Raw genomic sequence first — 54719 nt, forward strand, 5'->3', positions numbered from 1 at the left:
GCAGTCATACCGCGGCTGCTCCCTGGGGCAATCGCAGCGATGCTCCGCACCCATGTCGGCCGCCCGCGCCTTCAATAACTGCACGAGCGCGCGTTGCCGGGCCTGAAGCCACCCGCGCAGGCCGGGTTGATCGATGTATCCCGCTGGTACTGAAAATCTTCGCGATCGGGCTTGCCAGGCGTGGTGCAGGATGAGGTGATCGCGGACGCGCCGAGCAGCGCCCCGGCAGCGATAAATGTGAGAAATCGGTTCATCTAGGCTCTCCCCTGCGGAGTTGATCTTGGTCACAATCTACCACGCCGTCACGAGCCTACACCAAAACTTCCGGCGCGCTTGATCACGCTTGGCTGAACACGTGTGCGAGGGATCAGTTAACCTTGGGCGTGTGCGTTTGAACCTTGATCGCTGATCAATTCACTCAAGATAATCTCATCGAGCTATTCTGCCGTTATGGAAGTAGTTGCGGATGCTTTTGGGTAGGGGTGGCCGATTTTGTCTTGAATGAATCAAGGTTTTTCAGTAATATTATGCCATAAAAAAGTAATATAAATGGGAGGATACTATGACGGAAACTCGGTTCGATCCGGTTTTGCTTCATCGTCAACATTTCATCGCTGAGATCACCTGTCTCGATGAAATCTTCGATTTTCTGGATGAATGGCCGGAGGACAAACGAGGTCTGGCATATGACACGCTGTTGAAGGCGTGCAGAGACACCGCCAGCGGGCGTTTCCCGCTGAGCGCTGCGCGCGAGAATTTCCGGCGTTTTCTGAAGATGTCGGGCGTGCTTGCCAAGGTCGAGGGCGCCCCCAAATTCGAGCAGCTGATGGGCGATCGAAATATCGGCAATGCCTGATTGGCAGAATGAACAAAAACGCGCCGGCACATCACGTGCGGCGCGTTTTGGTTTTGATGGCGGCTGCCTGCCGGACGTCTATTTCTTTGCCAAAAAAGCGGGACGACAGACATCTGCATGAGGCGGAGGTGACCCCGGGGAATCTTGGCGGAACCTCAAGCAAGCCCGCCATTCGCCCAGTCGCACCGGAAGACCATCATCGGCTTCGAAAAGCCCTTGAGCCGTCGGCGCGAGGCGTGACCGAAGAGATCGGCGGCGCCATATTCCCGAAAGATATTCTCCGAGACGAGGATCTGGTCGCTGGACGCGGCCGCACAGAGCCGTGCGGCGAGCTGGACGGTCGAGCCGAACAGGTCGTTGCTGTCCTCGACCGGCTCGCCGCAATCCAGCCCGATGCGGATATGGATCGGCTCGGTGTTGCCGCCGTTGTAAAGCTGGAATTCCTTCTGGATCGCTATAGCGCATTCGACGGCGGCCGTTGTCGAGGAAAAGGCCGCCATGATGCCGTCGCCGGTGTGCTTCACTTCGCGGCCGGAATTTTGGCCGAGGCATCGGCGCACGATCGCATCATGGGCCCTTACCATTTCAGCCCCGATGCGATCGCCGAGCCGCGCCGTCATCTCGGTCGAGCCGACGATATCGGTAAAGAGAATTGCCCGGTGGCCGGGATCCACATCAGCCGAGGATTGGCCAGGCACCGGCTCGGGGTCATGAATTCGGCCGAGAAAAGCCTCGACCGCTGACAAAGCCACCTCGACCACCTCGCCGGCGACGAAGCCATGCGCCTCGCGATGCACACATTGGGCGGTTTCCACGTCGGGAGCATCGATGAGGCAGAAGGCCGTCCCGCGCCGCTGGTCGAACCAATAGGTGAGGAACTTGACGCCGTAGCGATCCTGAATGTCGAGATCCATGCGATGCGCCCGGGCAACGTCGGCCGCCGACGTTCCCTCAAGAAAGTGCCGGTCCATGAAGATAGGCATCGCGCATCCTTCCAGAACCGCCGCGTGCAAGGAATGACACTGTACGGTCTGGATGCTTCCGCGTCCACCTTCGGCACAATCAATGAATGAATATTCAGGCTGTTGCTTCCAGAAAATTCGATGCGTTGATGTAAATTCTATAGAATACTAGGAAAAGTCCGGATTTTAATGAGTAGGACAGGAGGGCGAAGCCTGATATTTACCATAATCTGTCGTTTGGTAACTGAGCGCGGGTTTCTCGGGGCCGATCGGGACGCTTTAAGCGTTGCATGTGCTCAAAGCGCCTGGCTGGAGGGGCGAAGGAGCCTGTCGGTTCCCGGCCCCGCCAACGGCACGCAAATTGCATCGTTAACTCGTAAGCTCACGGAAATTGGAAAAGCTGTAGTAAAGTGAGACAGACGGCAAATTTTAGACCGGTCGGCTTGGCCTCAGTGGGGCTCGGCCATTATGCCGTTATTAACTCTGTGTGGGACGCCGCGCGCACGCTGCTGCGCGATTGGCCGGTCGATGACGGCGAAGACTATTTCGAAGCCGTGAAGTCATGCCTGGATGCGATCATCGGCGATCTGCCGCCGGAAGAGGTGCGCGCATCCTTTATCAGAGCTGCGCAGGAAGCCGGCATCGCCGTCATCGAAGCTGCCGACTGAACATCCATCTGATCCACCGTCCACACCAGCCCCCCGACTTGACTTTTTCAGGAGGAGGTTTAATTTAGAACAAAACAGGAACATTGGAGATGGTCATGACACATACGGAACAAGTGATCGCCAACGCCCTAGCCCTTGTCGAAGCGTCGCGTGCGGCGCGTGAGCGCGATCAGCTGCGACGCGCCGCCTGGCAGAGAAAGGTCGAACTCAGCCGACCGCTGCCACCTTTGCCGCGTCCGGTTCAATTGCCATTGGCACTGAACTGATGCAGCCGGCAAAGATCCTGGAACCCGATCCCATGTGGCCCGATCCGGCCTTGCCCGATGCTGCCTTGCCTGATGCTGCGTCGCCCGATGCTGCTTGGCCCGATCCTGCCTGGGAAGTCGAAGCCGTGCTGGCCTGGCATGACGACAATGCCAAGGCGGCGATCCGCTCGCTGCTCGACGATTGTAAGCATCTCCGCCAGCAGCTGGCGCTGGCGGAGGGGGCGATGAGCCGCGGGATGACCCGAGGCTGGACGCCGCGATACAAACGCGACGCCCTCTGACACAACAGAGCCTCGCGCAGCGCCGCGCGTCTTTTGCGGACGCGCCTCGCAAAGAGCGCGCCGAAGCGCCGTCAGATCTGCGCCCAGCCACCGTCGACGCACAATGCCGAGCCTGTGATGTAGGCCGAGTCATCGGAGGCGAGGAAAAGGACTGATTTGGCGATCTCATCGACCGTGCCGCTGCGGTGCATGGGGATTTGGCCGTGCACCTGCACCTTCGTCTGTTCGATCATCTCCTCGTTCACGCCGGCTTTGCGCGCCTGATCCGTATCGATGTAGCCGGGAGCCATGGCATTCACGCGAATCCCTTTCTCGCTCAGTTCCACGGTAAGCGAGCATGCCAGCGAGCGAATGGCCGCTTTCCCCGCTGAGTAGACGCTGACATAGGGGCGGCCTTGTCTGCTCAGCGGTGTTGGCGATCGAGAAATCGAATTCTTCCTCCGACATGTATTCGAGCAGGTTTGGCTTCGCTCCGCCGGCATTCGCAAAGATGATGTCGACGCGACCGTGCTTTTTCTCGATATGGTCGCGAAGCGCGTCGATATCAGCGATTCTGGAGATATCGCTCGCGCGCCGAGGTCTCTCCGGCCCTCTATCGCATCGCCATGGAACTGGACGCCCGCGCGTTGATCGAGGCCGCGACCCGGCGAAGCGCAAGCGCCATCGAGGCGATGCTATCCACAGAGGATGGCCGTTTCGCCGATCCGGGCCTGCTGGCGCAAACGCTGACGGCAGCGCTTTACGGAACGGTTCCGCCCTTCTGCCACCGCGTTCTGTCCGCCGCCGATGCTCACGAGGCCGAAAAGCAGCTGACGATTATGTTTCGCTCTTATCTGGTCGCGCAGCCGAGGCAGGATTGAGAGATCGCGCGCCGCGCGCGTCGACCTCAGCAAGCCGCGCAGAAGGGCGATGGCCAGGCGTTTTGAAGGGCAGCCTTTATGGAGGCTTTTCCCCCGGCCCGGCGCTCAGACATTATGTTCGAAACCGACATGTGCCAGATAGTCTTCCAGCGCCCAGGCCTCAGCCGAGGCGACGATGGCGCCGACATAACCATCCGGGCGCACCAGCATCCAATCGCCTGGGGCCAAGCCATAGGCCTCGCGGAAATGCCCGCCTTTATCGATGACGTCGCCGCCTTGGCAAATCCTGTGGATGTGCAGCCCCGGGCGCGGCGGCAGGGTGACTTGCCCGACCTCATAGCCGAGCAGCGTCCAGTGAGCGCCCTTGAACAGGTCGAACAGACGCCTCGGCTGGCCGGCTGCACCGGTCAGCGGCGCATCGGGCGCACGGTCGCCGGCCAGCAGGCCGCTGCGCCGCTCCGGCTTTTCCAGCGCGAGGGAAGACTCGGGATAGCCGATATCGAGCTGATGGACCTCGCGGCCGCGCCTGAAATCGCCGCGCTTCAGAGCATCGAGAAGACCGGTGGCAAGACCAAGCATTGCCGCTGCGATCGGGCGGCGCTCTTCCTCATAGCTGTCGAGCAACGCATCCGGCGCGCCGCCGGCGACGGCCGCCAGCTTCCATCCGAGATTATAGGCGTCCTGCACGCTGGTATTGAGACCCTGGCCGCCGGTCGGCGGATGCGTGTGAGCGGCATCGCCGACCAGGAAGACGCGGCCGAGCCGGTAGCGATCGGCAAGCCGGGCGTTCATGTGGAAGGCCGATGCCCAGGAAACCGATCGGACGTGAATATCGTCGCGGCCGGTGCGCTCCGCCACCAGCTCGGTCAGACCCGCCGCGGAAAGATCGAACTCGCCTTCGAGCGGGATCGGTCCCTGGATCTGGAACAGTTCCGTTCCTGCGAGAGGGCAAAGCCCGATCTGCCGCCGCATGTCGCCTTCGCCGAAACGATGCCAGGCGTCGCGATCCAGACCCGTCAGCATGACATCGGCGACGATGGCGCGCACGCCGAGCGTCTTGCCGGGAAAGCCGATATCAAGCGCGTGGCGCACGAAGCTGCGGCCGCCATCGGCGCCGACGAGCCAGCGCACGCGGACGGTTTCTTCACCGGACGGGCCCTGCAGCCGCGCCGTCACGCCCGTATCGTCCTGCTCGAAGCCGATGAGTTCACATCCGAAATCCGGGCGGTGCCCGAGTTCGAGCAGACGCTCGCGCATCACGCCCTCGGTCAGGAACTGCGGCACCATCAGCGGAAAATGGTAGGGTTCGGCGGGCGTCGGCTCCGCGCGCAGGACGGCGTCGGATTCACTGACGCTTCCATCGTCGCGATATTCCCGCTGCCGGGGATAGGCGCCGCCGAGCGCGACGATCCGGTCGAGGATGCCGAGATCCTCGAAGACCTCCTGCGTTCTTGGTTGGATGCCCTTGCCGCGCGAGCCGCGGAACGGGTCGTTCAATTTCTCGATCAGGCGAAAGCTGACGCCGCGCCGCGCCAGCTCGATCGCCAGCGTCAAGCCGGCAGCACCAGCTCCTGATATCAGCACGTCGACTGCAGAATTCTGTGTCATTGTCATCTCCATATGTGTATTATGCACATAATTGGAGAATCGATATGGCGTCAAGAAAAAATGTGCAAAATACACATATGTCGGAGAAGCTGCGCGAGTTGCATGGGGCGTTGATCGAGATCGTCAGCGTCATGAACCGTCCGCAGCGCGACGAGCAGATGGTGCGCGAGGCGGGGATTTCGCTCGATCGCGCGCTGTTTCCGCTGCTGGTCACGGTGGAACGCCTCGGCCCGATCGGCGTGGTCGAGCTCGCCGACCGTGCCGGGCGCGACTACACCACCGTCAGCCGTCAGGTCGCCAAGCTCGAAAGCCTCGATCTGGTGGAGCGGCGCGGAAGTGCCGCCGATCGCCGCGTGCGCGAGGCGGTCATCAGCCCGAAAGGCAAGGCGATGACCGACCGCATCGACCTGGCGCGCGAAAGGGTCGGCCGCGCCATCTTCGAGCGCTGGGACGAGCACGACTTCAATGAGCTGGTGCGGCTGATGCGGAAGTTTGCGGAGGATATCGGCGATGATGCCGGCGGCGAAGTGGGAGAATCCCGGGGAGAGGGCGGCTGACGAGGGCGCGTCCCTGGCTCTCTTCAGCAAAACAGTTTGGCGGCGGTGACTTCCACTTCCACGAGGAATTCGGGGCGGGTGAAGCCGCTGACGATGATCAGCGTCGAGGCCGGCTTCGGATCGAGTGTATAGAGATCCCGCATGGCCATATAGGCGGGGAAATCCTCGCGCTTCGTCACAAAGCCTGAGATGCGGATGACGTCGGCAAAACTCATTTCCGCCTCGGCGAGAATTGCCTTGATGGCCTCGAAGCAAAGTTCTGCCTGCGCGCCGATATCCCCCGGCACTTTCTCGTCGAGACCGATGCCGAGCTGGCCGGAGGTCACGAGCAGCGAGGCGCCCGCCGGCACCAGCAGCCCATGATTGTAATTTCCGAATGGACGGCGGACAGACGGGGGATTGAAAATCTTCATAGGCCTTTCCTAGGGTGCAGCGAGGAAGATGCGGGCTCTCAAAACCGCTCCATCGCCGTCTTCACCTTCTCCAAAAACCTGGCCCGGCTTTCCGGCGTGCAATTGTTCATGTCGTAATGGGCAAGAAAGGTGACCGGCCGCAGCGGATTGATCTGCGCCCTCAGCACACGCTTGACGATTTTCTTCGGCGGGTTGCCGGCCGCGAAGGCGCGAAACGGCGTCGCGCCATATGTCAGCACGGCCGCGAGTTTCCTGATGTGGCGCAGCCGCGATTCCACCTTGCCGTCGACCAGTTCGAAGGAGACGCCGGGAAGCCAGACGCGGTCAAAATAGCCCTTCAGGATCGCCGGGAAGCCGAAATTCCAGATCGGCGTCACCAGCACTAGCGCTTCGGCCTGCTTCAGCCGATCGACATGAGATTTCACCAGCTCGGTATTGCCGGGATAATCGTGATAGGCGAGTCGGTCGTCTCGGGAGAGCACCGGATCGAAATTCTCGGCATAGAGATCGCACGCATCCACCTCGTGACCGGCCTCTTCCAGGCTTTCCAGCGTCTGTTTGTAGAGCGCCTTGCCGTAGCTTTCCTCGACCGGATGCGAGTGAAGAACGAGAACTCTCATCAGGCCTCCATGACGCTCGCGAGCCCCGGGAAGAGATAATTCTTGCCGGCATTGAAATCGAAATCGGGATTTTCCCAGGCGATCATCTTGCCGGGGTTCAACAGCCCCCTCGGGTCCGTTTCCTGTTTGAAGGCGAGCTGTACCTTGTCGGTGCGCTTCATGCCGCCTTCCTCTAGCGTGTAACGATGCGGATTGAAGATCGGGCAGCCGTGATCCTGGTGGATCTTGATGATCTCCTCGAGGCGCTCCTCCGTGCTATAGCGCACCAGCGGCAGGCCGGAGCATTGGATCTGCCCGTCGAACCTGATGAATTCGAGATGTCCAGGCACTTCGTCGCCGAAGATCTCGACCATCTTGGCGACCTTGGCGACGTGATCCGGGCCTGGATACTGAACCTGCAGATAGGTGAAGCCGGGATCGACCTTCAGCGCACGCAGCGTCGTGTGGTTCCAGGCAAGCTCGTAGGCATGCGGAATACCCTTCATGCTTTCGACCGTGTCGGAGCGGAAGATGATCTCGCCCTTGTGGGCGGCTGAAAAGGCGAGGAAGGCATCCATCGAATGCGGCGCGATCATCAGCACCACCACCGACTGGCCCTTGCGGATATAGGGTTTGTGGCGGGTGAAATAGTCGTGCGGGATCGGCGCCGCGATCGGGGCGATTTCCTTGACGAGGATGCCGTTGCATTTGGCCAGCGCATCGGAGAAGCGCACCGATGCCATGAAGTCGTCATGGCCGACAAGCACGTCGACCCAATCATAGGCAGGGGCGAGCGGCATTTCGATTTCGGTGATGATGCCGTTGGTGCCGTAGGCATGGCTCACCTTCTGCAGATCCCAGCCGGTCAGGTCGAGCACGCGCGGCTCGTTCTCCATGGTGACGACGCGCAGACGCAGAATATTGCCGAGCTCGCGCAGTCCGCCCCAGGTGATCGAACCGACGCCGCCGGAGCCGCCGGCGACGAAGCCGCCGACCGTTGCCGTCTGCGCCGTCGACGGGTGGAAACGCAGTTCCTGGCCGGAATGCGCCTTGGTCTGCTTGTCGAGCTGGGCAATGACGATGCCCGGTTCACAGACCACCCGGCCGGGATGGATCTCCTTGATCCTGTTCATGGCGGCAAGGTTCAGCACAATCCCGCCGGAAAGCGGCATCGCCTGGCCGTAATTGCCGGTACCGGCGCCGCGCGGAGTCACCGGCACGCCATGCGCGAAGGCGACCTTCAGCGTCCGGATGACCTCGTCCTCGTTTTTCGGCGTGACGACGAGATCGGCGGTCACATTGTCGAGCTGCGCCTTCAGGATCGGCGAATACCAGTAAAAATCGCGGCTCTTCTGGCGCACCAGCGCCGGATTGTCCTCGATGGCGATGCCCTCGAGTTCTTTTTTGATCGTTTGATAATCCGGCATGTCAGGCTCCAACGATGTTATCGAGTTCACGGTAATCCGGCAGGCTGCGGTCGATTACCTTGCCGCGGCGAAGCACGACGCGGTCGGACTGTGGACGGGAGAGAAATTCACTCCAGCGGCGGGCGCTGAAGAGCACGAGATCGGCCAGGGCGCCGGCGGCAATGCGCCCCTTGTCGGGCCGGCCGAGAATATCGGCAGGCGAGGTGGTGACGACGCGGGCCGCCGTGTCCAGCGGGTGATCGAGATGCAGTATGCGGACCGCTTCACGCAACACCTCGACCGGGTCGAGATCGCCATAGGCATAGAAGGGATCGCGCGTATTGTCGGAGGCCACCGCCGTCGCAACGCCGGCCGCTGCCAGTTCCTTGAACAGGGTGACGCCGCGCCAGCGCGGGGTCCGGCCGGGATATCGGTCCTGCAGATAGAGGTTGCACATCGGCAGCGAGACAATGGAGAGGCCGGCCTTTGCGACGATGTCGACCGTGCGTTTTGCCGTCTCCTCGTCCTGCCTGGCGAGCGAGCAGCAATGGCCCGCCGTCACCTTGCCGTCGAACCGGTTGCGCAGCACGGCTTGCGCGATCGCCTTCAGCGTCTCGGCGGCGGGATCGTCGCTTTCGTCGACATGAAGATCGACGTCGAGGCCGTTGTCGGCGGCAGCCCTGAAAAGTAGATCGAGCTGGCTGTCGAGATTGGGATTCATCCGGGTGACGCCGCCGATCAGCCCGCCTTTTTCGCGCACGACGGCGACCAGCTCGGCGAAATAGGCCGCGTCCACCATATTTTCCAGCGGGAAGAGCGCCACCGCCTGCAGCGCGATCCTGTCTTTCCAGGCCTCGCGCATCTCGGCGAAAACCTCGAAGGAAATCCGGTGCTGCGGCGCCAGCGAATCGAGATGCGTGCGGATCAGGCTGGTGCCGTGCGCATAGGCCGAACGCAGTGAGAATTCCATGCGTTTGCTGACATCCGCCGTCGACCAGTACGCCTCCCGGTCCGCCCGCACTGCGTCCAGGGCGCCGATGAAGGTGCCGTCGGGATTGGCGTTGCGCGGCCAGATATGCCCCTTGTCGAGATGAGTGTGCATGTCGGTGAAGCAGGGCCAGACCATGCCGTCCTTCAGATCGGACCGCGGCAATTCCACTGGTGCTGCACCCGCCGGCAGCAGCGCGGAGATAACGCCATCGGCGATGACGATATCCGCCTTGACCAGCCCCTCGATCGCCGGCGCGTCAAATCCCTCGACGGCGACGGCAGGCAGCGTCGCATTGCTTAGCACGAAGCGGCCGGCATTGGGCGGCGAAATGAAGGAATATGTCATCAGTTTTCCCGTTTCAGGCTGCTCTCATGCCAACGGTGCAGGGCGAGCCAGGAAATGAACGAGGTGACGGCGAAGATCGCCACGCCAAGCAGGGAGAGCATCAGCAGCGCGGCAAAGAGGCGCGGAATGTTGAGCCGGTACTGTGCTTCGAGCAGCCGGAAGGCAAGGCCGGAGCCGGCGCCCGCCGAGCCGGCCGCAAATTCTGCGACGACGGCGGCAATCAGCGCCAGGCCGCCGCCGATCCTGAGGCCCGTCATGAAATAGGGCTGGGCGGCAGGCAGCTTGAGGAAGAGCAGCGTCTGCCAGCGCGAGGCGCCGTAAAGCTCGAAGAGATTGATGAGATTGTGGTCGACGCTCTTCAGCCCCTGGACCATATTCGAAAGGATCGGGAAGAAGGCGACGAGGAAGGCGCAGATCAGCAGCGCCACCTGGGTCGACGGCGCATAGATCAGGATCAGCGGCGAGATCGCCACCACAGGCGTCACCTGCAGGATGACGGCAAGCGGATAGAAGGCGAGCTCGATCCAACGCGACTGCACCAGGAAGATCGCAAAGCCGACGCCGCCGACAAGGGCCAGCATCAGCGACAGCAAGGTGATCTTGGTGGTGACCCAAAGCGCTGGGGCAAGCGTATCCCAGTCCGTCACGAAAGCGTTTGCGACTGCTGATGGACCCGGCAGGATATAGGGCGGCACGCCTGAGAGCTTCACATAGGCATACCAGATCAGGACCAGAAGGCCGATAACGAGGAAGGGGATGGCGATGCGCAGCGCGAGATCGCGGCGTCTTGCGCCTGTGGCATTTACAGAAAGATGAAGGATCTGCGGCGTATCCGTTTCGTCACGCATCAATGCTCTCCCGCCGCGTTGATTGCCCCGATGAGCGAAAGGGAGACCGTCTCACAAGCCTTCCGGTATTCCTCCGAGGTGCGGTAATGCTCGTCGCGTTCCAGGCTGGTGGTCAGCGGAACATCGGCATGCACACGGCCGGGCCTTGCCTTCATCACCACGATGCGGTTCGAAAGATAGGCGGACTCATAGACCGAATGGGTGACGAAGATGACGGTGATGCCTGTCGTCTTCCAGAGCCGCAGCACGTCGTCGTTCAGCTTCTGGCGGGTGATTTCGTCAAGTGCGGCGAAGGGCTCATCCATCAAAAGCAGCTTCGGTTTGGTCACCAGCGCGCGGGCGATCGAGACGCGCATCTTCATGCCGCCGGAAAGTTCGCGTGGATAGGCTTTGGCGAAATCCTGGAGGCCGACGGTGGTCAGCGCCTGCATGATCTCTCCATGCGCCGCCACCTTCGAAATCCGCCTCAATCTCAGCGGCAGGTGGACATTGTCGAATACGTTCTTCCACGGCATCAACGTCGGCTCCTGGAAGACAAAGCCGATATCGCCCTCCGGCAGGCCCCTGGAGTTGATGCGCGAGCTCGGCCAGTCGATCACCCCCGACGTCACGTCGCCAAGGCCGGCGATGATGCGCAGCGCCGTCGACTTGCCGCAGCCGGAGGGGCCGAGCAGGCTGACGAACTCGCCGCTTTCGACGGTGATCGACATGTCGGAAAGGGCGACGGTGCCGCTGGAAAAGACCTTCGAGACCGATTGCATCACGACCAGCGGCCGCTTGCGCGTCTCGTTCGGAGATAAGGCCTGGGCTTTTGCTAACGGCATTGCCTGTCTCATTCACCAGGGGAGGATGTGGTCCGCCACCTCAGGCGGACCATCGGACGACGTCGGAGGGGCTTACTTCTTCATCGCCATTCCCGTGCTCTTGCAAACGAATTTCGTCGTGAAGGCCTTGCTGTAGTCTGTCTCCGGCTTGAACACCTTGATATCAACCATCTCGTCGAAGAACGCTTTGTAATGTGCGTCGGTGATGCAGCCGATGCCCTTGTCCAGGCTGTCGCCGGATTCGATGATGCCGTATTCCTTCATCTTGGCGATCGAGTAGGCGATCTGGCCATCCGTCATTTCAGGATTGTCCTTCTTGATCAGCTCGTTCGCCTTGCTGTTGTCGCCGTAGAGGTAGTTGTACCAGCCCTCGATCGAGGCATCGACGAAGCGCTGGACGACGTCCGGTTTGCTGTCGATCATCGTCTGCGTGGTGGTGATCATCGTCGAATAGGGCGAATAGCCGTTATCGGCGAGCAGGAAGACCTTCGGTTCGAAGCCGGCCTGCTTCTGGATCTCGTAGGGTTCGGAGGTGAGATAGCCCTGCTGGGCGGATTGCTTGTCGGCAAGGAAGGGAGCGGGGCTGAAATTATAAGGCTTGTACTGCTCGTCCTTGAAGCCCTTGAAGTTCGCCTTCATCCATTCGAAATAGGTGAGGTAACCGTCCTTGCCGAGAAACAGCGTCTTGAGCTTGGCAAGATCTTCGAATTTGTCGATCCCGGCGTCGGGGTGTGCGATCAGGACCTGCGGATCCTTCTGGAAGATCGCCGCGACATCGACGAGCGGGATGCCCTGTTCGACAGCCGAGATCTCGCCCTGCGGCCCACCCATGTAGAAATCGATCTTGCCGGAGATCAGCAGCGCGCTATTGGCCGCGTTCGGGCCACCCTGCACGATCGTGACGTCGAGGCCGTGTTTCGCATAGGTGCCGTCGGCGACTGCCTGGTAGAAGCCGCCGTGCTCGGCCTGCGCCAGCCAGTTCGTTCCGTAGCTTACCTTGTCGGCCGCATGCGCCGCGCCGGCAGCGGCGAGCGCGCCACCGAGACCCAGGAGAGCGGAAAAGACCGTATTCTTCAGTGCATTGGGCATGATCAGCGTTCCCCTTTTGAGTTCGCAACGCCTGTGATGACGTCGGATTTTCTTCATTGGAGCGATTGCTTTGCTCTTTGAAAAGCATCAAATTTCGTGCGCAACGATGCCTTTTTGGCATCTCAACGGCAGCCTGTGCCTAATTTGTGCGTCTGCTTTATTTTCATGCAACGAGGTTGCGATGCTGCACTCCCGAAAGCTCATCTACATCAACGAGATCGCCCGCACCGGTTCGATCCGCAAGGCGGCGGCGCGGCTGAATGTGGCGTCATCGGCGATCAACCGCCAGATTCTCGCACTGGAGGAGGAAATGGGTGCGCCGCTTTTCGAGCGGCTGCCGCGCGGCCTGCGGCTGACGGCAGCCGGCGAACTCTGCATCGAACATATTCGCGAAGTGCTGAAGAATTACGAGCGGCTGGAGGGGCGCATCCGCAGCCTGAAGATGCAGCAGGCCGGTAAGGTCCGCATCGTTACCACGGTTGGGCTTGCCGCGGGCCCGCTGCCTGACATCATCGCTCGGTTCCAGGCGGAGCATCCGCGCGTCTTCATGCAGCTGCGCAATGACGCGGGCACGATGACGGTCAATCCGGTGCTGTCGGGTGAGGTGGATATAGGCCTCGGCTTCAACATTCCGGCGACACCGGGCATCCGGACGCTTGGCAGTTTCGACATCCCGATCGGCGTGGTGCTGCCGCCCGGCCATCACCTGATCGGTTCAGGCTCGATCAATCTGGCCGATATCGTCCAGGAGCGCCTGGTGCTGGCCCAGCAGGGCACCAGCCTGCGTGATGTGATCAATCTCGCCTTGGCGCGCCTCGACGTGCATGTCGAGCCGGTGCTTGAGACCAACGCATCCGAGATGCTGAAGAAGCTGGTCAAATCGGGGGCGGGGCTGACGATACTGAACCCGCTCGACGTCATCACCGAATGCCGGCAGGGCGAGCTCGTCTTCCGGGCGATCGCCGAACCGCATGCGCGCCAGCAGCCGATGAAGCTTTTTGCCCGCGCCCGCGCGCCGCTCGATTCCGCCACCAGCCTGTTCGTCGAATATCTGCTCGCCGAACTTGCCGGTCTCGTGCAGGAACTGCAGGCCAAAGGTCATATCGCGATGGAAAAGCCTGTCGCCCCTTAGATCGCCGGCGTTATCGTGAATAGAGGCTGGAAAGCGGATAGCGCTTCAGGTCGGACAGCAACTCGATGAAGCCCTTAACCTGATGGCGGCAGATCGCTTCGCCTTTCTCCACCGTTCCGCGCGAGGCGTCGCCGACGACGCCGTGCGGATTGAGGTCGTGGGCGATCCAGGCAAGCGAATGCGGCGGCAGCGGCTGGATATATCTCGATTGTCCGCGCATCCATTCGGCCTTGGAGGTGAAATTCTGCGCCTTGTCCATCCGCACCAGATCGGGGCGGAAATGGAGCATCAGCGAGGTCTCGACCTCGCCGCCATGGATGCCGTATTTTAACTCGTCTTCGCTGATCATGCCGTCGGGATGACCGAAGCGGCCCCATTGCGTCGAGATCACGGCCATCTGATAGCGAACGCGCAACTCGCGCGCGACGATGCTCATGATGTCGACATTGCCGCCATGCGAATTGACGATGACCAACTTGCGGATGCCGGCTTCGGCAACCTTGGCGCCGATCGCCGTCCAGACGGGAATGAGCAGCTCCGCGCCGAGCGACAGCGTTCCCGGCCCGTAAATATGTTCGTTCGCCTTGCCGATCTCCTGCGTCGGCAGCACCAGGAAATCAAGGTCGTCGGGCTTCTGTTTCCGCAGTTCGGCCAACATGCCGTTGGCGATCGCCACATCGGTCGCGATCGGCAGGTGCGGGCCGTGCTGTTCGGTCGAGGCGATCGGCAGGATGGCAATGGTCGTGTCGGGCGAAAGTCCGGCGAAATCGGAGCTGTTCAGTTCGTTCCAGTAAAATGGCATTGCCATCGCCGCGCCTCTCATTGCCGTTTCGACAGTGAGTAGGAAATATCGCGGCACGCGAAAAGCATCAATTTGCGCCCGCACCGATGCCTTTTTGCGGATGATGCCGCAACGACGGCCGCCCAGAGGGCGGGAGGCACCGTCGCATGATCCCTGGATGCGGGAGGAATTCAACGGAGCCATTGCGCCGACGCGTCTGCAATGGTTTGCTGGCGCCTCCGCAATTCAACGCTCTCCGGTGATTCCCAATGTTCGATATTCTGTGGCGCGGCCTGGCGATCGGCGCCGGCGCAACCATCCTGATGGACCTCTGGGCGATCGTGCTCACCAAGGTTTTCGGCCAGACGCCGCCCAACTGGGCCCCGGTCGGCCGCTGGTTCTGGCATCTCGGCCGCGGAAAGGTCTTTCACGACAGCATTGCCGATGCCGAACCCTATGAGCATGAACTGGGGCTCGGCTGGTTCAGCCATTATGCCGTCGGCATTCTCTACGGCGTGATCTTTGCACTCATCATGGGGCAGGGCTGGCTTGCCGCTCCGACATTTCTGCCTGCCTGGATCTTCGGCATTCTTACCGTCGGGGCAGGGTGGTTCCTGCTCCAGCCCGGCCTCGGCATCGGCTGGGCCGCTTCCAAACATCCGACCCCGAACAAGGTCCGGTGCTTCAATCTGCTGGCGCATACGGTGTTTGCATTGGGACTTTACGGGACGGCGTTGATTCTGCGCTGAGATTGCGGCCTGCCCCTCATCCGCCTGCCTGCACCTTCTCCCCGCGCGCGGGGCGAAGGGGATATGCCGCGACCTCTCCGTTCCCCGCAGCCTCTCGCAGGGCACGTCCCCTCTCCCCGTTTTACGGGGAGAGGGTTAGGGTGAGGGGCATCTTTGGGGTCCAATTTTGCCCCTACCGCGCCGCCCAATTGGCGCCGCGGCGGAAGATGGTCTTCATCTCCGGCACGTCGAATTCCTTGGCCTGGTGGCCGAGCGAGGAATAGAAGACGCGGCCCTTGCCGTATTTGCGCTTCCAGACGACGGGCATGACGACGCCGTCGATCCAGTAGGCGTGCTCGCCGGTGAATTTGGTCGTCGCTAGAACCTCGTTCGAGGGGTCGACATGCATGTAATATTGCTCCGAAGTATAGGGGAAATCGGCAATACCCTCCACCAGCGGATCGTCAGGCCGGGTAATGTTGACGGTATAGTCGATGATGTTGCCCGGGTGGGCCACCCACTGGCCGCCGATGATGAACTGGTAGTCGACGGAGTCGCGGAAGGCATCGCCCGCGCCGCCGTGATAACCGGCGATGCCGACGCCGCTCTCGATGGCGGCGGCGAGGTTCTTGACCTCCTCCTTCTCGATCTTCGACATCGTCATGATCGGCACGACGAGGCTGAGATCGTGGACGGAAGGGTCGGCAAGCGCCTCGGTGCCGTGTTCGAGATAGACCTTGAAGCCGTCCTCCTCGAGCATGGTCTTGATGACTTCGGCGCATTCCTGCGGCTCGTGGCCGCTCCAGCCGCCCCAGACGATCAGTGCTTCACGCATAGTCTTTCCTCCTGAATTTATTTCGCCAGCCGTCCGTCGACGATGGATTGCGATAAGGGGGCAGGGCGCTCCACCGCCGTTGATATCGGCACCGTCCGTCCGGTCGCAGACGCGGTGTGGAATGCTTCCATGACCTCCAGCACATGCAGCGCCAGATCGCCATTGGCGCGATGCGGCCGGTTGGAGCGGATCGCATGCGCCATGTCGGCGACGCCGAGCGAGCGGTAATTGCCATCGGCATAGGGAGATGTGAGCGGCTGATCCTCGAATTGGCCGCCCTTCCGCAGATATTCGACAGGGCCTTCGAATTTGTTGGGATCGGGCACGATCAGGGTGCCCTCGGTGCCGTAGACCTCGAGCGGCACATGTTTGTGGCCGGCGACATCGAAGCTCATGGCGATCTGAACGACGGCGCCGCTCGCAAATGCCATCATCCCGGCGACATGGGTCGGCACATGCACGGGAATGCGCTCGCCGTTGCGCGGCTCGCTGGTGATCAACCGTTCGGCGCGCGGCGTCGTCGCAAAGCCCGCCACTTGAGCGACCGGCCCGAGAAGATTGACGAGATCGGTGATGTAATAGGGACCCATGTCGAGCATCGGCCCGCCGCCGACTTCGTAATAGAAGGCCGGGTTCGGATGCCAGCGCTCATGGCCCGGGCACATGAAGCTCGCCGAGCCGCCGACCGGCTGGCCGATGACGCCCTGATCAATCAGCGCACGCGCCGTCTGATGGCCGCCGCCGAGAAAGGTGTCGGGGGCAGCACCGATGCGGAGATTTCTGGCCTTGGCCGCCTCGGCCAATTTTTTCCCTTCTGCGAAATTAATCCCGAGCGGTTTTTCCGAATAGGTATGTTTGCCGGCCTCGAGCGCCTGCAGCGCCACCGCGACATGGGCCTTGGGGATCGTCAGATTGACGATGATCTCGACCTTCGGGTCGGCAAATAGCTCCTCGACCGTTTTGGCCGGAACGTTGAATTCCTTAGCCTTGGCTTCCGCCAGTTCCCGGTTGAGGTCGGCGACGCCGCGGATATCGAGAATGGGAAAGGATGCCATCGCCCTGAGATAGGCGCCCGAAATATTGCCGCATCCAATGATGCCGATACCGACTCTTTCCATGAGTTCCTCCATATGATCGTGATTGTGACGCCCGTCAGAGCGCCGGCCCGGTCGTGCTCCAGGGCGATTCGTAGAGTTCGTAGAGCGCCACGGCAGCCGCACCCTGCGCCCAGAAGTCGTCGCTCGAATCGTCGAAGACGAGTTCGCTCACCCCCTTCAGCGAAGGCGGAATGGCGAGCGCATAGGCATCGCACAGGCTGTTCAGGAATGGCTCGCCGAGCGCGAGACTCGATCCCACCAGGATGACGCGCGGTGGCGCAAACAGCGTGACGATATTGGCGATGGTCAGCCCCACCGCTTCGCCGGCGCGGATGGCGGCGCCGATCAGCCGGTCGTCGTCGGCCTTGATCAGGGCCTGGGCGTGGGTCATGCCGCGGCCGAGCCGGATCGCTTCGGCAAAACGCCCGTCGGCCTGCTGTTCGCCGAGAATGGCGCTTTCGCCGGCTTGGCTGAACAGCCGCACGATGCCGTTCGGTCCCATGCCGAGCACCAGGTCACCGAGATTATGGCTGAGGCCGCCGGCGCCGCGGAACAGGCGGTTGCCGTGCAGCACGCCGAGCCCCAGCGTCTGTTCCAACGAAATCAACACCATATCCTCGAGATCGCGCGCTTTCCCGAACCAGTGATGGCCGAGCGTGATGGCATGCGCGTCGCTTTCGACAATGGTCGACGTCGACAGCCGGGTCGACATCTCGGCGGCGAAATCGACATTGGTGTCGCGGAAGATCGGGCTGCTTCTGATGTAGCCGGTGCGGTGCTCGATGACCCCGGGAAAACCGAGGCAGACGCTGTCGACATCCTCAAGCGACAGCCCGGCATCGACGACGCAACGCCTGACCCCGTCCTCGACCAGATCGGCGATGACACCGATCGGCTGCCGGTCGAGGCGGATTGGCAAGGCGAGCTTCGACAGCACGTCGCCGCGGAAATTGGTGACGACGAAGACCATCCGGTTCGCCGCAATCTTGCCGCCGACGACGCGGGCGGCGTCGGGATTTAGCTCGAGTGCCACGCGCGGCCGTCCGCGCACCGCCTCGTTACGGATGTCGCCTTCGTGGCGCGGCAGGATCAGCCCGTCGTCGAGCAGCGAAGCAGTAATGGCGGAAACGGTGGTTGTGGAAAGTTCGGTGCGTTCGCTGATCTCGATGCGCGAGATCGGACCATGGCGCCGGATGGTATCGAGCACGTTCAAGCGATTGATCGCGCGCATCAATTCTGGATCTGCGGTCTTCATGAAAAACTAGCCGGCATCGTTCGTTGGGCGGAACCCAATATTTTTAACGGGTTACGAAATAAATAGCAGGCAATCCCGTGAGGCTGTCAAGCGCTTTTGGGAAAAATAGCGGCAATTGGGTTGACATCCGGCGCAAGCTCCGTTGAATTAATCCGCATTGGGGAAAAATTGTGAGGATAGGTCCCCTGGGAGGAAATCATGAATTTTATGCTAAAGAACGCCGCTTTCGGCGGCAGGCGCATCGTATCCATGGCCGCGGCAGCCGGCATGTTGCTGGCAGGAGCCGGTGCTGCCTCGGCGACGACGGTGGTCAAGTGGCTGCATCTTGAGCTCGACCCGAAAAACGTCGCGGCTTGGGAAGACATCGTCAAGAAATACGAAGCCCAGCATCCCGACGTCGATATCCAGATGCAGTTCCTCGAAAACGAGGCTTTCAAGGCCAAGCTTCCCACGCTGCTGCAATCCGACGACGTGCCGGATTTCTTTTTCAGTTGGGGCGGCGGCGTGTTGAAGCAGCAGTCCGAGACCGGCGCGCTGCAGGATGTGACGGCAGCCCTCGATGCCGATGGCGGCAAGCTGCGCAAGGCCTATACCCCGGCTTCGGTCGATGGCCTGACCTTTGAGGGCAAGACCTGGGCCATTCCCTACAAGGTCGGTCTGGTCAGCTTTTTCTACAACAAGGCGCTATTCGCCAAGGCTGGCGTCAAGGCCGAAGACATCAAGAGCTGGACCGATTTTCTCGCCACAGTGAAGAAGATCAAGGCGGCCGGCATCGTGCCGATTGCCGGCGGCGGCGGCGAGAAATGGCCGATCCATTTTTACTGGAGCTATCTCGTCATGCGCGAAGGCGGCCAGAAGGTCTTCGAAGCGGCCAAGAACGGCGAGGGCGAAGGTTTCCTCGATCCCGCCATCATCAAAGCCGGTGACGACCTCGCCGAACTCGGCAAGCTCGAACCTTTCCAGCCCGGCTATCTCGGCGCGACCTGGCCGCAGACGCTCGGTGTCTTCGGCGACGGCAAGGCGGCGATGATCCTCGGCTTTGAAGCCACCGAGGCCAACCAGCGCAAGAATGCCGGCGACGGCAAGGGCCTGGCGCCCGACAATATCGGCCGTTTTGTCTTCCCGACCGTTGATGGCGGCGCCGGCAAGCCGACCGATACGCTCGGCGGTCTGAACGGCTGGGCCGTCACCAAGAAGGCCTCCAAGGAGGCGATCGATTTCCTCGCCTTCCTGACCAGCGCCGAGAACGAGCGGGCGATGGCCAAATCAGGCATGTTGCTTCCCGTTGCCGTCGGCGCCGATGACGGCGTCGTCAACCCGCTGCTTTCCGAATCGGCCAAACAGCTTGCCGGTTCGACCTGGCATCAGAACTTCTTCGACCAGGATCTCGGTGCGGCCGTCGGCCGTGTCGTCAACGACGTCTCGGTGGAAATCGTCTCCGGCCAGATGAATTCCAAGGACGGCGCCCAGATGATCCAGGACGCTTTCGAGCTGGAACAATAACCAGCGCCCGCAGAGCCTTCCCGGCGCTCCCGATCAAACGGGGCGCCGGCATTGCTGCCGACGAACGAAAGCAGGACCCATGGCCGATATTTCAGTTCCATCGATAACGACTTCCGCACGGCCGGCCCGAAGAGCGGCAAACAGCAGGAGCTCGGTCGCCCATGACCGGCTGAAGGTGCTCTTGCTCTTTCTGCCGCCGGCGCTGCTGCTCTTCACGCTTTTCGTCATCATGCCGATGGGCGAGGCGGCCTGGTACAGCCTCTACAAGTGGAACGGCTACGGCACGCCGACCGAATTCATCGCGCTCCGCAATTTCCAGGTTCTGTTCCGCAATGCGGCTTTCACCCAGGCGCTGCTCAATAACGGCCTGATTATCGTCATCTCGATCTGCATCCAGGTGCCGCTCGCCATCTGGCTTGCCACCATGCTCGCCCACCGCATTCCCGGCGTCGTCGGCTACCGCCTGATCTTCTTCCTGCCCTATGTACTGGCAGACGTTGCCGCCGGCCTGATCTGGCGCTTCGTCTATGACGGCGATTACGGCCTGTTTGCCGCCATTTCCAACTTCTTCGGCTTCGCCAATCCTTACGTGCTCGCCGACAAGGACGTGGCGATCTACGCCGTGCTCGGCGTCATCGTCTGGAAATATTTCGGCTTTCACATGATGCTGTTCATCGCCGGTCTGCAATCGGTCGACAAGAGCGTGCTCGAGGCGGCCGAAATCGACGGCGCCACCGGCTGGCAGAAGTTCCGCTACGTCACGCTACCGCTGCTCGGCTCGACCTTGCGCCTGTCGATCTTCTTCGCCGTCGTCGGCTCGCTGCAGCTCTTCGACATGATCATGCCGCTGACCGGCGGCGGCCCGTCCAATTCGACGCAGACGATGGTCACCTTCCTCTACACCTATGGCGTCATGCGCATGCAGGTCGGTCTCGGCAGCGCCGTCGGCGTCGTGCTCTTCATCATCTGCGTCACGCTCGCCTTCGGTTACAAAAGGATCTTCATGCGCCATGACTGACATGAGCTCTTCCATCCGCATGCGCACCTCGACACGCATCTATCTCTATGTGTCGCTGAGCCTGATCGCCGCGATCGTGCTGATCCCGCTGCTGACGACGGCGCTTGGCGGCTTCAAGACGCTGGGCGACCTGCGCACCAATCCCTTCGGTCTGCCGACGGAGTGGCAGTGGGCGAATTATACCGACATCCTCTTCGGCGAACGCTACTGGCTGCAGATCGGCAATTCGCTGATCATTGCGGCGCTCACCGTGCTCCTGACGCTGATCGTCTCGTCGATGGCCGCCTTCGCCTTCGCCCATGTCCGCTTTTTCGGATCGTCCTTCCTGCTCAACTATTTCCTGCTCGGGCTGATGTTTCCGGCGGCGACCGCGATCCTGCCGCTGTTCATCCGCATCCGCGATCTCGGCCTGCTGAACACCTATTGGGGTGTGGTGCTGCCGCAGGTGGCCTTCGGCCTCGGCATGAGCATCCTTTTGTTTAGAAACTATTTTCGCAACCTTCCGGAAGAATTGTTTCAGGCGGCCTTCGTCGACGGCTGCGGTTATATGAGATTCTTCTGGCATATCTCGCTGCCGCTTTCGCGGCCGATCGTCGCCACCGTCAGCATCATCTCCTTCGTCGGCAGCTGGAACAGCTACATCCTGCCGCTGATCATGCTGAACTCGGAATCCAAATATCCCTGGCCGCTCGGCATCATGGTCTATCGCGGCGAGTACGGCACGGAGTGGCAGCTAGTGCTGGCCTTCATCACGCTCACCATCCTGCCGACGATCATCGTCTTTTTCGTCGCCCAGCGGCACATCATTGCCGGCTTGACCGCCGGCGCCGTCAAGTCCTGAGCCGAACCCTTGGAGCTGCAATCATGGCATCCGTTTCACTGCACGATGTAACTAAGGCCTATGGCGCCGTCGACGTCATCCACGGCATTTCGCTTCATATCGAGGATGGCGAATTCGTCGCCCTCGTCGGCCCGTCCGGCTGCGGAAAATCGACACTGCTACGGATGATCGCCGGCCTCGAGGAGATTACCGATGGCGAGATCGCGATCGGCGGCAATATCGTCAACGCCATGACGCCGCGCGAGCGCAACATCGCCATGGTCTTCCAGTCCTACGCGCTCTATCCGCATATGACGGTCGCTGAAAACATGGGTTTCAACCTGAAGCTCGCCGGCGTCGCCAAGCCGCAGATCGAGATCCGCGTCGCCGAGGCCGCCCGCATGCTCGATCTCGCCCAGCTGCTCGACCGCAAGCCGGCCCAGCTTTCCGGCGGTCAGCGCCAGCGCGTCGCCATGGGCCGCGCCGTCGTGCGCAATCCGGCCGTCTTCCTGTTCGACGAGCCGCTCTCCAACCTCGATGCGAAACTCCGCGTGCAGATGCGCTCGGAGATCAAGACGCTGCACCAGAAGGTGAAGACGACGTCGATCTATGTCACCCATGACCAGATCGAAGCGATGACGCTCGCCGACCGCATCGTCGTGCTCAACCAGGGCAGGGTGGAGCAGCAGGGCACGCCGCTCGAACTTTACCGGAAGCCCGCCAATCTCTTCGTCGCCGCCTTCATCGGCTCGCCGGCGATGAATATGCTGGAGGGCACGGTGGAGGGTCAAAACGGCGAACCGGCCGCTCGCCTTGAAGACGGCACGGCAATCCGCATCGCGCCCGACCGCAGGGTCAGGCGCGGCCAGGCTGTCACCGTCGGCCTGCGCCCCGAACATCTCGTTCCCGGCCTGTCGGCCGGCACGCCGCTCGCCGGCCGCACCATGCTGGTGGAACCCACAGGCGCCCAGACCCATGTCGTCTTCGATCTCGCCGGACAGCAGGTGACGGCGATCGTCGACGGCGAATACCCCGCCCGCTACGGCGCCGTGTTCGAGGCAAGCATCGCCAGCGACCAGGTGCATGTCTTCGACCGCGGCAGCGGGGTGGCGCTGTAGGCGCGGTTTAGTCTGCTAGAGCCTTTCCTGGTTAGATTGAAGCATTCTGTTGGCTCAAACGGAGTCGGATGGTCGACCGGCCGGCGCGCGTCGTAGCCCAGCTCTACGGCCAAGCCGGCCGGTCGATCAGCCGGCCCGTTTCAGCCAACCCTCCCGCAGATTTGCCTGGCAAATCTGCAAGACTTGGGAATCGCCGGACGCACTGATCGCTTCGCCACGGCGAAGCGGTGCGGCCGGTGGGCCGGGCATCTTTCCGCCAGGATCAGAGGCGATCGGCTCGGACGTACCAAGGGGTATGCCCTTCGCCAATCGCCTCTGCCCTGACGAAAACCTGCTCCGGCAGAATGCTTCAATCTAACCAGGAAAGGCTCTAGGGAACGGAGAGGGTGCGGCGCATCCTCTTCTCCCCGAGGGGAGAAGAGGGAATCGAGAGGGCGCAGCAGGCATTCCCGCGGTCCTCGGTCGGCGATTACTCCGCGGCGATCCGTTCGACGCCGTTGGCCTGGACGATCTTTTCCAAGAGCGTCAGCTCTTCCTGGGTCAGATCCGTCAGCGGCGGACGAACGGGGCCGGGATTCTGGCCGAGGACGCGCAGGCCCGCCTTGATGATCGAGACGGCATAGCCCTTCTTGCGGTTGCGCAGGGCGACGAAGGGGAAGAAGAAGCTCTTCAGGATCTCGTCGACGGTTGCTTGGTCGCCGGTGCGCAAGGCGCCGTAAAAGCGCTGGGCCAGCGCCGGCACGAAGTTGAAGACGGCCGAGGAATAGGTGGTTACGCCGGCGGCGAAATAGGCTTGGGCGTAGACTTCATGGGTCGGCATGCCGCCGACATAGACGAGACGGTCGCCCAGCAGAGTGGTGATCTCGATCACCTTGTCGACATCGCCGACGCCGTCCTTGAAGCCGATCAGGTTCGGGCATTCCTCGGCGAGCCGGGCGATGCTTTCGGCCGTCAGGACGGCGTTGTCGCGGTTATAGACGATGACGCCGATGCCGACCGATTGGCATACCGCCTTGACATGGGCGATCAGGCCGGCCTGTTCGGCAAACATCAGGTAGGGCGGCAAAAGCAGCAGCCCGTCGGCGCCCGCCTTTTCGGCCGCCTTGGCGATTTCGATGGCGAGCGACGTGCCGTAGCCGGTGCCCGAGATGATCGGCGTCTTGCCGGCCGAGGCCTTGGCAGCGTGGACGACCTGCGGAATCTCGGCCGGATTGAGGGAGAAGAACTCCCCCGTGCCGCCAGCGGCAAACAGGGCGGCGGCATCATACCCCGAAAGCCATTCGACATGACGGCGGTACTTCGCCTCGTCGAATGTGAGCTGATCGTCGAAATGCGTCACCGGAAACGAGAGGAGACCACTACCGACGGCCTTCTTCAATTCAATCGGGTTCATCATGAAAGTCCTGTTCCTTAGCTGTTGAAAATTGGCCGTCTCAGGCGCTTTCGAGCGTCTGCAGAAGGGCAGCGATATAGCCGTAGCAGTAGGCAAAAGCGGTGGCGGAAGGGTCCTTGCCGCTGACGGTCGGCACGTGGTCGGGCATCAGCATGTATTTGAAGCCGACTTCCTTGTAGATCCTGGCCGAGCGGACCATGTCCATGTCGCCCTCGTCGGGGAAGGTCTCCATGAAGGAGAGCTTGCCGCCGCGGATGTTGCGGAAGTGAACATTGAAGATCTTGTTGCGCTCGCCGAACCAGCGAATGACGTCGTCGATCTCCTTGCCGGGATTTTCCAGCATCTCGCCGATCGAGCCCTGGCAGAAGTTGAGGCCGTGATAAGGGTTTTCCCGCATCAGCACGAATTTCTTCAGGCCTTCGACGGTGCCGAGCACGCGGGTTACGCCGCGAAAGCCCGGCGGCGTATAGGGATCGTGCGGATGGCAGGCGAGCCTGACGCGGTTGCTTGCAGCGACCGGCACGACGCGTTCGAGGAAATAGTCGATCCGTTCCCAATTTTCGTCTTCGGAGAGCACCCCGGCAAGACCGGGCGCTGCCAGCTGATCCGTCTTGTCCCAGCGGAAGCTGGCATTCATCGAGCCGCCGCGTCCCGGTTCATCGGGCGTGCGGGGAATGCCGATCAGGTTGAGATTATATTTGACCGCCGGAATGCCGGCCGCCGCGGTATCTTCGATCAGCTTGCAGACGGCGTCGATCTGCCTGTCGCGCTCCGGGCCGGCGAGCAATATATCCGGATAGGACGCTTTCTCGATCGGCTGCGAGGGCAGCGGCAGCTGGATCATGTCGAGGATCAGGCCGAAGCTTTCGACCTTGTCGCGATGGCGCTCGAGGTCGGAAAGCGTCCAACTGCTCGGTTCTCCCGGCGGGTCGGCGTTGATATGCTTCACACCCAGTTGCGCGAAGATGCGATAATCGTCGTCGTCCCGCGCGGCGACCTGTGTTCCCAGATACATTTGAGTCTCTTTCGAAATTACACAATGTCATATGACATAATATGAATTTTGAAGAGAGTCGAGCCCTATTGCTGCTCGGCGAGCATCCGGTAGCGGCGTTGGCTCGCCATCATATGCGCGCGCATCGCCTGGCGGGCGCGATCCGGATCCTGATCGGCGATGGCCGAGAGGATTTCGACATGTTCGGCATAGACCTTCTGCAGGTAGTCGCGGTCATTGGCTTCGGGCAGCGTCGGAAACTGGCCGCGGGGGATTGATTTGGGGCCGAATTGGCGCAGGACATCGACATAGAATCGGTTGTTGGTGGCGGCGGCGATCGCCATATGGAAGGCGTAATCCGCCTCCACCGTTTGCTGTCCGGTTTCGATCAGGTTCGCCATACGGCGGTTGGCCTCACGGATGGCGGCTTCCTGCTCGGCGGTGCGGCGATAGGCGGCAATCGCCGCCGCTTCACCCTCGGCCGCCATGCGAAACTCCAGCAATTCAAGGGTTTCCGGGATGCTTTTGATTTCCACCGGCGTCAATGGCAGGACCGATTGAGATTTCGGATCCGCGACAAATACCCCTTTGCCCTGGATCGGTTTGACGAAGCCGGCCGACCTCAGATCGGCGATCGCCTCGCGTACCACGGTGCGGCTGACGCCGAAGGTCGCTTCAAGCTGCGGCTCGGTCGGCAGCTGATCGCCGACGCGCAGCTTGCCCGTCTCGATCTGCGCCCGCAGCTGATCGATGACCTGCTGCGCCAGTCTTTCTCGCCCACGGCTGAGTGTCGTCATTTTTTCATTCCCCAATCCCTTTGCACTCAAGTCTCCCGCTCGGGCCTTGTCAACCGTATCAGACTTCGATAGATCATAATACGACATACGGGCGACATAATATGTCTTCTATAGTAATCCACGGAGGAGTGACAATGAAGCATTTTTCTAAAGGCCTGTTCGTCGGCGCCGTTTTCGGCGCCCTCACGATAGCAGCACCGCAGTTGCAGGCTGCGACGCCGCAGGACCAGCTGGTGATCGGGACGTCGCTGGCGCAGGTTCTGTCCCTCGATCCGCAACAGGCGACCGAAGGCAAAGCCGTCGAGATCATGTCGAATCTTTACGATCGGCTGGTCGCCAGCACGGCTGATGGTAAGATCCTTCCGCAGCTGGCGGAAAGCTGGAAGGTCGACGACAAGGGCATCACATTCACGCTGCGCAAGGCCAATTTCGCCTCCGGCAATCCGGTCACCTCGAAGGACGTCGTCTATTCGCTGGCGCGGCTGTTGAAGATGGATCAGGCCGCAGCCGCCAACCTCAAGCGCGTCGGCTACGACAAGAACAATGTCGATAAGCTCGTCAAGGCGGTCGACGACCAGACGGTGCGCATCGATCTTTCCGACCAGGTGACGGCGGAGCTTCTGCTCTACCGGCTGACGACGACCACCACCAGCGTAGTCGACAGCGTCGAGGTCGAAAGCCACGCTGTCGACAATGACTACGGCAATGCCTGGATGCGGACGCATTCGGCCGGTTCCGGTCCGTTCACCCTCAACCGCTGGTCTCCGAACGAACTGGTCATTCTCGACGCCAACAAGGCCTATATGACCGGCGCGCCGAAGATGAAGCGCGTCATCGTTCGCCATGTGCCGGAAAGCCAGGTCGAGCGGCTGATGCTGGAGCGCGGCGATATCGATATTGCCAGTGCGCTCACGGCCTCCGATCTCGCGACATTCCAGGCCAAGCAGGGCTTCGCCATCCAGCGCATTCCGACAGGCGGCTTCTACGTGCTGTCGATGAATGCGGGCAACCAGTACCTCTCCAACCCCAAAGTCCGCGAGGCAATTGCCTACGGCATCGACTACAAGGGCATCGAGAAGACGATCATGGGTCCTTACGGACGGGCGAGAACCGTTCCCGTTCCGGAGAACTTCGAATATGCGATCCCGAGCCCGGATTGGCAGCTCAATGTCGAAAAGTCCAAGCAGCTGCTGAGCGAGGCGGGTTTCAAGGACGGCTTCTCGCTGACGCTGAAGACCATTGCGCAAACGCCGCGCATCGATCTTGCCACCGCCATCCAGGCTTCACTTGCCCAGGTGGGCATCAAGATCGACATCCAGCAGGGCAACGGTTCGGAAATCATCGCCGCCCATCGCGCCCGGGATTTCGATCTGCTGATCCCGCAGACCAGCGCCTACATGCCGAACGTGCTCGGCTCTATGGAGCAGTTTTCCTCCAATCCCGACAATTCGAAAGAGGCCAACAATGCCGGCAATTTCGTCTGGCGCTCGGCCTGGGACATTCCCGAGCTGACAGCCCTGACCGCAAAGGCATCGATGGAACCGGACGCCAAGAAGCGCGGCGAACTCTACGTTCAGATGCAGAAGCTGTTCGTCGAACAGAAGCCGGCGGTGCTGCCGATGTTCGAGCGCTTTGAGCCGATCGTCCTGACCGGCAGGGTCCAGGGATATGTCGGACATCCGTCTCAAATGACGCGTCTCGAGAACGTGACCAAGGTCGAAACCCAGTAAGACTCGAGAGGGCAGCCGATCATGAAGGAACTCTCCGTAGCCGAATTCGGCCGACGCCTGGCGCATTTGCTGGTCAGCCTGTTCATTCTCCTCTGCGTCACCTTCGTGATCGGCCGCGTTCTGCCCACCGATCCGGTCGGCGCGATCGTCGGTGAACTCGCCGATCCCGCCGCCTATGCGGCGATGCGGGCCCGCCTGGGGCTCGACCTGCCGATCTACCAGCAGTTTTTCCTCTATCTGAACGGGCTGGCGCATGGTGATTTCGGCACTGCCGTTCTTACCGGCAATCCGGTCTCCTCAGACCTCGCCCAGGCGTTTCCGGCGACATTCGAACTGGCGACGCTGGCGGTGATCATCTCGACATTCGTCGGCGTGCCGCTCGGCCTGGTCGCGGCTTTGTTTCGCGACAGCTTCATCGACAAGATAGCCCGGGTGGTGGCGCTCGTCGGGCATTCGATCCCCGTCTTCTGGTTCGGCATCGTCGGGCTCGTCATCTTCTATGCCGGCCTCAACTGGGTCGGCGGACCTGGAAGGATCGATGTCTTCTACGAAGGCCTCGTCACGCCGCAGACCGGCCTGCTGCTGATCGACAGCCTGCTGCAGGGCGAGACGGAAATCTTCTGGAATGCACTTGGCCACATCATTCTGCCGGCCATCATCCTCGCCTATGCGGCGATGGCCTATATCACCCGCATGACACGCAGCTTCACCCTGGAGCAGTTGAGCCAGGACTATGTCATCGCGGCCCGCGCCAAGGGTGTCAGCCCTTTCGGCACGATCTGGCGTCACGTGCTGCCGAATATTGCGGTGCAACTGATCACCATCCTCGCCATTTCCTATGGCGGACTGCTTGAAGGCGCCGTCGTCACCGAGATCGTCTTCTCCTGGCCGGGCATCGGCCAATACATGACGAACGCCCTCATGATCGGCGACATGAACGCCATCGTGGCCGGCACCATCATCGTGGGATTCATCTTCATGCTGTTAAACTTCCTCGCCGACGTCGCTTACGCCGTCTTCGATCCGCGCATGCGGGAGGCGGCCCGATGAGCGACGCTATCCACGCCGACATTCAGATCCGCCCGCCAAGTGTCGCGACCCGCGTCGCCGCGTCGTTTGCGCGCGCCGGCCGCAAATTGGCGGCCGAGCCGCTCGGCCTTGCCGGCTTCGTCATCCTCGGCCTGCTGTGCCTGATCGCGGTCTTCGCACCGCTTCTGGCGCCTTATGATCCGGTCGTGCAGTCGCTCGGCGATGCCCTGCAGGCCCCGAGCCTGGCGCATTGGGCCGGCACCGACGAATTCGGCCGCGACATTCTGAGCCGCCTGATCTTCGGCACGCGCATCACCATCCAGACCGTGCTGTCGATCTCCCTGATCGTCGGTCCGATCGGCCTGCTGATCGGCGTCGTCGCCGGCTTCTTCGGCGGGCGCACTGACGCGCTGCTGATGCGCGCCACCGATATCGTCCTGTCCTTCCCGTCGCTGATCCTGGCACTGGCTTTTGCGGCAGCACTCGGCGCCGGCCTGACCACGGCTATCATCGCCATCTCGCTGACCGCCTGGCCGCCGATTGCCAGGCTGGCGCGCGCCGAGGCGCTTGTCGTCAGAAACGCCGACTATGTCGTCGCCGCCCGCCTTTACGGCGCTTCGCCGATCCGCATCCTTCTCCTCTATATCGCGCCGATGTGCGTTCCCTCGGTGATCGTTCGTCTGACCCTCAACATGGCCGGCATCATCCTGACGGCGGCCTCACTCGGTTTCCTCGGCCTCGGCGCGCAGCCGCCGGCGCCGGAATGGGGCGCGATGATCTCCAACGGCCGGAAATTCATGCTGGATTACTGGTGGGTCGCCGTCATGCCGGGTATCGCCATCCTTCTCACCAGCCTTGCCTTCAACATCGCCGGAGATGCTCTGCGCGACATTCTGGATCCCCGCCATGCCAGATCGTGAAATGAATGATCGTGATCTTCAACCCGTTCTCTCCGTCAAAGGATTGAGCGTCCGCTTCGGGCGCGGCGCCGTGCCCGCCGTCTCCAATGTCAGTTTCGACGTCGGGCGCGAACGGGTCGGCATCGTCGGAGAATCCGGTTCCGGCAAATCGACGACGGGCCGCGCCATCATGCGGCTGCTGCCGCCGGCAGCGGTCGTCACCGCCGAACGCCTGGACCTCGGTGGCGATCCGTTGCTATCCAAGAGCGAGCGGCAGATGGGCGCGCTTCGCGGCAAGGACATCGCGCTGATCATGCAGGATCCGCGTTATTCGCTGAATCCGGTGCTCTCGATCGGCAAGCAGATCGCCGAGGCTGCACGTCTTCACCTCGGTCTCGGCAAGGCCCAAGCGCTCGATGCCGCCCGCGCCATGCTGGAGCGTGTGCGCATCAGTGATCCGGACCGGGTCATGGCGCTTTATCCCCACCAGATATCCGGCGGCATGGGCCAGCGCGTGATGATCGCCATGATGTTGCTGGCGCGGCCGAAGCTTGTCATTGCCGACGAACCGACTTCGGCGCTCGATGTCAGCGTCCGCAAGGACGTGCTGCTGTTGCTCGATGAACTGGTGCGCGAGAACAATTCCGGCTTGCTGTTGATCAGCCACGACATTCGCATGGTGGCGGCCTTCTGCGAGCGCATCATCGTCATGTATGCCGGCCGCATCGTCGAGACGCTTAGCAGCCTCGAAGAAGCCCGCCATCCCTATACCCGCGGGCTGATAGCCGCGCTGCCCGACCCGAAGAACCCGGTCCGCCGGCTTGCGGTTCTCGACAGGGCAAAACTCGATCTGGAGACGGCGCAATGATCAATGTCCGCGACCTCGATGTCGTCTTTGCCTCGGGCAAATCCAGCAACCATGTCGTCAAAGGCATCAGTTTTGAGGTCAGGCAAGGGGAGACGCTCGGCATTGTCGGTGAATCCGGCTGCGGCAAATCGACGGTGCTGCGTTGCCTCGCCGGAATGGAGACCGGCTGGACCGGGCAGATCGAGCTTGGCGGCAGACCGATCGGCAAGCATCGCTCCCGCGAGGAGCTGAAATTTGCCCAGATGGTCTTTCAGGATCCCTACGGCTCCCTGCATCCGCGTCATCGCATCGGCACCGCGCTCGCCGAGCCGCTGCGCGCCATGCGTCATTCGGAGATCTGGTCGAAGGTCGAAAAGGCCTTGATCCAGATCGGCCTGCCGGCAAGCTTTGCCAATCGTTTCCCGCATGAGCTTTCCGGTGGCCAGAGGCAGCGCGTGGCGATCGCCCGGGCGCTGATCCTGTCGCCGCCGATCCTGCTGCTCGACGAGCCGACATCGGCGCTCGACGTCTCCGTTCAGGCCGAAATCCTCAACCTGCTGGCCGATCAGCGCGAGGAAAAGGGGCTGACCTATCTGCTCGTCAGCCACGACCTCGCGGTTATCGCCCATATGTGTGACCGGGTGCTGATCATGAAGAACGGCGGCTTTGTCGACGAACTGACCAAACAGGATCTGCAGGCCGGCATCACCCATGATGCCTATGCACGCGAACTGTTCGAAGCGAGCTTCATCGAGGCCTGAAATTTCGCGCTGTTGCGCCGCTGACCACCGCCACACTACCCCTTTCGACGAGATGGCAGGAAAGCTCCACACGCCGCCGCGGCGTGGCCAGGCCGAGCATCATGTCGCGCAAGAGATCGAGCGCGGTGGCGCCGAGTTCGCGCATCGGAATATGCACGGTCGACAGTGGCGGATTGAGAAAGGCCGATTGCGGCAGGTCGTCGATGCCCATGACGGAGATGTCCTGCGGCACGGCATAACCCATCGCCTGCAATCCGCGTACGGCGCCGCTGGCAAGGCTGTCGCCCGCCGTCAGGATAGCGGTGAAGGAAAGGCCCTTGTCGCGGACGAGGTGGGTGATCGCCTCGGCGCCCAATTCCGGCAGCCAGTCGTCGACCTCGAGCACCAGATCGGCATCGGCCTTCAGCCCGTGATGCTGCAGGGCATCGCGCCAGCCCTCCAGACGCCGCTCGATCGTTCGTCGTCCCGGCCGCAGCATGAACAGGATGCGTTCGTGCCCCGCCTTGATCAGGTGCTCGGCGGCGATGAAGGCGGCCGAGCGGTTGCAGGGCGTCACGCTGGAAAGCCGCATATAGGGATCGTCGCTATTGACGAGCACCACGGGCTTTCCGAGACCGGCGGCGGCGGCCAGCATATCTTCCTCGTCGACGGTCAGGATGAGCATGCCGCCGAAGCTTGGATCATCCCGCATCTCGGCGATGACACGGGCTTCATCGGCCTTGTCGGCGACCGGACGCATCGCCATCTCGATGCCGAGAGCGGCCGCGCGCGCATTCAATCCTTCGAGCACATAGAGCGTGAACTGGTTGCGGACATAATCGATCATCGCCGCGCCGGAGGCGACGAGCATGACCTTCTTGCCGGCGACGCTGGCCGGCAGGGCGTAGCTGACCGCACTTGCCGTTTCCAGCACCAGCTTGCGAATCTCGGGCCTCACACCCTTTTCGCCGGCGAGCGCCCGCGACACCGTGCTGATCGAGACGCCGCATCGGGCGGCGATATCGTCGAGACGCGTGCGCCTGCCTTTTTTCTCCTCCGCCACCATGTCGTTCTCCTCGCTCCCATGCCTTTATGCAAAAATCTTTCAGATTGCGCAAATGGAATGCCTATGCACAATTGGCCAAGAGGAGTCCGCGACAAGCGACAGAGCAGGGAGGCTTTGAAGATGCGGTTTGACGGCCAGTCCACGCGTCGGTGTTTCCGACATCTCGCGGCTCGAACGAGCTGAAGCATGACCGCTGAGAAATCCCATCTTCGCCGCGCCACCGGCAAGCAGAGCCCGATCGTCTATTGGCAGCTCGGCCACCTCTCGCAGGCGCGCTACGACGTCGCCGACCGGCCGATGGAAGGCAGGATGGATCCGTTTTTCTTTGTCACCAAGACGAAGAACTTCATCCCGCACGAATATCCCTGCCGCACCGAATTCAAAAAATCCTTCTCCGCCCAAAGACCGCAACCGACCGCCGAATTCGAACCCGTCCGCTGGTGGCTGCCCTTTGCGTCGCCGCGTGTCGATCTCTCCGGCTTCTGGTTTCGCCCGACCCGCATCGGCTGCTGGGCGCGCACCTTCCTCGATGCCGGCTCGACCGGACCTGCCAGACTTCGCCTGTCGACCTGCGGCGGCGCGATCCTCTTCGTCAATGGCCGCGAGCAGGGCTTCATGGCGCCCTATGAGCGCAATCTGGAAGCCCAGCAGCTTTTCGAGGTCGAACTTTCGGCGGGCCTCAACGAAATCCGCATCTATTTCGACGATTTGGCCGAACGCGACGCCCGCTTCTATTTCCAGCTGGATTATCTCGACGGGCCGGAAGTCGAAACATCGGTTCCCGTTCCGATCGCCGCCGATGTGGCGAACGGGTTGGAGGCGATCCTCGAAGGCATGCGCTTCGACCGCACCGCCTATCTCGGCGAAGACGTGACGATCCTGTTTCCCGCGCCGCTGCCGGTGGCGTTGACCTGCCATGTCGAGATCGAGGGCGACTTCATGTCGGTCGAGCGCTTCGATTATGACTTCGCGTTGGAGAAAGGCGCGACCAGGCTCGAACTCGGTACCTCGGCTGAAATGCCCGCCGATTTCCGCCATTTTCGCATCACCTTCAAAACAGGCGAATTTTCGCTCGGCCGCACGCTCGGCGTCGAGATCTGTCATCCCCAGCGCCAGGGGCCGGCGCCGGCTGCGCTGGAAGATCGGGTCGCCGAGGCGCTTGCCGAAGTCGCCGCCCATTCCGAGCCCGATACGGTCTGCGCTTTCGCGCGCCTCGCCCTGGGGCAGGGCGGCGAGCAGACCGAGGCGATGATCTCGGCCATGCTGCCCGTCATCGAGGATTGTCACGACTGCGCCGATTTCGTGCTGGTGCCGCTGCTCTTTGCCTATACCCGCTGGAGCGATCTGCTGTCGCAAGATCTGCGGCAGAGGATCGAGCATGCGGTTCTCAATTACCGCTATTGGATGGATGAGCCGGGCAACGACGTTCAGTGGTATTTTTCCGAAAACCACGCGCTGCTCTTCCACACCGCCGCCTATCTCGGCGGCAGGCTTTTCCCCAATTCCGTCTTCGTCCGCTCCGGCCGCACCGGCGCGGAGCAGATGAAGGTCGGCGAAGAGCGTGTCCGCGCCTGGCTCGATCATTTCGAGCGCTGGGAAATGGCCGAGTGGAATTCCGTTCCCTATTTCCCGATCGACCTCAAGGGCCTGACGGCGCTTGCCGCCTGCGCGCCTGATGAGACGATCCGCGCCCGGGCGAATGCCAGCATCGTCCGCCTGATGGAGATCGTTGCCCGTTCGGCCCATCACGGCATGCTGACCGGCAGCCAGGGCCGCTCCTATGAACACACGCTACGCCCCGGCCGCTCGGTCGAGCTGTCTGGTATCGCCCGGCTGCTCTGGGGCCGCGGCTGGTATGGCCGGCGCGTCCACGCTTTGCCGCAGCTTGCCGTCTGCATCCGCGATCACGGCCTGCAGTTCCCCGAGGCGCTTGCCGCGATTGCCGCGCATGACGCCGACGACGCGCAGGAGTGGACCTTTTCGCAAGGCGAAAACCGTTTTGCCGCCCTCTATCACTACAAGACACGCGATACCGCCCTCGGCACCATCGCCCATTATCGCCCCGGTGCCTGGGGATATCAGGAGACGGTGCTGCACTTGCGGCTCGGCGACCGGCCGGAAGCGCAGGTCTGGATCAACCATCCCGGCGAAACCATCCAGTTCGGTTACGGCCGGCCGAGTTTCTGGGGCGGCTGCGGAACGCTGCCGCGCGTCCATCAATATCGCGATCTCGCCATCCTCGATTTCGATATCCACGAGGGTCAGCCGGATTTCACCCATGCCTGGTTCCCGCTCGAAGCCTTCGACGACACGATGATCGAGGGCAATGTGGCGCTCGCCCGTTCCGGCAATGGCCTTGCGATGCTGATCGGCAACGGGCCGTTGGAGCCGGTGAAGCATGGCCCGACGACGGACGTCGAACTGCGCCTCGCCGGCCGTAAGGGCCGCTGGATCGTCCGTCTCTCCGATCGCGGGCGCGAAGGCGGCCTTGACGGCATGCGGGCACGTTTCGCCACGCTCGCAGCTGACCGCGACAATGAGGGCGCATTGATCGTCATCGATCCGGATTATGGCCAGGTCGTCTTCGAAGAGGACGGCACCGTGCGCGCCGAAGGCCGTATTCTTCGGCCGTCGGACTGGTCGGTGCGGGGAGACGCGGTACATCTTGAGATGTCAGGCAGGCAGCCTCGGCGCGCCGCTTCGTAGACGACGTGCCCGGGCAGGTGGAGGACCGACCGGGCCCACTGCATAATTCCTTAAATCGGAATCGATTTAAGGATAAAATTATGCAGCAATTCAGAGTGTTACAGCGTCCTTTGCGCGTCTGAAAAGACGCGCGGCGCTGTAGGACTTCATCGGTCAAGAGGAGGAGAAAATGACCAGAATGAAATCGATCGGCGCGGCCTTTGCCGCGGTTCTTTTGAGTTCCGTTGCCGCCCATGCCGGCGACGTGCGCATCATGTGGTATTCCGACGGCGGCGAAGGCGCTGTCGTCAAGGACCTGCTGGCGCGCTTCTCCAAGGCCAATCCCGATGTCAACGTCATCCTCGACGAGGTCTCCTACGACGTCGTCAAGGAACAGCTGCCGGTGCAGCTCGAAGCCGGGAAGGGGCCTGACATCGCCCGCGTCACCAATCTGAAGGCGCAGGCCCAGCACTGGCTCGATCTTCGCCCGCTGCTCGCCGATGCGAAATATTGGGACGACAATTTCGGCGCCCAGGCCGACTGGATGCGGCCTGACGGCTCGAACGCCATCACCGGTTTCATGACGCAGCTGACGCTGACCGGCGGTTTCGTCAACAAGACGCTGTTCGAGCAGGCCGGCGTCGAAATTCCCGGCCCGAAAGCCACTTGGGATGACTGGGCCACCGCCGCCAGGAAGGTCGCCGACAGCCAGAAAGTCTTCGCCATGGCGATCGACCGCTCCGGCCACCGCGTCTCCGGCCCGAATATCTCCTACGGCGCCAACTACATCGCCGCCGACGGCAAGCCGGCGCCGATCGATCAGGGCGCCAAGGAGTTCCTCAGCCGCTTCGTCAAGTGGAACGAGGACGGCACGATCAACAAGGATGTCTGGGTCAGTGCTGCCGGCACCACCTATCGCGCCGCCGCCGAAGACTTCATCAATGGCGGCCTTGCCTATTATTATTCGGGCAGCTGGCAGATCTCGGCCTTCGCCCAAAAGATCGGCGACAGTTTCGACTGGGTCATGGCGGGAAGCCCCTGCGGCACGGCCGCCTGCACCGGCTTGCAGGGCGGCGCCGGTCTCGTTGCCGTCAAATATACCAAGAACCCCAAGGATGTCGCCAAGGTGATGGATTACCTGGCGAGCGCCGACGCGCAGAAGGAATTTGCCGAGCGCAGCCTGTTTATTCCGGCGCATAAGGGCGTCGCCTCAGGCCAGATGGACTTCAAGACCGACAATCCGCATGTGCAGGCGGCGCTGAAGGCCTTCGTCGCGGCGGCCGGTGAGACGGCGGCGCCGGCGATGAAGCTGCCGGGCTGGAAGTGGTCGGACGCCTATTACAGCGCCATCGTTGCCCGCATCAGCCAGGTGATCGCCGGCGAAATGAAGCTCGACGACGCCTATGCCCGCATCGACGAGGACATCAAGGCCAAGGTCGGCGCCAACTGACGGACGTAGAGATGGCGGAGAAGACGGTTTCTTCCGAACCGCCGGCAAAAGCCGGTCTGCGGCAGGCGCTCTCGGCGCCTATCCGGCTCCTGATGGGGATCGTCGATATTCCCATGCGCGCCTGGCAGAAGCTGACGGGGCTGAACGGCATGGCGGGCGTCTTCCTGGCGCCCAACATGCTGATTTTCACCGTCTTCGTACTCCTGCCGCTGGTCATCAACTTCATCTATTCGACGACGAGCGGCGGCGCCATCTTCCTGCCGAACAGGACCTATGTCGGCGCCGACCAGTACCGCATCCTGTTCGATTGCGACTCCTACCTCGATCCCTCGACCTGCGCGGCCGACACCTTCTGGGCGGCCGTGCGCAACACCGCCGTCTTCGTCGTCTTCCAGGTGACGGCAATGCTGATCGCCGCACTGGCGACGGCTTTGATCCTCAACCGCGAGCTTTCCAATCGCGGCTTCTGGCGCGCCGTGTTCTTCTTTCCGGTGCTGCTGTCGCCCGTCGTTGTCGGCCTGATCTGGAAATGGATCCTGCAGCGCCAGGGCCTGCTGAACTACGCGCTGAGCCCTTTCGGCTTCGAACCCTTCTCCTGGCTCAGCGATCGTTTCTGGGCCTTCTTCTTCGCCGTCTTCGTCTCGGTCTGGGCGCATATGGGCTTTTACGCGCTGATCCTGCTTGCCGGCCTGCAGGCGATCCCGCGGGATCTCTATGAGGCGGCGGCGATGGACAAGGCGAGCCCCACCCGCATCTTCCGGCGCATCACCCTGCCGCTCCTGATGCCGAACCTCATCGTCGTCCTGGTGCTGGCGCTGATCCGCGCTGTGCAGATCTTCGACGAGGTCTTTGTTCTCACTGGCGGCGGCCCGGGCACCAGCACCATGTACATCACCCAGTATATTTACGAGACCGGCTTTGCCAGTTCGCTGCGCAATCCGGGGCTTGCCTCGGCCGCCTCGATCCTGATGGGCATCGTGCTCGTCATTCTGACACTGATCCAGCTCGCCGCCAGCAGCCGCAACGAGAAGAAGGGAAGACGCCAATGAGCGCTGTCGGCTCGTTCCTGCTGCGCCGCCGCGGCCGCGGCTGGCATTGGACGGACGTCGTCACCTGGATCTGGCTGATCTCGGGCGTCTTCCTGATGTTCGGCCCGGCCGTCTGGCTGGTTTTCTCCTCCTTCAAGACGCCGGCCGCCCTTGCCGAGTTCCCTCCGTCCTTGCTGCCCTATGTCACCGAACAGGCCGTCGTGCCGGGCTATGACAAGCCGCTGCCGCTCTATAACGTCACCATGCCGGACGGCAGCAGCCGCGTGCTCGCCGAAGTCCGCCGCATCGGCATCATCGGCCAGATGGTCGATCCGAAACAGCCCGGTGAAATCGTCAAGGCGAACATCAAGGACCGCACCCCGGTGCGCAAGGTCGAATTCGCCGCCGCCAATTACACCGAACCGTTCCAGCGCTTCGATTTCTTCCTGTTCCTGCGCAACTCCGTCTTCGTCACAGTCATCGCGACGGCAATCACGCTGCTCGTCAATTCCATGGCCGCCTTCGCGCTGTCGAAATACCAGTTCCCCGGCCGCACCGCCGTCATGCTGATGATCCTGGCGACGCTGATGGTGCCGCTCTCGGTCATCGTCGTGCCGCTCTATTCCGTCATCGGCACCCTGAATCTCTTCGACAGCCTCTGGGGCGTCATCCTGCCGACGGTCGCCACCCCGACAGGCGTGTTCCTGCTGCGCCAATATATGCTGACCATCCCCGACGAGCTGATCGACGCCGCGCGCATGGACAAGGCCAGCGAATGGCAGATCTACTGGCGCATCATCCTGCCGCTGTCGGCGCCGGCGCTGGCGGTGCTGGCGATCTTCTCGGTCGTCTGGCGCTGGAACGACTTCCTCTGGCCGCTGATCGTGCTGTCGCGCAAGGAACTCTATACGCTGCAGGTCGGCCTCAACGTCTATGCCGGCGAGCTTAATGTGCAATGGCACTATATCCTCGCCATGACCGTCGTTTCGATGATCCCCGTCGTGCTGATCTTCGTCTTCCTGCAGCGCTTCATCACCACAGGCATCGCCGGCTCGGGCCTGAAATAGGCCAGGCTAAAAATACAGGAGAGTGCATGAGCGGGCTCGAGCTCAGGAACATCGTCAAGAATTTCGGCGCCGTCGAGGTCATCCGCGATGTCTCGCTTGAGGTCAAAGACGGCGAGTTCGTCGCCTTCGTCGGTCCGTCCGGCTGCGGGAAGTCGACGCTGCTGCGCCTGATCGCCGGCCTCGACAAGCCGACAGGCGGCAGCATCGCCATCGACAGCAAGGATGTCACCGAGATCGGCGCCGCCGACCGCGGCCTCGCCATGGTCTTCCAGTCCTATGCGCTCTATCCGCATATGAGCGTCAGGGAAAACCTGGCCTTTGGGCTCGAGAATACCAAGGTGGCCAAGGCCGAGATCGAAGCGCGCATCACCGACGCCGCCCGCATGCTGGAGATCGAGCCCTTCCTGCAGCGCCGTCCCGGCCAGCTCTCCGGCGGCCAGCGCCAGCGCGTCGCGATCGGCCGCGCCATTGTCCGCCGCCCGGATGCCTTCCTGCTCGACGAGCCATTGTCCAATCTCGACGCCGAGTTGAGAGTGAGCATGCGCGCCGAACTCGCCGCCCTTCACGCCCGCCTGAAGGCGACGATGATCTACGTCACCCATGACCAGGTCGAGGCGATGACGCTGGCAAACCGCATCGTGGTGCTGAGAGGCGGCCGGATCGAGCAGGTGGGAACGCCGCTGGAACTTTACAACAGGCCGGCCAACCGCTTCGTCGCCGGCTTCATCGGCGCCCCGCATATGAATTTCCTGGAAGGCGCGATTATCGGCCATGACGGCGATCTCACCGAGGTCGAAACCGTCGGCGGCCATCGTCTTTCCGTTATTGCCCGGGATTCACGCCCGATCGGCGAGAGGGTCAGCATCGGCATTCGCCCGCAGCACATCACCCTTGCCGATGGGACTGACGCTCGCAAGCTGGATACCCGCATCCTCCTCGTCGAGGAACTGGGCTCGGAGACCGTGGTCCACGCCGACGCAGGTGGAAAGAAGCTGATCGCCGTCTTTGCCGGCCAGCAGCGGATGAAATCCGGCGACAGCCTGCCGCTCCATCTCGATCCCGCCGTGCTGCACCTATTCGGTGAGGACGGCCGGCGTCTGTCCTGAGAAGCCGAAAAAAAGCCCGCGCCGGAATGGAGGCGCGGGCCGAATTTTCATATCAAGACAGCTTTAGTGGCTGTTCTTGTGGCTCTGTTGACCAGCTTTTACATGCTGTTCATGGCTGCCGCCGCGGGATCCGCTGGACTGCGCGTCGCGGCCACCTGAAGAGGAGCTGCGGGCATTGGCGTCGTTCTTGTGACTCTGCTGCCCGGCTTTGACGTGCTGTTCATGGGTTCCACCTTGGTTTGCCATCCGGTTCTCCTTCGGTTTGAACGAGGCCACGTCGACCTCGAGGGGAAAAACCTCGCTCCGGCGCAGGTGTTCCAAATTTTAATATTTCGTGATCTCATTTCGGAAAACAGGATGAGGAAGCGGACCGGGCGGGTAGGGAGCTCGCCTGCCGTTTCGTTGGCCATCGGGAGAAAGTGGAAAAATCCCGATGTTCTCCAGCACCGCCGCGTCCGCTTGGCGCGGCCCGCTACCTCGATTCGACAATGCGTCTAGCGGCAGGAAGGTTCCGCAATCAGCCCGATCGACCCATGCCGGAAGCCCGCTCCAGCCCTTCGGCTCTTTCCAATCGACCCCATCGCTCTAACTTAAAGCGCAGGGAATGAAAGGAGAAACCCATGACCGACGCACCGAATACGGCGACCCCGGCGCGAAGAGTGTTGCGTGGCCGCCCCTACAGCATTGGCGAATTTGCCAGGAAATACCGGTTGGATGACAAGGAGGCAAAACGCCTCTACGACAAGTTTGGCCCCTCCGCCACTGAACTCGATCTGTTGATGGCGGCAAAGCGGCGCCCGCCGGGGCTGCCCACCAGTCTCGACGCCTGACGGTCGCTATGCGGATACGCACCGGAAGCTGCCTGTGCGGGGCGGTCGCCTATCGCGTCGAAGGCGAGCCGCTTCGCGTCGGCCTTTGCCACTGCGCCGATTGCCGCAAATCGAGCGGCTCCGCCTTCGTCTTCTTCGCGGTCTGGCCGCGCCTGGCTTTTTCCCACAGCGGCGAGATCGCCACTTTCTCCGGCCGCAGCTTCTGCCCCGCCTGCGGCAGCAGGCTTTTCTGCCTGCAGGAAGAGGCCGCGGAAATCCGTCTCGGCTCGCTCGACAGCCCGCCGAGCGACCTTGTCCCGGATCATGAAGTCTGGATCAAGCGGCGCGAACCCTGGCTGCACCAGCTGCCGGGCGCCGGCCAATATGCCGAGGATGCCGACTGACGAGTGTTCCGCACCAAAACTTGACTTTTCTTACCAATATTTCATTTCCCCCATCCGCAATTCCGTGCCACTTCGGCGGCAACGCTAATGCCCGGTTCATCTGCGCTGTGATTATTTTACTGCGGGTCAAGGCAGGCACTGACTGATCGAGGATGACATGAACGATACCGGAACCGGCAAGAAGACCGGGGCAGAGACAGGCGGCGCGTCCGACCTTGCAGCGGTGCTCGCCGCATCGGGACGGCAGGGCAAGCGCAGCCGCTGGCGCGGGCGGCTGTTCAGCCTGTTGATCCTCGTTGCTGCTGCAGCCGGCGCCGCCTATTTCTATATGGGCCGCGGGCAAAGCGAAGTGAGCTATGCCACCCAGCCGGCAAAACGCAGCGATCTGACGGTGCTCGTCACCGCCACCGGCTCGGTGCAGCCGACCGAGCAGGTGGATATATCGAGCGAGCTTTCCGGCACGGTCCGCGACGTCAATGTCGATTACAACAGCACGATCAAAGCGGGCGACGTGCTGGCGCTGCTCGACACCAACAAGCTCGAGGCCGATGTGAAGAGTTCGCGCGCCAAGCTGAATTCGGCCAAGGCGAATGTCGCCAAGGCCAATGCCGATCTGCAGTCGGCAAGCACCTCGCTTGAGCGGCTGAAGAGCCTGGTCAGGAGCAATGTCTCCACCCAGCAGAGCCTCGATGACGCCACCTACAAATATGATTCCGCCGTCGCCGCCAAACAGATCAACGAAGCCGAGGTGCTCGCTTCGGAAGCCGACCTGCAGTTGGCCGAGGTCAATCTCGCCAAGGCAAAGATCGTCTCGCCGATCGACGGCGTGATCCTCACCCGCGCCGTCAATCCGGGCGCCACCGTCGCAGCCTCGCTTTCGGCGCCGATCCTGTTCACCATCGCCGGCGACCTGAAGAAGATGGAGCTGCAGGTCGATGTCGATGAGGCCGATGTCGGCCAGATCGCCGTCGGCCAGAAGGCGAAATTTTCAGTCGACGCCTATCCCGACCGGAGTTTTCCCGCCGAGATCGAGCAGATCCGCTTCGCCTCTGAGGTGGTCAACAACGTCGTGACCTATAAGGCGGTCCTCTCCGTCGACAATGCCGACCTGCTGCTGCGTCCCGGCATGACGGCGACCGCCGACGTCACCGTCGAGGCCGTCAAGGATACGCTGATGGTGCCGAACACGGCGCTGCGCTATGCGCCCCCGCAGGCGGGACGGCGCGGCCGCGGTATTTTCGGCATCTTCGGCCCGCCACGCCAGCGCGGCGGCGGCAATTCCGGCCAGGCGCTGACGGGCGCCGAGCGCCGCGTCTGGGTGCTGCGCGGCGACCGGCCCACACCCGTCGTCATCCAGGTCGGCTCATCCGACGGCCAGTTCACCCAGGTCGTCTCCGGTGACCTCAAGGAAGGTGACGCATTGGTGACCGACGCCACGACGCGCGCGAATTAGGCGGAGGGACGGATGGCAAGCCCGCCGCTCATCGAATTCAGGCAGGTCTCGAAAGTCTACGGTGAGGGCGAGGCGGCGATCCGCGCGCTCGACCATGTCGACCTTGCAATCAACGCCCATGAATTCGTCGCGATCATGGGGCCGTCGGGCTCCGGCAAGTCGACGGCGATGAACATCCTCGGCTGCCTCGACGTGCCGACATCAGGCGATTACGTCTTCGAAGGCATTCCGACCAGCGGCTTCGACCGAAGCCAGCTGACGCTCCTGCGCCGCCATATGCTCGGCTTCGTCTTCCAGGGCTTCAACCTGCTGTCGCGCACGTCAGCGGTCGAGAACGTCGAACTGCCGCTGATTTATCGCGGCATGGCGGTGCGCGAGCGCCGCGAACGGGCGCGCGAAGCCCTGGCGCTGGTCGGCCTCTCCGGCCGCGAACATCACAAGACCCAGGAACTGTCGGGAGGCCAGCAGCAGCGCGTCGCCATCGCCCGCGCCATCGTCACCGAACCGGCGCTGCTGCTCGCCGACGAACCCACAGGCAATCTCGACACGAAAACCAGCGTCGAGATCATGGATCTGATGACCCGGCTGAACCGCGAGCAGGGCATCACCATCGTCATGGTCACGCACGAGCCCGATATCGCCGCCTATGCCCAGCGGCTGCTCAGGTTCGTCGACGGCAAGCTGGAGACCGAGGTCGAGCATCGCAGGAGGGCGGATCATGTTCTTTGAGACGCTGAAGCTGGCTCTGCGCGCCATCAGCCGCAACATGCTGCGCTCGTTCCTGACTGTGCTCGGCGTCGTCATCGGCGTTGCCGCCGTCATCGCGCTGGTGACGATCGGCAACGGCACGACGGCACAGGTCTCGACCGAACTGTCGCGGCTTGGCACCAATATGCTGTTCGTCCGCCCCGGCCAGTTCGGTCCCGGCCGGGCGAGCTCCGAGGCCAAGCGCTTCAGCGTCAAGGACGTCGCCGCCATCCGCGACCAGATCAGCGGCTTGAGGGCGGTCGCGCCGCTCAACCAGTCGACGGCGACCGTGATATCAGGTGGCCAGAACCATTCGACCAGCGTTTCCGGCACCACCAACGACTATTTCGTCGCGCAGGACTGGAACCTGGCGCTGGGCCGCACTTTCACCCCCGCCGAGGAGCGCGGCCAGTCCCGCTGCATCATCGGCGAGACGGTGCGCTCGCAGCTCTTCGGCGCCGCCGACCCGATCGGTCAGCAGATTCGCGTCGGCAAGGTCTCATGTCCCGTCATCGGCGTGCTCGCCAAACGCGGCCAGTCCGGCATGGGCACAGATCAGGACGATGTCGTCATCATGCCGGTCAAGGTGTTCCAGCGCCGCATCAGCGGCAACAGCAATGTGCCACAGATCATCATCTCGGCGCGCGACGGCGTCTCCACCGCCAAGGTGCAGTCCGATGTCGAAGATCTTCTGCGCGAGCGCCGCAAGATCATCCCCGGCCGGCAGGACGATTTCAACGTCAACGACATGACCCAGATCGCCGAAGCGATGACCGGCACGACGACGCTGCTGACCGGCCTGCTCGGCGCCGTTGCCGCTATCAGCCTGCTCGTCGGCGGCATCGGCATCATGAACATCATGCTGGTCTCCGTCACCGAACGCACCCGCGAAATCGGCATTCGCCTGGCGATCGGCGCGCTCGAAAACCAGGTGCTCACCCAGTTTTTGGTCGAAGCCGTGGCGCTCTCGCTCTTCGGCGGCATCACCGGCATCGTGCTCGGCCTCAGCCTCGGTCTGGTGACGGTCACCCTCCTGAAAGTCCCCTTCGTCTTCAGCCCGATGATGGTCGCCGTCGCCTTCCTCTTCTCCGCCGCCATCGGCATGATCTTCGGCTATTTCCCGGCGAGACGGGCAGCGCAGCTGAATCCCATTGAGGCGCTGCGGCATGAGTGACGCAAGATAAAGGCGTTGTGGCAAAGCGCGCGATGTCTCTCTTTTACGCCCGGGTGAGTTTGGGAGGAACGCCAACCCGTCCTCGTCTTCCTCGGCCTTGAGCCGAGGATCCACGCCACGACTGCTGGCAGATGCGGCGTGGAGGCCGAGCATGACGGAGAGTGCGGCTAAAGTCGCCGGAGATAGCTCACTCCACCAGACTTAGTCTCATATCCGACCCTACCGCTCCCAATCTTCCCGCGGCGGCCCCGGAGGATGGGGCGGCGAAATGAGTTCTTTCGTGGTGTAGACGCCTAAAGTCCCCGATCCCACACCGCTGTTATCTCTTTGTCTCTATTCTGATATTCAATGCCGACTTGTCTTCGGTTTTTGACCGTGCCACTATGTGATATATCAGGTACAGTCATTGGACTCCAGCATGCAGACGTCACAGAGCCATCTTGCCTATCTCGCGCTGGAACATCTGATCGTCACGCTGGCGCTGAAGCCCGGGGCGCTGGTCACCGAAAAGCAGCTGATCGATATGGCGGGCCATGGGCGGACGCCGGTGCGCGAGGCGATCCAGAAGCTCGCCTGGCAGGGGCTGATCCGGGTGAAGCCGCGTGTCGGGCTGCAGGTGGCGGAGATCGCGCCACAGGATCACGGCAATGTCATGCAGGTGCGGCGTGAGCTGGAGCCGATCGCCGCGAGCCTCGTTGCCGAACATGCAACGGACGAACAGCGTGTGCGTCTCGGCGACTGCGCCCGCGCCATGGATGAATGCGCCGTGACCGGCGATCTCGCCGGCTTCTTCGCCGCCGACAAGGCTTTCGACGAAATTCTCGAGGATGCCTGCCCGAACGGCTTCATCATGGCGGCACTCGGCCCGGTGCAGACGCATGCGCGTCGCCTCTGGTACTCAACAGCAAGCCCGGAGCGCATGGACCGCGCCATCGCCCTGCATGTCGCCGTCATCCGCGCCATCCATCAGGGCAGGGCGGAGGAAGCGCGCGCCAGCATGGCGGCGCTGATCGACTATCTCGCCCGCACATGAAAACGGCCCCGTTTCCGGAGCCGCTGTCACGTCTGATTTTCGGGGAAAACGTCAGCCGACGAAAGCGCGCTCGATGACGAATTCGGCCGGCTTGCTGTTGGCGCCTTCGTCGAGGCCGGCCTTTTCGAGCAGCTCCTTGGTGTCCTTCAGCATGGCCGAGGAACCACAGATCATGCCGCGGTCGATTGACGGGTCGAGCGGCGGTACGCCGAGATCGGTAAACATCTTGCCGGAGGAAATCAGGTCGGTGATGCGGCCGCGATAGGCGAAGTCTTCGCGTGTGACGGTCGCATAATGGCGCAGCTTGTCGCCGACCACTTCCTTCAGCAGTTCGTCATTCCGGATTTCTTCGACGAGGTCGAAGCCGTATTTCAGCTCGGCGACATCGCGCGTCGTATGGGTGAGGATGACTTCCTCGAACTTTTCATAGGTCTCGGGATCGCGGATCAGGCTGGCGAAAGGCGCAATGCCCGTTCCCGTCGAGAACATGTAGAGACGACGGCCGGGCGTCAGCGCATCAAGCACCAGTGTGCCCGTCGGCTTCTTGCGCATCAGCACCTGGTCGCCGGGCTTGATTGCCTGCAGATGCGAGGTGAGCGGGCCGTCCGGCACCTTGATCGAGAAGAATTCAAGCTCCTCGGCCCAGGCGGGGCTGGCGATCGAATAGGCGCGGAAAACCGGCTTGCCCTCGACCATCAGGCCGATCATCGCGAATTCGCCGGAACGGAAACGGAAGCCTTGCGGCCGGGTCATCGTGAAGCGGAAGAGCCGGTCAGTGTAATGCGTCACGGAAAGCACCGTCTCGGCGTAGACGCCGGCGGGGATGGACGAGGCGAAGTCTTCGGTCTTTGCAGGCGCGTTCATTGCGGTAGCGGATCCCGTTTTCGTCGGATGAACTGTCGGATGCGAGGCAGATATTACATATCGGGCTCGAATTAAAGGCATTCCATTCCACGCAGTGCTCCTGAAGAGAAATATGCGTGTCATAGTCAGGATTCAATGGCCAACCAGGGGGGCGGTGGGCAATGTCGTATTTCCGCTGGCGAAGCCCGGCAAAGGATGCATATTAGGGCGGCGTGCCTGGACTGCAGGCCGGTTTTCGGCAAAAACGGTGCGACAACAAAGACCTACGGCGTCGGGACCCGATTCAGAAAGAGGGGGCCGGCGATGGTTGGCGAAGAACATGCTTGCCGGGGCGAGCGCGATAGGGCGGTCGGGGGAATATGAAGATTTTTAAGTATAAGCGTGTTCCTTACGCGGAGATGCGCGCCTTTTCCGTCCATATCCTGACGGCCTCCGGCTCCTTCCTTGCCTTTCTCGGCGTCGTTGCCGCCGCCGAGCACCGCTTCATCGACATGTTCTGGTGGCTGGGCCTGGCGCTTCTCGTCGACGGGATAGACGGGCCGATCGCCCGCAAGGTGCGCGTCAAGGAAGTACTGCCGAACTGGTCTGGCGATACGCTCGACAATATCATCGATTACGTCACCTATGTGCTGCTGCCGGCTTTCGCGCTCTATCAGAGCGGCATGATCGGCGAGCCCTGGTCCTTCGTCGCCGCCGGCATGATCGTCGTTTCCAGCGCCATCTATTATGCCGATATGGGCATGAAGACCGACGAGTATTTCTTCTCCGGCTTTCCCGTCGTCTGGAACATGATCGTTTTCACCCTGTTCGTCATCGATGCCAGCGCGACGACGGCGCTCGCCGTCGTGACGATTTCGGTGGTGCTGACCTTCCTGCCGATCAATTTCCTGCACCCGGTCCGCGTCAAAAGGCTGCGCCCGCTCAATCTCGGCGTCTTTTTTCTGTGGTCGGCGCTGGGCATTTTTTCGCTGCTGATGCACTTCGACACACCGGAATGGGCGCTCATTCTCTTCATCGTGACCGGGCTCTATCTTTACGTCATCGGCGCGGTGCTGCAATTCTTCCCCGCTCTCGGACGCGAAGCTTGAGGACAGGCAAATGACGAAGACACAGGCGGTTTCATTCTCGAGGACCGGCGGACCGGAGGTTTTCGACTATGTCGAACTCGATCTGCCGCCGCCCGCAACCGGCGAGGTGCAGATCCGCCAGGCGGCAGTCGGCCTTAATTTCATCGATGTCTATTTCCGCAACGGCACCTACAAGGCGCCGCATCTGCCCTTCGTTACCGGCAAGGAGGGCGCCGGCACCGTCACGGCGGTCGGCCCCGGCGTTACGGATTTCAAGATCGGCGACTGTGTCGCCTATGCCAGCGCCGACGGCGCCTATAGCGTCGAGCGCAATATCGAGACGCGCCATCTGGTGCATGTGCCTGATGGCATCGAGCTCGAAACGGCAGCGGCGATGATGCTGAAGGGAATGACCGCCGAATATCTCTTGAACCGCACCTTCAAGGTGGGGCCCGAGACGGTCCTTTTGTTCCATGCCGCCGCCGGCGGTGTCGGGCTGATCGCCGGACAATGGGCAAAGGCGCTCGGCGCCACCGTCATCGGCACGGCAGGCTCTGAAGACAAGGTCGCGCTGGCGCTCGCCCATGGCTATGACCATGTGATCAACTACAAGAGCGAAGACTTCGCCGTCCGGGTCCGCGAGATCACCTCAGGCAAGGGCGTCGATGTCGTCTATGATTCGATTGGCCGCGATACTTTTCCACAGTCGCTCGATTGCCTGAAGCCGCGTGGCCTTTTTGCCTCTTTCGGCCAATCCTCCGGGCCGATCGAGAATTTCACCCTTGCCGCGCTGGCGCAGAAGGGCTCGCTGTTTGCGACGCGGCCGACGCTCTTCACCTACATCGCCGCACGCCAGGAGCTGATCGATAGCGCTAAGACGCTATTTGATGTTGTGCAAAGCAACAAAGTGCGTATCAATGTCAATCAAACCTATCCGCTGCGTGAGGTTGGGCGGGCTCACGCGGATCTGGAAACAAGAAAAACAACAGGAACGACGCTGCTGATTCCATGAGATCCGAACGGACCGATCGGCAGAAGAAATGAGGGGAACGTGTCGCCATTGAATGTGCCGGAACCCGGCGCGTTATTATCCGTCCAGAAGCTGACGAAGTTTTTCGGTGGCTTTGCCGCCTGCAATGAAATCGATCTCGATATTGCGCCGGGCGAAATTCACGCGCTTCTCGGCGAAAATGGCGCAGGCAAATCCACCCTGGTCAAGATGCTGTTCGGCGTTCTGGAGCCGACGCACGGGCATATCCTCTGGCAGGGCAAGCCGGTTTCGATCACCTCGCCGGGCGAGGCCCGCAAACTCGGCATCGGCATGGTTTTCCAGCATTTTTCGCTGTTCGAGGCGCTGACGGTTGCCGAAAACATCGCCCTGTCGCTCGATGACGCCATCCCGATCGACAGGATCGCCGAGGAGGCGAGGGCGCTGTCGCAAGCCTACGGCCTGCCGCTCGACCCGCATGCCCATGTCGCCGATCTCTCGGTCGGCGAACGCCAGCGCATCGAGATCGTCCGTGCGCTGCTGCAGAACCCGAAGCTGATCATTCTCGATGAGCCGACCTCGGTGCTGACGCCGCAGGAGGCCGACAGGCTGTTCGAAACGCTGTTCAAGCTGCGGGCCGAAGGCCGTTCGGTTCTTTATATCAGCCACCGCCTGGAAGAGGTGCAGCGCATCTGCGACCGCGCCACCGTGCTGCGTCATGGCCGCGTCACCGGCGCCTGCGATCCAAAGCAGGAGACGCCCGCTTCGCTTGCCCGCATGATGGTCGGCAGCGAGGTGGCGACCGTCACCCATCCAGAGCGCTCGGACAAGGGCGAGGTGCAGCTTGCCGTTGCCAACCTTTCCGTCACAGCCCGCACGCCATTCGCCATGCCGCTCCGCGATGTCTCCATGGCGGTGCGCGCTGGCGAAATCCTTGCCATCGCCGGTGTTGCCGGCAACGGCCAGAGCGAGCTTTTCGATGCGCTGTCGGGTGAATATCCGGTCGCGTCGGCCGAAGCGATCGTCATCCGTAAGAAGCCGGTGGGTACCGAGGGCATCACCGCCCGCCGCCTGCTCGGCGCCGGTTTCGTGCCGGAGGAACGGCATGGCCATGCCGCCGTTTCCGCCATGAAACTCTCCGACAATCTGGTGCTCGCCCGCAGCCAGTCGGATCGCAAGGCCTTTCTTGGCCTGCTCGGCATCATCCGCCAAGGTGCGGTGAAATCCGCGGCGCGGCGCATTTCCGAGGCGATGGATGTCCGCAAGAGCGGCGACGATCCGGCCGCCGGCTCGCTTTCCGGCGGCAATCTGCAAAAATTCATCGTTGGGCGCGAGCTCGATCGCCAGCCGGCCGTGCTCGTCGTCAACCAGCCGACCTGGGGCGTCGATGCCGGGGCTGCAAGCCGCATCCGCCAGGCGCTGGTCGATCTCGCAAAGGCCGGCTCCGCCGTCGTTGTCATCAGCCAGGATCTCGACGAGATCTTCGAAGTGGCGACCGATATCGCCGTCATCTCCGAGGGACGGCTTTCCAGGCCCTATCCGGCCGGCGAACTGACGCGCGAAAGGATCGGCCTGCTGATGGGCGGCCTGCACGAAACCGGCTCTGCCCCGGAGACGCCCTATGCGCATTGAAGAGGCAGCCCATGCGCATTGAACTCGAAAAACGCCCCGACGTCTCGAAGCTCTTCGCCTTCGTCTCGCCGCTGCTGGCGCTTGCCCTGACGCTTGCCTTCGGTGCCATCATGTTCGCCATGCTCGGCAAGGATCCTGTGGAGGCGCTGGATGCCTTCTTCGTCGAACCGCTGCTCGAGGTCTGGTCGCTGCACGAATTGGCGATCAAGGCCGCACCGCTGATCCTGATCGCCGTCGGCCTTGCCGTCTGCTATCGCTCGAACAATTGGAATATCGGCGCCGAAGGCCAGTTCACCATCGGCGCCATCACCGGCTCCTATCTGCCGATCGTCTTCTACGACTGGCATTCTCCGCTGGTGCTGCCGCTGATGCTGCTCTTGGGAGCTCTTGGCGGCGCGCTGTTTGCCGCCATTCCGGCGCTGTTGAAGGCGCATTTCAACACCAACGAGATCCTGACATCGCTGATGCTGGTCTATATCGCCCAGCTCTTTCTCGACTGGCTGATCCGCGGCGCCTGGCGCGATCCGAAGGGCTTCAACTTTCCGGTCTCGCGCGATTTCGCCCCTGAGGCGGTGCTGCCGGCGATCTGGGAAGAATCGGGCCGAGCCCATTGGGCTTTCATCTTCGCTCTCATTGCGGCCGTCGGCGTCTGGTTCATGCTGCGCTACACGCTGAAAGGCTTCGAGATCGTCGTGCTCGGCCAGTCGGAACGGGCAGGGCGCTTTGCCGGTTTCTCCTCGAAGAAGATGATCTGGTTCAGCTTCCTCTTCTCCGGAGCCCTTGCCGGCCTTGCCGGAATAGCCGAGGTTTCCGGCTCGATCGGCCATCTGCAGCCGGCGATCTCGCCGGGCTACGGCTTCACCGCTATCATCGTCGCCTTCCTCGGCCGCCTCAATCCGCTCGGCATCATCGCCTCTGGCCTGGTCTTGGCGCTGACCTATCTCGGCGGCGAGGCCGCACAACTGTCGCTCGGCGTTTCCGACAAGGTCACCCGCGTCTTCCAGGGGCTGCTGCTGTTCTTCGTGCTCTCCTGCGACACGCTGATCTATTACAAAATCCGCATCGTCTGGTCGCGGGTCAGGGGCGCGGCATGAGCATCTTCGAAGCCATTCTGCTGACGGTCATCACCGCCTCGACGCCGCTCGTCATCGCAGCGCTGGGCGAACTGGTGACGGAGCGCTCCGGTGTTCTCAATCTCGGTGTCGAAGGCATGATGATCATGGGCGCGGTTGCCGCTTTTGCCGGCGCCCAGATCTCCGGCTCGCCCTATGTCGGCATCGTCTGCGGCATAGCGGCAGGCGCGCTTTTCTCGCTGCTGTTTGCCTTCCTGACGCTGACGCTGGTGGCAAACCAGGTGGCGACGGGACTGGCGCTCACCCTTCTCGGCCTCGGCGCGTCCGGCATGCTCGGCGAGGCTTATGTCAGCGTTCCCGGCATCCGGCTGGGAGAGATCGTCATTCCGGTCCTGTCGGATCTTCCGGTCATCGGCCATATTCTCTTCCGGCAGGACCTGATCTTCTATCTGTCGATTGCGCTTGTAGTGGGCGTCAGCTGGTTCCTGTTCCGCAGCCGGGCCGGGCTGAAGCTGAGGGCAATCGGCGACAGTCACGCTTCGGCCCATGCGCTCGGCATTCAGGTCATCCGCACGCGCTATCTGGCGGTGATGTTCGGCGGCGCCTGCGCCGGTCTTGCCGGCGCCCAGCTGTCGCTCGTCTACACCCCGCAATGGGCCGAGAACATGTCGGCGGGGCGCGGCTGGATCACGCTGGCGCTGGTGGTCTTCGCCTCCTGGCGGCCGTGGCGGGTGTTTGCCGGCGGTTATCTCTTCGGCGCGGTCACCATCCTGCAGCTGCACGCCCAGGCCTTCGGTCTCGGCATTCCCTCGCAGTTCCTCTCGATGCTGCCCTATGCCGCGACTATTGTGGTTCTCATCATCATTTCTCATAATCGGCGCACGACGTTGATCAATACGCCCGCCTCGCTCGGAAAGGCCTTCGTGCCGGAGCGATAAAGCAACACGATAAAGACGGTTTTCCGCAATAACTTCAAACCAACAGGGGTTCCCATGAAGAAATACGCATTGACACTCGCCGCCTCGGCCGCCGCCGTGATCGGCATCTCGTCGGCCGCTCAAGCCGCCGATAAGACGAAGGTCTGCTTCGTCTATGTCGGTTCGCACACCGATGGCGGTTATTCGCAGGCCCACGATCTCGGCCGCCAGCAGGTCCAGGCCGAATTCGGCGACAAGATCGAAACGCCTTACCTCGAAAACGTGCCGGAAGGCCCGGATGCCGAGCGCGCCATCGAGCGCCTTGCCCGTTCCGGCTGCAAGCTGATCTTCACGACGTCCTTCGGCTTCATGGATGCGACGGTGAAGGTCGCCGCCAAGTTCCCGAAGGTGAAGTTCGAGCACGGCACAGGCTACAAGGCCGGCCCGAACCTCGCGACCTACAATTCGCGCTTCTATGAAGGCCGCTACATCCTCGGCCAGATCGCCGCCAAGACCTCGAAGAATCACGGCGCCGCCTATATCGCCTCCTTCCCGATTCCCGAAGTGGTGATGGGCATCAACTCCTTCGAGCAGGGTGCCAAGTCGGTCGATCCGAGCTTCAAGCTGAAGGTCATCTGGGTCAACACCTGGTTCGACCCCGGCAAGGAAGCCGATGCCGCCAAGGCGATGGTCGACCAGGGCGTCGACGTCTTGACCCAGCACACCGATACGACAGCGCCGATGCAGGTTGCCGAAGAACGCGGCATCCATGCCTTCGGTCAGGCATCCGACATGATCGCGGCAGGCCCCAAGGCGCAGCTGACGGCGATCGTCGATACCTGGGGCACCTACTACTCCAAGCGCGTTCACGCGCTTCTGGACGGCACCTGGAAGTCCGAGCAGAGCTGGGACGGTCTGAAGGACGGCATCCTGAAGATGGCGCCCTATACCAACATGCCTGACGACGTGAAGAAGATGGCCGAGGAAACCGAAGCCAAGATCAAATCAGGCGAGCTGCATCCCTTCACCGGCCCGATCAACAAGCAGGACGGCACCCCCTGGCTGAAGGCCGGCGAGAAGGCGGATGACGGCACGCTGCTCGGCATGAATTTCTATGTCGAAGGCGTCGACGACAAGCTGCCGGCGCAATAAGCCGCATTTCAATTCGCAGCTGCGAAGGGCGCCCCTTGTGGGCGCTCTTTTTTTGCTGCAGTGCATGCAAAGATTCCGATTTACAAAAGTAATACTATATGATTTTTTGACCCTGCGCCGCGAGACGCGGCTTGGGAGGAAATCATGAAATTGAAGACTGCACTTTTGAGTGCCACGATTCTTGCTGCCTGCATGTTCGGTTCGGCTTCCGCCGGCGGATTGACCGTCGGTTTCTCGCAGATCGGCTCGGAATCGGGCTGGCGCGCGGCTGAAACGACCGTAACCAAGGAACAGGCCAAGAAGCGCGGCATCGATCTGAAGTTTGCCGATGCGCAGCAGAAGCAGGAAAATCAGATCAAGGCACTGCGCTCCTTCATTGCTCAGGGCGTCGATGCCATTCTCATTGCTCCGGTCGTCGAAACCGGCTGGGACGACGTTCTCAAGGAAGCCAAGGAAGCCAAGATTCCGGTTATCCTTCTCGACCGCACCATCAAGGCTCCGGATGATCTCTACCTGACGGCTGTCACCTCTGACCTCGTCCACGAAGGCAAGGTCGCCGGCGACTTCCTCGTCAAGACCGTTGGCGACAAGAAGTGCAACGTCGTCGAGCTCCAGGGCACGACCGGTTCGTCGCCGGCCATCGCCCGCAAGAAGGGCTTCGAAGAAGCTCTTGCCGGCCACGACAACCTCAAGATCGTTCGCAGCCAGACCGGTGACTTCACCCGTACCAAGGGCAAGGAAGTCATGGAAAGCTTCCTGAAGGCTGAAAATGGCGGTAAGGACATCTGCGCTCTCTACGCCCATAATGACGACATGGCCGTCGGCGCCATCCAGGCGATCAAGGAAGCCGGCCTGAAGCCCGGCAAGGATATTCTCGTCGTCTCCATCGACGCCGTTCCCGATATCTTCAAGGCGATGTCCGAAGGTGAAAGCAATGCTACGGTCGAGCTGACGCCGAATATGGCAGGCCCGGCCTTCGATGCCCTCGATGCCTACCTGAAGGACAAGAAGGCTCCGGCAAAGTGGATCCAGACAGAGTCCAAGCTCTACACGCCTGCCGACGAGCCGATGAAGGTCTACGAAGAGAAGAAGGGTCAGGGCTACTGATCTGATTTGACACCGCTGCATAACCCTCAAATCGGGATCGATTTGAGGGTGAAAGATGCAGCATTAAGCGCTGTAGAACCGCACCGGCCCGTCATGGACCGGTGCGGAACTGCCTTGCCGCCTTGGGACGTCATGTCCGGCCGCGGCGCGGCTTTTGCCGTCAATATCAGGAAAACACACCCTTATGATTCACGATTTCGAGAACGTTCTCGCAGCTTCCGGAATATCGAAATTCTTTCCCGGCGCAGTGGCGTTGGACAAGGTCGATTTCTCGCTGCGCAAGGGCGAGGTACACGCGCTGCTGGGCGAAAACGGTGCCGGCAAATCGACACTGATCAAATGCCTCACCGGCGCCTATCATCGTGACGAGGGCAGCCTGACGCTCGACGGCCAGGAAATCAATCCGGCCAATACGCTCGCCGCCCAGAAGCTCGGCATCGGCACGGTCTACCAGGAGGTCAACCTGCTGGCCAATCTGAGCGTCGCCGAAAATCTCTTTCTCGGACGCCAGCCAAGGCGTTTCGGCATGACCGACGTGCGCGCGATGAACCGCAAGGCGCGCGAACTTCTCGCCGGCTACGGCATCGATATCGACGTCACCGCCGAAC

General features: G+C 62.0%; 58 protein-coding genes (1 of these 58 running past the window's edge). 37 read left to right on the forward strand and 21 right to left on the reverse strand.

The features are described 5' to 3' along the window. Positions 1–71: 71 nt before the first annotated feature. On the reverse strand, positions 72–254 hold the full coding sequence (locus BBJ66_RS09715; RefSeq protein ID WP_071086653.1) for a hypothetical protein: 183 nt from the start codon (positions 252–254) through the stop codon (positions 72–74). Between the two features lie 308 nt (positions 255–562). Here BBJ66_RS09715 and BBJ66_RS09720 point away from each other — a divergent pair, with 308 nt between their 5' ends. Further along, a complete protein-coding gene (locus BBJ66_RS09720; protein ID WP_049735564.1) occupies positions 563–856 on the forward strand; it encodes a DUF982 domain-containing protein in 294 nt (97 codons plus the stop codon). Continuing rightward, positions 849–977 carry a hypothetical protein gene (locus BBJ66_RS35615; RefSeq protein ID WP_274534071.1) on the forward strand — a complete coding sequence of 43 codons (129 nt, stop codon included), beginning with the start codon at positions 849–851 and terminating at the stop codon, positions 975–977. The genes BBJ66_RS09720 and BBJ66_RS35615 overlap by 8 nt, the downstream gene beginning before the upstream one ends. Positions 978–1011: 34 nt before the next feature. On the opposite strand, the gene BBJ66_RS09725 is transcribed toward BBJ66_RS35615, so the two are convergent. After that, the gene (locus BBJ66_RS09725) at positions 1012–1839 is read right to left on the reverse strand and encodes a nickel-binding protein (protein WP_071086664.1); all 828 of its coding nucleotides are present in this window, start codon (positions 1837–1839) and stop codon (positions 1012–1014) included. 389 nt (positions 1840–2228) lie between these two features. Between BBJ66_RS09725 and BBJ66_RS09730 the strand changes: the two genes are divergently transcribed. The 3 genes from BBJ66_RS09730 to BBJ66_RS09735 all read left to right on the forward strand — a co-directional run bounded on the left by BBJ66_RS09730 (position 2229) and on the right by BBJ66_RS09735 (position 3033). After that, on the forward strand, positions 2229–2486 hold the full coding sequence (locus BBJ66_RS09730) for a DUF982 domain-containing protein (RefSeq protein ID WP_049735562.1): 258 nt from the start codon (positions 2229–2231) through the stop codon (positions 2484–2486). 95 nt (positions 2487–2581) lie between these two features. Continuing rightward, positions 2582–2752 (forward strand): hypothetical protein, encoded by a 171-nt coding sequence (locus BBJ66_RS34055; RefSeq protein ID WP_010069037.1) that lies wholly within the window; start codon positions 2582–2584, stop codon positions 2750–2752. After that, positions 2752–3033: a hypothetical protein gene (locus tag BBJ66_RS09735; protein ID WP_071086676.1), complete on the forward strand. Its 282-nt coding sequence runs from the start codon at positions 2752–2754 to the stop codon at positions 3031–3033. The genes BBJ66_RS34055 and BBJ66_RS09735 overlap by 1 nt, the downstream gene beginning before the upstream one ends. 71 nt (positions 3034–3104) lie before the next feature. Here the strand turns inward: BBJ66_RS09735 and BBJ66_RS35250 are convergent, their stop codons facing one another. Next, a complete protein-coding gene (locus tag BBJ66_RS35250) occupies positions 3105–3515 on the reverse strand; it encodes an SDR family NAD(P)-dependent oxidoreductase (RefSeq protein ID WP_244511645.1) in 411 nt (136 codons plus the stop codon). Between the two features lie 123 nt (positions 3516–3638). On the opposite strand from BBJ66_RS35250, the gene BBJ66_RS35255 reads away from it, so the two are divergent. Continuing rightward, positions 3639–3893, forward strand: a complete 255-nt coding sequence (locus tag BBJ66_RS35255; RefSeq protein ID WP_244471367.1) for a hypothetical protein — start codon at positions 3639–3641, stop codon at positions 3891–3893. 105 nt (positions 3894–3998) lie between these two features. Here BBJ66_RS35255 and BBJ66_RS09750 read toward each other — a convergent pair whose 3' ends face one another. Continuing rightward, positions 3999–5501 (reverse strand): FAD-dependent oxidoreductase, encoded by a 1503-nt coding sequence (locus BBJ66_RS09750; RefSeq protein WP_071086681.1) that lies wholly within the window; start codon positions 5499–5501, stop codon positions 3999–4001. Between the two features lie 44 nt (positions 5502–5545). Between BBJ66_RS09750 and BBJ66_RS09755 the strand changes: the two genes are divergently transcribed. Then, positions 5546–6058 carry a MarR family winged helix-turn-helix transcriptional regulator gene (locus tag BBJ66_RS09755; RefSeq protein ID WP_049735559.1) on the forward strand — a complete coding sequence of 171 codons (513 nt, stop codon included), beginning with the start codon at positions 5546–5548 and terminating at the stop codon, positions 6056–6058. Positions 6059–6081: 23 nt separating this feature from the next. On the opposite strand, the gene BBJ66_RS09760 is transcribed toward BBJ66_RS09755, so the two are convergent. From BBJ66_RS09760 to BBJ66_RS09790, 7 genes are all read right to left on the reverse strand, one after another. Continuing rightward, positions 6082–6471 carry a RidA family protein gene (locus BBJ66_RS09760; RefSeq protein ID WP_071086682.1) on the reverse strand — a complete coding sequence of 130 codons (390 nt, stop codon included), beginning with the start codon at positions 6469–6471 and terminating at the stop codon, positions 6082–6084. 38 nt (positions 6472–6509) lie between these two features. After that, the gene (locus BBJ66_RS09765; RefSeq protein WP_071086684.1) at positions 6510–7091 is read right to left on the reverse strand and encodes an NAD(P)H-dependent oxidoreductase; all 582 of its coding nucleotides are present in this window, start codon (positions 7089–7091) and stop codon (positions 6510–6512) included. Then, positions 7091–8497, reverse strand: coding sequence for an FAD-binding oxidoreductase (locus tag BBJ66_RS09770; protein ID WP_071086685.1), 1407 nt, complete (start codon positions 8495–8497; stop codon positions 7091–7093). Before BBJ66_RS09770 ends, BBJ66_RS09765 begins: the two co-directional genes overlap by 1 nt. A gap of 1 nt (position 8498) precedes the next feature. Next, positions 8499–9812, reverse strand: a complete 1314-nt coding sequence (locus tag BBJ66_RS09775; protein ID WP_071086687.1) for a cytosine deaminase — start codon at positions 9810–9812, stop codon at positions 8499–8501. Beyond that, positions 9812–10660, reverse strand: a complete 849-nt coding sequence (locus BBJ66_RS09780) for an ABC transporter permease (RefSeq protein WP_071086688.1) — start codon at positions 10658–10660, stop codon at positions 9812–9814. Before BBJ66_RS09780 ends, BBJ66_RS09775 begins: the two co-directional genes overlap by 1 nt. Continuing rightward, complete coding sequence (locus BBJ66_RS09785) at positions 10660–11484, reverse strand: ABC transporter ATP-binding protein (protein ID WP_071086690.1); 825 nt, start codon at positions 11482–11484, stop codon at positions 10660–10662. The genes BBJ66_RS09780 and BBJ66_RS09785 overlap by 1 nt, the downstream gene beginning before the upstream one ends. A gap of 72 nt (positions 11485–11556) precedes the next feature. Continuing rightward, positions 11557–12573, reverse strand: coding sequence for an ABC transporter substrate-binding protein (locus tag BBJ66_RS09790; protein ID WP_049735552.1), 1017 nt, complete (start codon positions 12571–12573; stop codon positions 11557–11559). Positions 12574–12754: 181 nt separating this feature from the next. Between BBJ66_RS09790 and BBJ66_RS09795 the strand changes: the two genes are divergently transcribed. Next, positions 12755–13705, forward strand: coding sequence for a LysR family transcriptional regulator (locus BBJ66_RS09795; RefSeq protein WP_071086692.1), 951 nt, complete (start codon positions 12755–12757; stop codon positions 13703–13705). Positions 13706–13715: 10 nt separating this feature from the next. Here BBJ66_RS09795 and BBJ66_RS09800 read toward each other — a convergent pair whose 3' ends face one another. After that, a complete protein-coding gene (locus BBJ66_RS09800; protein ID WP_071086693.1) occupies positions 13716–14513 on the reverse strand; it encodes a creatininase family protein in 798 nt (265 codons plus the stop codon). A gap of 242 nt (positions 14514–14755) precedes the next feature. Between BBJ66_RS09800 and BBJ66_RS09805 the strand changes: the two genes are divergently transcribed. Continuing rightward, positions 14756–15235, forward strand: coding sequence for a DUF2938 domain-containing protein (locus BBJ66_RS09805; protein WP_071086695.1), 480 nt, complete (start codon positions 14756–14758; stop codon positions 15233–15235). 172 nt (positions 15236–15407) lie between these two features. On the opposite strand, the gene BBJ66_RS09810 is transcribed toward BBJ66_RS09805, so the two are convergent. The 3 genes from BBJ66_RS09810 to BBJ66_RS09820 are packed head-to-tail and all read right to left on the reverse strand — an operon-like array spanning position 15408 to position 18401. After that, positions 15408–16049, reverse strand: a complete 642-nt coding sequence (locus BBJ66_RS09810; protein ID WP_071086698.1) for a ThuA domain-containing protein — start codon at positions 16047–16049, stop codon at positions 15408–15410. 17 nt (positions 16050–16066) lie between these two features. Then, positions 16067–17167, reverse strand: a complete 1101-nt coding sequence (locus BBJ66_RS09815) for a Gfo/Idh/MocA family protein (RefSeq protein ID WP_071086700.1) — start codon at positions 17165–17167, stop codon at positions 16067–16069. A 34-nt stretch (positions 17168–17201) separates the two neighbouring features. Continuing rightward, positions 17202–18401 carry an ROK family transcriptional regulator gene (locus BBJ66_RS09820; protein ID WP_071086702.1) on the reverse strand — a complete coding sequence of 400 codons (1200 nt, stop codon included), beginning with the start codon at positions 18399–18401 and terminating at the stop codon, positions 17202–17204. A 198-nt stretch (positions 18402–18599) separates the two neighbouring features. Between BBJ66_RS09820 and BBJ66_RS09825 the strand changes: the two genes are divergently transcribed. From BBJ66_RS09825 to BBJ66_RS09840, 4 genes are all read left to right on the forward strand, one after another. Beyond that, positions 18600–19904 carry an extracellular solute-binding protein gene (locus BBJ66_RS09825; RefSeq protein WP_071086704.1) on the forward strand — a complete coding sequence of 435 codons (1305 nt, stop codon included), beginning with the start codon at positions 18600–18602 and terminating at the stop codon, positions 19902–19904. Between the two features lie 79 nt (positions 19905–19983). Further along, on the forward strand, positions 19984–20922 hold the full coding sequence (locus BBJ66_RS09830) for a carbohydrate ABC transporter permease (RefSeq protein WP_071086707.1): 939 nt from the start codon (positions 19984–19986) through the stop codon (positions 20920–20922). Next, positions 20915–21763, forward strand: coding sequence for a carbohydrate ABC transporter permease (locus BBJ66_RS09835; RefSeq protein WP_049735543.1), 849 nt, complete (start codon positions 20915–20917; stop codon positions 21761–21763). The genes BBJ66_RS09830 and BBJ66_RS09835 overlap by 8 nt, the downstream gene beginning before the upstream one ends. Positions 21764–21786: 23 nt before the next feature. Next, positions 21787–22860, forward strand: a complete 1074-nt coding sequence (locus tag BBJ66_RS09840) for an ABC transporter ATP-binding protein (RefSeq protein ID WP_071086709.1) — start codon at positions 21787–21789, stop codon at positions 22858–22860. Positions 22861–23329: 469 nt separating this feature from the next. Here BBJ66_RS09840 and kdgD read toward each other — a convergent pair whose 3' ends face one another. From kdgD to BBJ66_RS09855, 3 genes are all read right to left on the reverse strand, one after another. Then, on the reverse strand, positions 23330–24256 hold the full coding sequence (gene kdgD / locus BBJ66_RS09845; RefSeq protein ID WP_071086711.1) for a 5-dehydro-4-deoxyglucarate dehydratase: 927 nt from the start codon (positions 24254–24256) through the stop codon (positions 23330–23332). Between the two features lie 37 nt (positions 24257–24293). Then, a complete protein-coding gene (locus tag BBJ66_RS09850; protein WP_071086713.1) occupies positions 24294–25268 on the reverse strand; it encodes a mannonate dehydratase in 975 nt (324 codons plus the stop codon). Positions 25269–25333: 65 nt separating this feature from the next. Beyond that, positions 25334–26044, reverse strand: a complete 711-nt coding sequence (locus tag BBJ66_RS09855) for a FadR/GntR family transcriptional regulator (protein WP_049735539.1) — start codon at positions 26042–26044, stop codon at positions 25334–25336. 134 nt (positions 26045–26178) lie between these two features. Here BBJ66_RS09855 and BBJ66_RS09860 point away from each other — a divergent pair, with 134 nt between their 5' ends. Genes BBJ66_RS09860 through BBJ66_RS09880 form a run of 5 tightly spaced genes read left to right on the forward strand, consistent with a single transcriptional unit; the run spans position 26179 to position 31310 of the window. Further along, positions 26179–27774, forward strand: coding sequence for an ABC transporter substrate-binding protein (locus BBJ66_RS09860; protein WP_049735538.1), 1596 nt, complete (start codon positions 26179–26181; stop codon positions 27772–27774). A 21-nt stretch (positions 27775–27795) separates the two neighbouring features. Then, positions 27796–28824: an ABC transporter permease gene (locus BBJ66_RS09865; RefSeq protein WP_054183148.1), complete on the forward strand. Its 1029-nt coding sequence runs from the start codon at positions 27796–27798 to the stop codon at positions 28822–28824. After that, positions 28821–29723 carry an ABC transporter permease gene (locus tag BBJ66_RS09870; RefSeq protein WP_071086715.1) on the forward strand — a complete coding sequence of 301 codons (903 nt, stop codon included), beginning with the start codon at positions 28821–28823 and terminating at the stop codon, positions 29721–29723. The genes BBJ66_RS09865 and BBJ66_RS09870 overlap by 4 nt, the downstream gene beginning before the upstream one ends. Before the next feature lies 1 nt (position 29724). Continuing rightward, the gene (locus tag BBJ66_RS09875) at positions 29725–30570 is read left to right on the forward strand and encodes an ABC transporter ATP-binding protein (RefSeq protein ID WP_049735535.1); all 846 of its coding nucleotides are present in this window, start codon (positions 29725–29727) and stop codon (positions 30568–30570) included. Beyond that, positions 30567–31310, forward strand: a complete 744-nt coding sequence (locus BBJ66_RS09880; protein WP_071086716.1) for an ABC transporter ATP-binding protein — start codon at positions 30567–30569, stop codon at positions 31308–31310. The genes BBJ66_RS09875 and BBJ66_RS09880 overlap by 4 nt, the downstream gene beginning before the upstream one ends. Here BBJ66_RS09880 and BBJ66_RS09885 read toward each other — a convergent pair. Beyond that, positions 31297–32355 (reverse strand): LacI family DNA-binding transcriptional regulator, encoded by a 1059-nt coding sequence (locus tag BBJ66_RS09885; protein WP_071086718.1) that lies wholly within the window; start codon positions 32353–32355, stop codon positions 31297–31299. The genes BBJ66_RS09880 and BBJ66_RS09885 overlap by 14 nt on opposite strands. A gap of 186 nt (positions 32356–32541) precedes the next feature. Here BBJ66_RS09885 and BBJ66_RS09890 point away from each other — a divergent pair, with 186 nt between their 5' ends. The 5 genes from BBJ66_RS09890 to BBJ66_RS09910 all read left to right on the forward strand — a co-directional run bounded on the left by BBJ66_RS09890 (position 32542) and on the right by BBJ66_RS09910 (position 39691). Next, the gene (locus BBJ66_RS09890; protein WP_071086720.1) at positions 32542–35061 is read left to right on the forward strand and encodes a hypothetical protein; all 2520 of its coding nucleotides are present in this window, start codon (positions 32542–32544) and stop codon (positions 35059–35061) included. 169 nt (positions 35062–35230) lie between these two features. Further along, complete coding sequence (locus BBJ66_RS09895) at positions 35231–36490, forward strand: ABC transporter substrate-binding protein (protein ID WP_071086722.1); 1260 nt, start codon at positions 35231–35233, stop codon at positions 36488–36490. An 11-nt stretch (positions 36491–36501) separates the two neighbouring features. Next, a complete protein-coding gene (locus tag BBJ66_RS09900; protein WP_071086724.1) occupies positions 36502–37539 on the forward strand; it encodes a carbohydrate ABC transporter permease in 1038 nt (345 codons plus the stop codon). Continuing rightward, the gene (locus BBJ66_RS09905; protein ID WP_071086726.1) at positions 37536–38585 is read left to right on the forward strand and encodes a carbohydrate ABC transporter permease; all 1050 of its coding nucleotides are present in this window, start codon (positions 37536–37538) and stop codon (positions 38583–38585) included. The genes BBJ66_RS09900 and BBJ66_RS09905 overlap by 4 nt, the downstream gene beginning before the upstream one ends. Before the next feature lie 26 nt (positions 38586–38611). Further along, positions 38612–39691 carry an ABC transporter ATP-binding protein gene (locus BBJ66_RS09910; RefSeq protein WP_071086727.1) on the forward strand — a complete coding sequence of 360 codons (1080 nt, stop codon included), beginning with the start codon at positions 38612–38614 and terminating at the stop codon, positions 39689–39691. Between the two features lie 63 nt (positions 39692–39754). Here BBJ66_RS09910 and BBJ66_RS09915 read toward each other — a convergent pair whose 3' ends face one another. Then, positions 39755–39937, reverse strand: coding sequence for a hypothetical protein (locus BBJ66_RS09915; RefSeq protein WP_071086825.1), 183 nt, complete (start codon positions 39935–39937; stop codon positions 39755–39757). A 374-nt stretch (positions 39938–40311) separates the two neighbouring features. On the opposite strand from BBJ66_RS09915, the gene BBJ66_RS09920 reads away from it, so the two are divergent. The 6 genes from BBJ66_RS09920 (at position 40312) to BBJ66_RS09945 (ending at position 45311) form a co-directional block, all read left to right on the forward strand. Next, a complete protein-coding gene (locus tag BBJ66_RS09920) occupies positions 40312–40521 on the forward strand; it encodes a hypothetical protein (RefSeq protein ID WP_003586528.1) in 210 nt (69 codons plus the stop codon). A gap of 8 nt (positions 40522–40529) precedes the next feature. Next, a complete protein-coding gene (locus BBJ66_RS09925; protein WP_071086729.1) occupies positions 40530–40904 on the forward strand; it encodes a GFA family protein in 375 nt (124 codons plus the stop codon). Between the two features lie 157 nt (positions 40905–41061). Continuing rightward, on the forward strand, positions 41062–42357 hold the full coding sequence (locus tag BBJ66_RS09930; RefSeq protein WP_071086731.1) for an efflux RND transporter periplasmic adaptor subunit: 1296 nt from the start codon (positions 41062–41064) through the stop codon (positions 42355–42357). A gap of 12 nt (positions 42358–42369) precedes the next feature. Further along, positions 42370–43086, forward strand: a complete 717-nt coding sequence (locus BBJ66_RS09935; protein ID WP_071086733.1) for an ABC transporter ATP-binding protein — start codon at positions 42370–42372, stop codon at positions 43084–43086. Then, positions 43076–44278: an ABC transporter permease gene (locus tag BBJ66_RS09940; RefSeq protein ID WP_071086735.1), complete on the forward strand. Its 1203-nt coding sequence runs from the start codon at positions 43076–43078 to the stop codon at positions 44276–44278. The genes BBJ66_RS09935 and BBJ66_RS09940 overlap by 11 nt, the downstream gene beginning before the upstream one ends. 418 nt (positions 44279–44696) lie before the next feature. Beyond that, a complete protein-coding gene (locus tag BBJ66_RS09945; RefSeq protein ID WP_071086737.1) occupies positions 44697–45311 on the forward strand; it encodes a GntR family transcriptional regulator in 615 nt (204 codons plus the stop codon). 51 nt (positions 45312–45362) lie between these two features. Here BBJ66_RS09945 and BBJ66_RS09950 read toward each other — a convergent pair whose 3' ends face one another. Next, positions 45363–46175, reverse strand: coding sequence for a ferredoxin--NADP reductase (locus BBJ66_RS09950; RefSeq protein ID WP_049735521.1), 813 nt, complete (start codon positions 46173–46175; stop codon positions 45363–45365). A 359-nt stretch (positions 46176–46534) separates the two neighbouring features. Here BBJ66_RS09950 and pcsA point away from each other — a divergent pair, with 359 nt between their 5' ends. The 8 genes from pcsA to ytfR all read left to right on the forward strand — a co-directional run. Next, positions 46535–47263, forward strand: coding sequence for a phosphatidylcholine synthase (gene pcsA / locus BBJ66_RS09955; protein WP_049735520.1), 729 nt, complete (start codon positions 46535–46537; stop codon positions 47261–47263). A gap of 10 nt (positions 47264–47273) precedes the next feature. Beyond that, entirely contained in the window at positions 47274–48254 is a 981-nt protein-coding gene (locus tag BBJ66_RS09960) for a quinone oxidoreductase family protein (protein ID WP_071086738.1), read from the forward strand. A gap of 39 nt (positions 48255–48293) precedes the next feature. Further along, the gene (locus BBJ66_RS09965) at positions 48294–49862 is read left to right on the forward strand and encodes an ABC transporter ATP-binding protein (RefSeq protein ID WP_071086740.1); all 1569 of its coding nucleotides are present in this window, start codon (positions 48294–48296) and stop codon (positions 49860–49862) included. An 11-nt stretch (positions 49863–49873) separates the two neighbouring features. Next, positions 49874–50956: an ABC transporter permease gene (locus BBJ66_RS09970; RefSeq protein WP_071086742.1), complete on the forward strand. Its 1083-nt coding sequence runs from the start codon at positions 49874–49876 to the stop codon at positions 50954–50956. After that, positions 50953–51873, forward strand: a complete 921-nt coding sequence (locus BBJ66_RS09975) for an ABC transporter permease (protein WP_049735516.1) — start codon at positions 50953–50955, stop codon at positions 51871–51873. Before BBJ66_RS09970 ends, BBJ66_RS09975 begins: the two co-directional genes overlap by 4 nt. 54 nt (positions 51874–51927) lie before the next feature. Beyond that, complete coding sequence (locus BBJ66_RS09980; protein WP_071086744.1) at positions 51928–53004, forward strand: BMP family ABC transporter substrate-binding protein; 1077 nt, start codon at positions 51928–51930, stop codon at positions 53002–53004. Between the two features lie 144 nt (positions 53005–53148). Beyond that, complete coding sequence (gene ytfQ / locus BBJ66_RS09985) at positions 53149–54111, forward strand: galactofuranose ABC transporter, galactofuranose-binding protein YtfQ (protein WP_049735514.1); 963 nt, start codon at positions 53149–53151, stop codon at positions 54109–54111. A gap of 184 nt (positions 54112–54295) precedes the next feature. Further along, positions 54296–54719, forward strand: partial view of a galactofuranose ABC transporter, ATP-binding protein YtfR gene (gene ytfR, locus BBJ66_RS09990; protein ID WP_049735513.1) — the beginning only. Its footprint extends 1100 nt past the window's final position; 424 of the gene's 1524 nt are visible here — the first part of the coding sequence; its start codon is at positions 54296–54298; the stop codon falls past the right edge of the window.

This window comes from Rhizobium sp. RSm-3 (genome assembly GCF_001854685.1).
Lineage (GTDB): Bacteria > Pseudomonadota > Alphaproteobacteria > Rhizobiales > Rhizobiaceae > Rhizobium > Rhizobium ecuadorense.

What these genes read in the sequence shown, in the direction of transcription:
- BBJ66_RS09950 (WP_049735521.1), bottom strand. Translation starts at nt 46,175, where the DNA reads ATGAACGCGCCTGCAAAGACCGAAGACTTCGCCTCGTCCATCCCCGCC.
- BBJ66_RS09870 (WP_071086715.1), top strand. Translation starts at nt 28,821, where the DNA reads ATGAGCGACGCTATCCACGCCGACATTCAGATCCGCCCGCCAAGTGTC.
- BBJ66_RS09760 (WP_071086682.1), bottom strand. Translation starts at nt 6,471, where the DNA reads ATGAAGATTTTCAATCCCCCGTCTGTCCGCCGTCCATTCGGAAATTAC.
- BBJ66_RS09825 (WP_071086704.1), top strand. Translation starts at nt 18,600, where the DNA reads ATGAATTTTATGCTAAAGAACGCCGCTTTCGGCGGCAGGCGCATCGTA.
- BBJ66_RS35250 (WP_244511645.1), bottom strand. Translation starts at nt 3,515, where the DNA reads ATGCCGGCGGAGCGAAGCCAAACCTGCTCGAATACATGTCGGAGGAAG.
- BBJ66_RS09940 (WP_071086735.1), top strand. Translation starts at nt 43,076, where the DNA reads ATGTTCTTTGAGACGCTGAAGCTGGCTCTGCGCGCCATCAGCCGCAAC.
- BBJ66_RS09890 (WP_071086720.1), top strand. Translation starts at nt 32,542, where the DNA reads ATGACCGCTGAGAAATCCCATCTTCGCCGCGCCACCGGCAAGCAGAGC.
- BBJ66_RS35615 (WP_274534071.1), top strand. Translation starts at nt 849, where the DNA reads ATGCCTGATTGGCAGAATGAACAAAAACGCGCCGGCACATCACGTGCG.
- BBJ66_RS09970 (WP_071086742.1), top strand. Translation starts at nt 49,874, where the DNA reads ATGCGCATTGAACTCGAAAAACGCCCCGACGTCTCGAAGCTCTTCGCC.
- BBJ66_RS09765 (WP_071086684.1), bottom strand. Translation starts at nt 7,091, where the DNA reads ATGAGAGTTCTCGTTCTTCACTCGCATCCGGTCGAGGAAAGCTACGGC.
- BBJ66_RS09920 (WP_003586528.1), top strand. Translation starts at nt 40,312, where the DNA reads ATGACCGACGCACCGAATACGGCGACCCCGGCGCGAAGAGTGTTGCGT.
- BBJ66_RS09720 (WP_049735564.1), top strand. Translation starts at nt 563, where the DNA reads ATGACGGAAACTCGGTTCGATCCGGTTTTGCTTCATCGTCAACATTTC.
- BBJ66_RS09980 (WP_071086744.1), top strand. Translation starts at nt 51,928, where the DNA reads ATGAAGAAATACGCATTGACACTCGCCGCCTCGGCCGCCGCCGTGATC.
- BBJ66_RS09960 (WP_071086738.1), top strand. Translation starts at nt 47,274, where the DNA reads ATGACGAAGACACAGGCGGTTTCATTCTCGAGGACCGGCGGACCGGAG.
- BBJ66_RS09810 (WP_071086698.1), bottom strand. Translation starts at nt 16,049, where the DNA reads ATGCGTGAAGCACTGATCGTCTGGGGCGGCTGGAGCGGCCACGAGCCG.
- pcsA (WP_049735520.1), top strand. Translation starts at nt 46,535, where the DNA reads ATGAAGATTTTTAAGTATAAGCGTGTTCCTTACGCGGAGATGCGCGCC.
- BBJ66_RS09775 (WP_071086687.1), bottom strand. Translation starts at nt 9,812, where the DNA reads ATGACATATTCCTTCATTTCGCCGCCCAATGCCGGCCGCTTCGTGCTA.
- BBJ66_RS09880 (WP_071086716.1), top strand. Translation starts at nt 30,567, where the DNA reads ATGATCAATGTCCGCGACCTCGATGTCGTCTTTGCCTCGGGCAAATCC.
- BBJ66_RS09800 (WP_071086693.1), bottom strand. Translation starts at nt 14,513, where the DNA reads ATGGCAATGCCATTTTACTGGAACGAACTGAACAGCTCCGATTTCGCC.
- BBJ66_RS09895 (WP_071086722.1), top strand. Translation starts at nt 35,231, where the DNA reads ATGACCAGAATGAAATCGATCGGCGCGGCCTTTGCCGCGGTTCTTTTG.
- BBJ66_RS09855 (WP_049735539.1), bottom strand. Translation starts at nt 26,044, where the DNA reads ATGACGACACTCAGCCGTGGGCGAGAAAGACTGGCGCAGCAGGTCATC.
- BBJ66_RS09725 (WP_071086664.1), bottom strand. Translation starts at nt 1,839, where the DNA reads ATGCCTATCTTCATGGACCGGCACTTTCTTGAGGGAACGTCGGCGGCC.
- BBJ66_RS09910 (WP_071086727.1), top strand. Translation starts at nt 38,612, where the DNA reads ATGAGCGGGCTCGAGCTCAGGAACATCGTCAAGAATTTCGGCGCCGTC.
- BBJ66_RS09930 (WP_071086731.1), top strand. Translation starts at nt 41,062, where the DNA reads ATGAACGATACCGGAACCGGCAAGAAGACCGGGGCAGAGACAGGCGGC.
- BBJ66_RS35255 (WP_244471367.1), top strand. Translation starts at nt 3,639, where the DNA reads ATGGAACTGGACGCCCGCGCGTTGATCGAGGCCGCGACCCGGCGAAGC.
- BBJ66_RS09750 (WP_071086681.1), bottom strand. Translation starts at nt 5,501, where the DNA reads ATGACACAGAATTCTGCAGTCGACGTGCTGATATCAGGAGCTGGTGCT.
- BBJ66_RS09850 (WP_071086713.1), bottom strand. Translation starts at nt 25,268, where the DNA reads ATGTATCTGGGAACACAGGTCGCCGCGCGGGACGACGACGATTATCGC.
- BBJ66_RS09915 (WP_071086825.1), bottom strand. Translation starts at nt 39,937, where the DNA reads ATGGCAAACCAAGGTGGAACCCATGAACAGCACGTCAAAGCCGGGCAG.
- BBJ66_RS09830 (WP_071086707.1), top strand. Translation starts at nt 19,984, where the DNA reads ATGGCCGATATTTCAGTTCCATCGATAACGACTTCCGCACGGCCGGCC.
- BBJ66_RS09935 (WP_071086733.1), top strand. Translation starts at nt 42,370, where the DNA reads ATGGCAAGCCCGCCGCTCATCGAATTCAGGCAGGTCTCGAAAGTCTAC.
- BBJ66_RS09780 (WP_071086688.1), bottom strand. Translation starts at nt 10,660, where the DNA reads ATGCGTGACGAAACGGATACGCCGCAGATCCTTCATCTTTCTGTAAAT.
- BBJ66_RS09865 (WP_054183148.1), top strand. Translation starts at nt 27,796, where the DNA reads ATGAAGGAACTCTCCGTAGCCGAATTCGGCCGACGCCTGGCGCATTTG.
- kdgD (WP_071086711.1), bottom strand. Translation starts at nt 24,256, where the DNA reads ATGATGAACCCGATTGAATTGAAGAAGGCCGTCGGTAGTGGTCTCCTC.
- BBJ66_RS09860 (WP_049735538.1), top strand. Translation starts at nt 26,179, where the DNA reads ATGAAGCATTTTTCTAAAGGCCTGTTCGTCGGCGCCGTTTTCGGCGCC.
- BBJ66_RS09975 (WP_049735516.1), top strand. Translation starts at nt 50,953, where the DNA reads ATGAGCATCTTCGAAGCCATTCTGCTGACGGTCATCACCGCCTCGACG.
- BBJ66_RS09770 (WP_071086685.1), bottom strand. Translation starts at nt 8,497, where the DNA reads ATGCCGGATTATCAAACGATCAAAAAAGAACTCGAGGGCATCGCCATC.
- BBJ66_RS09790 (WP_049735552.1), bottom strand. Translation starts at nt 12,573, where the DNA reads ATGCCCAATGCACTGAAGAATACGGTCTTTTCCGCTCTCCTGGGTCTC.
- BBJ66_RS09875 (WP_049735535.1), top strand. Translation starts at nt 29,725, where the DNA reads ATGAATGATCGTGATCTTCAACCCGTTCTCTCCGTCAAAGGATTGAGC.
- BBJ66_RS09805 (WP_071086695.1), top strand. Translation starts at nt 14,756, where the DNA reads ATGTTCGATATTCTGTGGCGCGGCCTGGCGATCGGCGCCGGCGCAACC.
- BBJ66_RS09900 (WP_071086724.1), top strand. Translation starts at nt 36,502, where the DNA reads ATGGCGGAGAAGACGGTTTCTTCCGAACCGCCGGCAAAAGCCGGTCTG.
- BBJ66_RS09835 (WP_049735543.1), top strand. Translation starts at nt 20,915, where the DNA reads ATGACTGACATGAGCTCTTCCATCCGCATGCGCACCTCGACACGCATC.
- BBJ66_RS09945 (WP_071086737.1), top strand. Translation starts at nt 44,697, where the DNA reads ATGCAGACGTCACAGAGCCATCTTGCCTATCTCGCGCTGGAACATCTG.
- BBJ66_RS09885 (WP_071086718.1), bottom strand. Translation starts at nt 32,355, where the DNA reads ATGGTGGCGGAGGAGAAAAAAGGCAGGCGCACGCGTCTCGACGATATC.
- BBJ66_RS09815 (WP_071086700.1), bottom strand. Translation starts at nt 17,167, where the DNA reads ATGGAAAGAGTCGGTATCGGCATCATTGGATGCGGCAATATTTCGGGC.
- BBJ66_RS09795 (WP_071086692.1), top strand. Translation starts at nt 12,755, where the DNA reads ATGCTGCACTCCCGAAAGCTCATCTACATCAACGAGATCGCCCGCACC.
- BBJ66_RS09755 (WP_049735559.1), top strand. Translation starts at nt 5,546, where the DNA reads ATGGCGTCAAGAAAAAATGTGCAAAATACACATATGTCGGAGAAGCTG.
- BBJ66_RS09925 (WP_071086729.1), top strand. Translation starts at nt 40,530, where the DNA reads ATGCGGATACGCACCGGAAGCTGCCTGTGCGGGGCGGTCGCCTATCGC.
- BBJ66_RS09735 (WP_071086676.1), top strand. Translation starts at nt 2,752, where the DNA reads ATGCAGCCGGCAAAGATCCTGGAACCCGATCCCATGTGGCCCGATCCG.
- BBJ66_RS09715 (WP_071086653.1), bottom strand. Translation starts at nt 254, where the DNA reads ATGAACCGATTTCTCACATTTATCGCTGCCGGGGCGCTGCTCGGCGCG.
- BBJ66_RS09785 (WP_071086690.1), bottom strand. Translation starts at nt 11,484, where the DNA reads ATGCCGTTAGCAAAAGCCCAGGCCTTATCTCCGAACGAGACGCGCAAG.
- BBJ66_RS09820 (WP_071086702.1), bottom strand. Translation starts at nt 18,401, where the DNA reads ATGAAGACCGCAGATCCAGAATTGATGCGCGCGATCAATCGCTTGAAC.
- BBJ66_RS09905 (WP_071086726.1), top strand. Translation starts at nt 37,536, where the DNA reads ATGAGCGCTGTCGGCTCGTTCCTGCTGCGCCGCCGCGGCCGCGGCTGG.
- ytfQ (WP_049735514.1), top strand. Translation starts at nt 53,149, where the DNA reads ATGAAATTGAAGACTGCACTTTTGAGTGCCACGATTCTTGCTGCCTGC.
- BBJ66_RS34055 (WP_010069037.1), top strand. Translation starts at nt 2,582, where the DNA reads ATGACACATACGGAACAAGTGATCGCCAACGCCCTAGCCCTTGTCGAA.
- BBJ66_RS09840 (WP_071086709.1), top strand. Translation starts at nt 21,787, where the DNA reads ATGGCATCCGTTTCACTGCACGATGTAACTAAGGCCTATGGCGCCGTC.